48 protein-coding genes, 1 pseudogene and 1 riboswitch (1 of these 50 only partly in view) are annotated in these 46308 nt (G+C 60.3%); of the genes and pseudogenes, 26 read left to right on the plus strand and 23 right to left on the minus strand.

Annotated elements, in window-relative coordinates:
- Positions 1-878, minus strand: the 5' portion of a protein-coding gene (hpxO, locus tag ACOTXF_RS14245; RefSeq protein WP_021240834.1) for an FAD-dependent urate hydroxylase HpxO. The gene continues 277 nt to the left of window position 1, outside the view; only the first 878 of its 1155 coding nucleotides appear in the window; its start codon is at positions 876-878; the stop codon falls past the left edge of the window.
- A 239-nt stretch (positions 879-1117) separates the two neighbouring features.
- Between hpxO and uraD the strand changes: the two genes are divergently transcribed.
- Together uraD and uraH are read left to right on the plus strand one after the other, a co-directional pair.
- Complete coding sequence (gene uraD, locus ACOTXF_RS14250; protein ID WP_048963249.1) at positions 1118-1618, plus strand: 2-oxo-4-hydroxy-4-carboxy-5-ureidoimidazoline decarboxylase; 501 nt, start codon at positions 1118-1120, stop codon at positions 1616-1618.
- Positions 1615-1938: a hydroxyisourate hydrolase gene (gene uraH / locus ACOTXF_RS14255; RefSeq protein WP_048963250.1), complete on the plus strand. Its 324-nt coding sequence runs from the start codon at positions 1615-1617 to the stop codon at positions 1936-1938. The genes uraD and uraH overlap by 4 nt, the downstream gene beginning before the upstream one ends.
- Here uraH and guaD read toward each other — a convergent pair.
- Complete coding sequence (gene guaD / locus ACOTXF_RS14260; protein ID WP_048963251.1) at positions 1918-3237, minus strand: guanine deaminase; 1320 nt, start codon at positions 3235-3237, stop codon at positions 1918-1920. The two genes, uraH and guaD, sit on opposite strands and share 21 nt — an antisense overlap.
- 99 nt (positions 3238-3336) lie before the next feature.
- A complete protein-coding gene (locus ACOTXF_RS14265) occupies positions 3337-4833 on the minus strand; it encodes an NCS1 family nucleobase:cation symporter-1 (protein WP_234115086.1) in 1497 nt (498 codons plus the stop codon).
- 144 nt (positions 4834-4977) lie between these two features.
- On the opposite strand from ACOTXF_RS14265, the gene ACOTXF_RS14270 reads away from it, so the two are divergent.
- The 3 genes and pseudogenes from ACOTXF_RS14270 (at position 4978) to puuE (ending at position 7382) form a co-directional block, all read left to right on the plus strand.
- Positions 4978-5694, plus strand: coding sequence for a GntR family transcriptional regulator (locus ACOTXF_RS14270; protein WP_047745111.1), 717 nt, complete (start codon positions 4978-4980; stop codon positions 5692-5694).
- Positions 5694-6565: pseudogene (gene hpxA / locus ACOTXF_RS14275) on the plus strand (allantoin racemase). The gene ACOTXF_RS14270 and the pseudogene hpxA overlap by 1 nt, the downstream one beginning before the upstream one ends.
- Complete coding sequence (gene puuE / locus ACOTXF_RS14280) at positions 6450-7382, plus strand: allantoinase PuuE (RefSeq protein WP_047745113.1); 933 nt, start codon at positions 6450-6452, stop codon at positions 7380-7382. The pseudogene hpxA and the gene puuE overlap by 116 nt, the downstream one beginning before the upstream one ends.
- 115 nt (positions 7383-7497) lie before the next feature.
- Here the strand turns inward: puuE and hpxZ are convergent, their stop codons facing one another.
- From hpxZ to hpxW, 4 genes are read right to left on the minus strand one after another with little or no spacing between them, the layout of a single operon-like run.
- Positions 7498-7884, minus strand: a complete 387-nt coding sequence (hpxZ, locus tag ACOTXF_RS14285) for an oxalurate catabolism protein HpxZ (protein WP_047745114.1) — start codon at positions 7882-7884, stop codon at positions 7498-7500.
- Positions 7881-9278, minus strand: coding sequence for an AtzE family amidohydrolase (locus ACOTXF_RS14290; protein WP_047745115.1), 1398 nt, complete (start codon positions 9276-9278; stop codon positions 7881-7883). The genes hpxZ and ACOTXF_RS14290 overlap by 4 nt, the downstream gene beginning before the upstream one ends.
- Entirely contained in the window at positions 9275-9463 is a 189-nt protein-coding gene (hpxX, locus tag ACOTXF_RS14295) for an oxalurate catabolism protein HpxX (protein WP_008499849.1), read from the minus strand. Before hpxX ends, ACOTXF_RS14290 begins: the two co-directional genes overlap by 4 nt.
- 10 nt (positions 9464-9473) lie before the next feature.
- Entirely contained in the window at positions 9474-11057 is a 1584-nt protein-coding gene (hpxW, locus tag ACOTXF_RS14300; protein ID WP_047745116.1) for an oxamate amidohydrolase, read from the minus strand.
- A 144-nt stretch (positions 11058-11201) separates the two neighbouring features.
- On the opposite strand from hpxW, the gene hpxU reads away from it, so the two are divergent.
- The 7 genes from hpxU to hpxK all read left to right on the plus strand — a co-directional run bounded on the left by hpxU (position 11202) and on the right by hpxK (position 17540).
- A complete protein-coding gene (hpxU, locus tag ACOTXF_RS14305; RefSeq protein ID WP_047745117.1) occupies positions 11202-12041 on the plus strand; it encodes a MurR/RpiR family transcriptional regulator HpxU in 840 nt (279 codons plus the stop codon).
- Positions 12042-12232: 191 nt separating this feature from the next.
- Positions 12233-13015, plus strand: coding sequence for a transporter substrate-binding domain-containing protein (locus ACOTXF_RS14310; protein ID WP_047745118.1), 783 nt, complete (start codon positions 12233-12235; stop codon positions 13013-13015).
- 4 nt (positions 13016-13019) lie between these two features.
- Positions 13020-13685, plus strand: a complete 666-nt coding sequence (locus ACOTXF_RS14315) for an amino acid ABC transporter permease (RefSeq protein WP_023343724.1) — start codon at positions 13020-13022, stop codon at positions 13683-13685.
- Complete coding sequence (locus tag ACOTXF_RS14320; RefSeq protein WP_071882588.1) at positions 13685-14341, plus strand: amino acid ABC transporter permease; 657 nt, start codon at positions 13685-13687, stop codon at positions 14339-14341. Before ACOTXF_RS14315 ends, ACOTXF_RS14320 begins: the two co-directional genes overlap by 1 nt.
- Positions 14322-15059 carry an amino acid ABC transporter ATP-binding protein gene (locus tag ACOTXF_RS14325; protein ID WP_023327069.1) on the plus strand — a complete coding sequence of 246 codons (738 nt, stop codon included), beginning with the start codon at positions 14322-14324 and terminating at the stop codon, positions 15057-15059. Before ACOTXF_RS14320 ends, ACOTXF_RS14325 begins: the two co-directional genes overlap by 20 nt.
- Before the next feature lie 13 nt (positions 15060-15072).
- On the plus strand, positions 15073-16314 hold the full coding sequence (locus tag ACOTXF_RS14330) for a pyridoxal-phosphate-dependent aminotransferase family protein (RefSeq protein ID WP_047745119.1): 1242 nt from the start codon (positions 15073-15075) through the stop codon (positions 16312-16314).
- Positions 16311-17540: an allantoate amidohydrolase gene (gene hpxK / locus ACOTXF_RS14335; RefSeq protein WP_047745120.1), complete on the plus strand. Its 1230-nt coding sequence runs from the start codon at positions 16311-16313 to the stop codon at positions 17538-17540. Before ACOTXF_RS14330 ends, hpxK begins: the two co-directional genes overlap by 4 nt.
- Positions 17541-17625: 85 nt before the next feature.
- Here the strand turns inward: hpxK and ACOTXF_RS14340 are convergent, their stop codons facing one another.
- Positions 17626-18627, minus strand: a complete 1002-nt coding sequence (locus tag ACOTXF_RS14340) for a magnesium transporter (protein WP_045417180.1) — start codon at positions 18625-18627, stop codon at positions 17626-17628.
- Between the two features lie 60 nt (positions 18628-18687).
- Positions 18688-18857, minus strand: a riboswitch (M-box (ykoK) riboswitch).
- A gap of 158 nt (positions 18858-19015) precedes the next feature.
- Between ACOTXF_RS14340 and ACOTXF_RS14345 the strand changes: the two genes are divergently transcribed.
- Positions 19016-19519: a DedA family protein gene (locus tag ACOTXF_RS14345; protein ID WP_181518883.1), complete on the plus strand. Its 504-nt coding sequence runs from the start codon at positions 19016-19018 to the stop codon at positions 19517-19519.
- 1 nt (position 19520) lies between these two features.
- Here ACOTXF_RS14345 and ACOTXF_RS14350 read toward each other — a convergent pair whose 3' ends face one another.
- On the minus strand, positions 19521-20270 hold the full coding sequence (locus ACOTXF_RS14350; RefSeq protein ID WP_047745122.1) for an SDR family oxidoreductase: 750 nt from the start codon (positions 20268-20270) through the stop codon (positions 19521-19523).
- A 100-nt stretch (positions 20271-20370) separates the two neighbouring features.
- On the opposite strand from ACOTXF_RS14350, the gene ACOTXF_RS14355 reads away from it, so the two are divergent.
- Complete coding sequence (locus tag ACOTXF_RS14355; RefSeq protein ID WP_008499836.1) at positions 20371-20730, plus strand: winged helix-turn-helix transcriptional regulator; 360 nt, start codon at positions 20371-20373, stop codon at positions 20728-20730.
- Position 20731: 1 nt separating this feature from the next.
- Here ACOTXF_RS14355 and ACOTXF_RS14360 read toward each other — a convergent pair whose 3' ends face one another.
- Positions 20732-21526, minus strand: coding sequence for an SDR family NAD(P)-dependent oxidoreductase (locus ACOTXF_RS14360; protein WP_023343730.1), 795 nt, complete (start codon positions 21524-21526; stop codon positions 20732-20734).
- 125 nt (positions 21527-21651) lie between these two features.
- Positions 21652-22095 (minus strand): winged helix-turn-helix transcriptional regulator, encoded by a 444-nt coding sequence (locus tag ACOTXF_RS14365; protein WP_047745123.1) that lies wholly within the window; start codon positions 22093-22095, stop codon positions 21652-21654.
- A gap of 152 nt (positions 22096-22247) precedes the next feature.
- On the opposite strand from ACOTXF_RS14365, the gene agp reads away from it, so the two are divergent.
- Positions 22248-23489 carry a bifunctional glucose-1-phosphatase/inositol phosphatase gene (agp, locus tag ACOTXF_RS14370; RefSeq protein ID WP_023343731.1) on the plus strand — a complete coding sequence of 414 codons (1242 nt, stop codon included), beginning with the start codon at positions 22248-22250 and terminating at the stop codon, positions 23487-23489.
- Between the two features lie 35 nt (positions 23490-23524).
- Here the strand turns inward: agp and ACOTXF_RS14375 are convergent, their stop codons facing one another.
- Both ACOTXF_RS14375 and wrbA read right to left on the minus strand, forming a co-directional pair.
- A complete protein-coding gene (locus ACOTXF_RS14375) occupies positions 23525-23752 on the minus strand; it encodes a YccJ family protein (protein WP_008499832.1) in 228 nt (75 codons plus the stop codon).
- A 20-nt stretch (positions 23753-23772) separates the two neighbouring features.
- Entirely contained in the window at positions 23773-24369 is a 597-nt protein-coding gene (wrbA, locus tag ACOTXF_RS14380; protein WP_008499831.1) for an NAD(P)H:quinone oxidoreductase, read from the minus strand.
- A 391-nt stretch (positions 24370-24760) separates the two neighbouring features.
- On the opposite strand from wrbA, the gene ACOTXF_RS14385 reads away from it, so the two are divergent.
- The 4 genes from ACOTXF_RS14385 (at position 24761) to ACOTXF_RS14400 (ending at position 26826) form a co-directional block, all read left to right on the plus strand.
- A complete protein-coding gene (locus ACOTXF_RS14385) occupies positions 24761-24931 on the plus strand; it encodes a general stress protein (RefSeq protein ID WP_013097201.1) in 171 nt (56 codons plus the stop codon).
- Between the two features lie 118 nt (positions 24932-25049).
- Positions 25050-25967, plus strand: a complete 918-nt coding sequence (locus ACOTXF_RS14390; protein ID WP_023292825.1) for a DMT family transporter — start codon at positions 25050-25052, stop codon at positions 25965-25967.
- A gap of 61 nt (positions 25968-26028) precedes the next feature.
- Positions 26029-26298, plus strand: a complete 270-nt coding sequence (locus tag ACOTXF_RS14395; RefSeq protein ID WP_008499829.1) for a DUF1778 domain-containing protein — start codon at positions 26029-26031, stop codon at positions 26296-26298.
- Between the two features lie 6 nt (positions 26299-26304).
- Positions 26305-26826: a GNAT family N-acetyltransferase gene (locus tag ACOTXF_RS14400; RefSeq protein WP_032651255.1), complete on the plus strand. Its 522-nt coding sequence runs from the start codon at positions 26305-26307 to the stop codon at positions 26824-26826.
- Between the two features lie 73 nt (positions 26827-26899).
- On the opposite strand, the gene rutG is transcribed toward ACOTXF_RS14400, so the two are convergent.
- From rutG to rutA, 7 genes are read right to left on the minus strand one after another with little or no spacing between them, the layout of a single operon-like run.
- On the minus strand, positions 26900-28222 hold the full coding sequence (rutG, locus tag ACOTXF_RS14405) for a pyrimidine utilization transport protein G (protein ID WP_008499826.1): 1323 nt from the start codon (positions 28220-28222) through the stop codon (positions 26900-26902).
- A gap of 21 nt (positions 28223-28243) precedes the next feature.
- A complete protein-coding gene (gene rutF, locus ACOTXF_RS14410; RefSeq protein WP_023292823.1) occupies positions 28244-28738 on the minus strand; it encodes an NADH-dependent FMN reductase RutF in 495 nt (164 codons plus the stop codon).
- Between the two features lie 9 nt (positions 28739-28747).
- Positions 28748-29338 (minus strand): malonic semialdehyde reductase, encoded by a 591-nt coding sequence (locus ACOTXF_RS14415; protein WP_047745125.1) that lies wholly within the window; start codon positions 29336-29338, stop codon positions 28748-28750.
- A 9-nt stretch (positions 29339-29347) separates the two neighbouring features.
- Positions 29348-30148, minus strand: a complete 801-nt coding sequence (gene rutD / locus ACOTXF_RS14420; RefSeq protein WP_316937073.1) for a pyrimidine utilization protein D — start codon at positions 30146-30148, stop codon at positions 29348-29350.
- Between the two features lie 7 nt (positions 30149-30155).
- Complete coding sequence (gene rutC, locus ACOTXF_RS14425) at positions 30156-30542, minus strand: pyrimidine utilization protein C (protein ID WP_047745126.1); 387 nt, start codon at positions 30540-30542, stop codon at positions 30156-30158.
- A gap of 11 nt (positions 30543-30553) precedes the next feature.
- Entirely contained in the window at positions 30554-31243 is a 690-nt protein-coding gene (rutB, locus tag ACOTXF_RS14430) for a pyrimidine utilization protein B (protein WP_047745127.1), read from the minus strand.
- Positions 31243-32334, minus strand: coding sequence for a pyrimidine utilization protein A (gene rutA / locus ACOTXF_RS14435; RefSeq protein ID WP_023617762.1), 1092 nt, complete (start codon positions 32332-32334; stop codon positions 31243-31245). Before rutA ends, rutB begins: the two co-directional genes overlap by 1 nt.
- Positions 32335-32579: 245 nt before the next feature.
- Here rutA and rutR point away from each other — a divergent pair, with 245 nt between their 5' ends.
- Positions 32580-33218, plus strand: a complete 639-nt coding sequence (rutR, locus tag ACOTXF_RS14440) for an HTH-type transcriptional regulator RutR (RefSeq protein ID WP_008499819.1) — start codon at positions 32580-32582, stop codon at positions 33216-33218.
- Here the strand turns inward: rutR and ACOTXF_RS14445 are convergent.
- Positions 33215-33610, minus strand: coding sequence for a lysozyme inhibitor LprI family protein (locus tag ACOTXF_RS14445; RefSeq protein WP_021240804.1), 396 nt, complete (start codon positions 33608-33610; stop codon positions 33215-33217). The genes rutR and ACOTXF_RS14445 overlap by 4 nt on opposite strands.
- Before the next feature lie 101 nt (positions 33611-33711).
- Positions 33712-37674 (minus strand): trifunctional transcriptional regulator/proline dehydrogenase/L-glutamate gamma-semialdehyde dehydrogenase, encoded by a 3963-nt coding sequence (gene putA / locus ACOTXF_RS14450; protein ID WP_126324684.1) that lies wholly within the window; start codon positions 37672-37674, stop codon positions 33712-33714.
- Positions 37675-38097: 423 nt separating this feature from the next.
- Here putA and putP point away from each other — a divergent pair, with 423 nt between their 5' ends.
- Positions 38098-39606 carry a sodium/proline symporter PutP gene (putP, locus tag ACOTXF_RS14455; protein ID WP_045908304.1) on the plus strand — a complete coding sequence of 503 codons (1509 nt, stop codon included), beginning with the start codon at positions 38098-38100 and terminating at the stop codon, positions 39604-39606.
- A 115-nt stretch (positions 39607-39721) separates the two neighbouring features.
- A complete protein-coding gene (locus ACOTXF_RS14460) occupies positions 39722-40141 on the plus strand; it encodes a DUF3574 domain-containing protein (RefSeq protein ID WP_032648964.1) in 420 nt (139 codons plus the stop codon).
- Between the two features lie 70 nt (positions 40142-40211).
- Here ACOTXF_RS14460 and ACOTXF_RS14465 read toward each other — a convergent pair whose 3' ends face one another.
- On the minus strand, positions 40212-41396 hold the full coding sequence (locus ACOTXF_RS14465; protein ID WP_021240801.1) for a NupC/NupG family nucleoside CNT transporter: 1185 nt from the start codon (positions 41394-41396) through the stop codon (positions 40212-40214).
- Positions 41397-41647: 251 nt separating this feature from the next.
- Between ACOTXF_RS14465 and efeU the strand changes: the two genes are divergently transcribed.
- From efeU to phoH, 4 genes are all read left to right on the plus strand, one after another.
- The gene (gene efeU / locus ACOTXF_RS14470; RefSeq protein ID WP_008503506.1) at positions 41648-42481 is read left to right on the plus strand and encodes an iron uptake transporter permease EfeU; all 834 of its coding nucleotides are present in this window, start codon (positions 41648-41650) and stop codon (positions 42479-42481) included.
- A gap of 40 nt (positions 42482-42521) precedes the next feature.
- On the plus strand, positions 42522-43649 hold the full coding sequence (gene efeO, locus ACOTXF_RS14475; RefSeq protein ID WP_021240800.1) for an iron uptake system protein EfeO: 1128 nt from the start codon (positions 42522-42524) through the stop codon (positions 43647-43649).
- Between the two features lie 5 nt (positions 43650-43654).
- The gene (efeB, locus tag ACOTXF_RS14480; protein WP_232926494.1) at positions 43655-44938 is read left to right on the plus strand and encodes an iron uptake transporter deferrochelatase/peroxidase subunit; all 1284 of its coding nucleotides are present in this window, start codon (positions 43655-43657) and stop codon (positions 44936-44938) included.
- A 500-nt stretch (positions 44939-45438) separates the two neighbouring features.
- Positions 45439-46227: a phosphate starvation-inducible protein PhoH gene (gene phoH / locus ACOTXF_RS14485; RefSeq protein ID WP_024908976.1), complete on the plus strand. Its 789-nt coding sequence runs from the start codon at positions 45439-45441 to the stop codon at positions 46225-46227.
- The last annotated feature ends 81 nt before the right edge of the window (positions 46228-46308 follow it).

A 46308-nucleotide genomic window follows, 5' to 3' on the forward strand; every position in this document is an offset into this window, starting at 1 on the left:
TCCGGCGTGGTGCTGTGCCCGGCATCGCCCAGCAGCGCGACGTTGCCGCGCACCAGGCTGTCGAACGGCTCAATGTCGTGGATTTCAATCCGATTGGTCGTTTCAGGATCCAGCGCCGCGATAAGCTTCTGCACCGGCGGCGCCCAGCCGCGGAAGTAGCCCGTGAGATCGGCGCGCAGGGTGGTGCGATCCTCCGCCAGGCCTGCGGGCAGCGGCACGTCAAAAAAGAAATAGAAGCGTCCGCCGGAGACGGGCATCAGCGACACGCGTTTGCCTTCGCCAACGAAGGTGGTCCACTGGTGCGCCGGGGCGATCTCTTCGTCAATCTTCACCAGCCCGTTCCAGTTCACATAGCCCGCGTAGCGGCGCTCCGGGGTGTATCCCAGCACGTACGGGCGAACCGCCGAGTGGCTGCCGTCGGCGGCAATCAGGAAATCCCCGGCGGCGGTGGTGCCATCGGTGAAGGTCACGCTCACGCCCGCGTCGTCTTCATGGACGCCTTCGACGCGCTTGCCGAACTGCACCTTGTCGCGACCCCAGAAGTCCAGCATTTCGCGCTGAAGCTCAGCGCGCGAGACGGGGCAGGGGCGCCCGCCGGTACGCTCAACCAGTGGGGCAAGGCTAAAGCGGGTCAGGGTATCGCCGCGCCGGTAATCCTTGTAGGCCATAAAACGCATCGGCCCGCCCCAGGTCTCGATGATGTCGCCCATGCCGAGGTGCTGCATGCATTTCACGCCGTTAGGCCAGATGGAGATGGCCGCCCCGACGGGCCTGATCTCCTTTACGGCTTCAAACACGGTACAGTCGATGCCCGCTTTCTTCAGCGCGACGGCGGCGCTCAGGCCGCCAATACCCGCGCCAATAACGATTGCTTTCATGCTTCTCTCCTTTTGCAGGGTGTAAAGACAGTCAGCAATTTGCGTACCAGGCTGCAGCATGGCGAAAACGGCGTTGTAAGGGAGACGTTTGCACTGCTAAGGTGCGTAAACGCGGTGAGCGTGCCTTTTTATGAATCAAAAATTTCCTGGTCGACCTTGTGGAATCGACTGTTTCACGCCTGTGCTCAGGGTGGCGTGGTTTGTGCAATAGCCTGGAGAAGGACAATAAAGGAGACACTATGATCGCACTGCACGACTTCAATCATCTTCCCCATGAACAGGCGTTAGCGCTGATTCACCCCTGCGTGGCGCTTCCCCGCTGGGCCGATGCGCTGGTTCACGGGCGGCCTTACGCCAGCCGGGACGAATTGTTCAGTACGGCGAAATCGCTGATGCAAAACTGGGACGAAGCGGCGCTGGCGCAAGCCCTGAGCGCCCATCCGCGCATCGGGGAAAAACCAGCGGGTTCAGCGGCGGAGGCGGCGCTGTCGCGCCAGGAGCAGGGGGCGGTGAATGACCGCGATGCTGCTCTTGCCCGGGCGCTGCGTGAAGGCAACGCCCGCTACGAAGCCCGCTTTGGACGCGTCTTTCTGAACCGCGCGAAGGGCCGCAGCGGCGAGGAGATATTACAGGCCCTGCACGCGCGGCTGGGGAACAGCGACGCGCAGGAAATCCGTGCCGCGCTGGAACAGCTGCGGGAAATTACGCTGCTGCGCCTGGAAGGAGTCATCCACGAATGAGCACACTCAGCACCCATATTCTCGATATTTCGACGGGCAAGCCCGCGGAGGGCGTGACGGTTCATCTGCAACAGGACGGGAAGACGCTGGCCACGGGCGTGACCAACGCCCAGGGGCGCATCGCCGCGTTCGTCCCCTCTCTGCCCGCGGGCCGCTATCGGCTGGTGGCGGAGATCGGGGCGTGGTTTAGCGATACCGGCCGGAAGACGATCTATCCCTGCGCGCACATTGAGTTTGTCACGGGAGAAAGGGCAGACGAACACTTCCATCTGCCGTTTGTGATTGCCCCGGGCGGATGGTCAACCTACCGGGGCAGCTGACCATACCCGCTCGCCGTTGACCCAGGTCTCGCTGATGTTGCGCTCGTCGCCGAGGGTCATCAGCACGAAAAGCTGCTCGTAGATATCCTGACAGCGCCGATTGCGCAGGCGCTGCAGCGGCGTGACGTTGGGGTCGATAACCACAAAATCCGCCTCTTTGCCTGCCGCGAAGTTGCCAATCTTGTCATCCAGCCGGAGGGCATGCGCGCCGCCCAGCGTGGCGTGGTAAAAGGCCTCGCTGGCACGCAGGCGGTAGCTTTGAAGCTGGCCGACCTTGTAGGCCTCTCCCAGGGTGCGCAGCATGCTGAAGGTGGTGCCCGCGCCGACGTCGGTGCCGATGCCCATCCGCACCCTGTGCTGCCAGCAGGCGGGCAGGCGAAACAGCCCGCTGCCGAGAAACAGGTTTGAGGTGGGGCAAAACGCCACCGCCGAGCCGGTGTCATGCAGGCACTGCCACTCGCTGTGGTGCAGATGGATCGCGTGGGCAAACACGCTGCGCTCGCCGGTCAGGCCGTAGTGGTGATACACGTCCAGATAGCGCTCATGCTCCGGCCAGAGATCGCTCACCCAGGCCACTTCGTTGGGGTTTTCGCTCAGGTGGGTCTGCAGCCAGGTGTCCGGGAACTCCTCTCTGAGCAGGCTGACCGCCGCAAGCAGCTCGGGTGATGAGGTCGGGGCAAAGCGCGGCGTTATCGCATAACCCAGCCGCCCACGGTGATGCCAGCGCTGAATCAGCGCCCGCGTCTGCCGGTAGCTCTGCTTCGCGTCTTCGCTCAGGTAGTCCGGCGCGTGTCGGTCCATCATCACCTTTCCGGCGATAAGGCGCATATTGAGGCGCAGGGCTTCGGTAAACAGCGCTTCGACCGATTCCGGATGCAGCGTGCAAAACACCAGCGCGGTGGTGGTGCCGTTGCTCACAAGCTGCTGAATGAAAAATTCGGCGATCTCTTTCGCGTAGGCCTCATCGGCAAACTGGCTCTCCACCGGGAAGGTGTAGGTGGTCAGCCACTCCAGCAGCTGTTCGCCAAAGGCGCCAATCATCTCCGTTTGCGGATAATGGACGTGGGTGTCGACAAAACCGGGCAGCAGCAGCCTGCCGCGCAGGTCGGTATAGCCTTTGTGCGGGTCAAGATACTGCTCGCCCTCCTGCCACGGCATCTGTGCCAGAATTTTTCCGTGCTGGATAAACAGCAGGCCGTCCTCAAGGTAGCGCGCGTGCCGGGCAATGGCGTCTGCGCTGTCGCAGACCCGGACAATATCAAAAAAAGCACCGCGTATCGCAGTCTGGTATTCCATCATGGTTCCTGCCTTCGTGTGTGCGTAGCGGGGGTAAGAAGGCTCAGCAAGAACGGTGCCAGAATGAACGGGCCGCAGAGATGCTGCGGCCGAAGAGAAAGGTTACTCTTTTTGCGTCGCCACGCGGGAGCCAAACGACGTCGCGCCTGCCGTCTCGCGCTCTTCCCGCGCCAGCCAGCGGTAGGTCACGCCGCCGAGGAAGACGCCGATAAACCAGCTGAAGTTTGCCACCTCATGCAGGGCCGGGATAAAGCTAATGACCAGGCCCACGGCAACGGACGGGATCAGGGCGCCAATGGCTTTCGGGTTAAAGCCGTTGCGGTACCAGTATTTGCCCTTTGGCGTGTCGTCGAACAGATCGTCAACCGACACCTTGCCGCGTTTAATCAGGTAGAAATCGGCGATCAGGATGCCGAACAGCGGGCCGATAAACGCCCCGAGCACGTCCAGGGTGTAGTGGATGAGCTCCGGCGAGTTGAACAGGTTCCACGGGGTAAGCAGGATCGAGCCGACTGCGGCGATCATGCCCCCGGTGCGGAAGCTGATTTTCTGCGGCGAGCAGTTAGAGAAATCAAACGCCGGGGAGACGAAGTTCGCGACGATGTTGATCCCGATGGTGGCAGTGATCATCGTCAGCAGGCCTATCGCCACGGCCAGATCGTTACCCACGCGGCTGACGGTTTCGATCGGATCGGTGATCATGCGGCCAAACAGCGACTGGGTGCCGGAGACAATCACCACGGTGACGATGGAGAACAGCAGGAAGTTAAACGGCAGCCCCCAGCGGTTGCCGCGGCGGATCTCGCCCATGCTTTTGCCGTAGCGGGAGAAGTCGCCAAAGTTGAGCAGCGGGCCGGAGAAGTAGGAGACCACCAACGCCGTGGCGGTGATCATCTGCCAGGTCTGCTCGCCCGCGCTCAGGGATTTGCTGGCGAGGGTAAAGGAGATCCCATCAAAACCGGTCTTGTATACAATCCAGCCGGCGAGGGCCAGCATTACCACATAGACCGCCGGACCGGCGATATCAATAAAGCGCTTGATGGCGCTCATGCCGTGCCAGAAGACCATCGCCTGCAGGACCCACATAATGGCAAAGCAGATCCAGCCCAGATGCGACAGGCCCAGGAATGCGCCGGTAGTGAGTGAAGAGAGCGATGGCCAGAACTTCAGCGCCACCAGCATCAGGGCGTTGGCGGCGAGATAGGTCTGAATCCCGTACCACGCGAAGGCAATCAGCCCGCGGATCACCGCCGGGATATTGGCCCCGAACACGCCGAACGCCTGTCGACTGATCACCGCATAGGGCACGCCCGCCATCTGGCTCGGTTTGGCCACCAGGTTGGCGCACAGCTGCACGATGCAAATCCCCACCAGCAGGCAGAGCAGCACCTGCCAGCTTGCCAGCCCGAGCGTAAAGAAGCTCGCGGCGACCACATAACCCCCCATGCTGTGAACGTCCGACATCCAGAACGAAAAGATGTTGTACCAGCTCCAGTTCTGGTCACGCGTCGGTGCCAGATCCTCATTGCAAAGACGTGGGCTGTAAACCGCACCGGAATCAGCGGCCGTACCCTGATGCGCGTTTTGACTGTTTGGCATGAAACCTGCTCCTGTGAATGAAAACCCGTTGAGTGGGAGTGCAAACGGTGTTGCAGGATCCAGGCCAAAATAATAAATCTTGTATGCAATATTTTATTTTTATGTATACGATTCGATAACTGAAAGTAAAATTCGGAGTGGTGAATGAACAACATTAACGCCCTGCAGACCGCGCCAGACCTGCATGACAAAGACGAAACCATCTTCCAGGCATTGATGACCGCGATTGTCGAACACCAGCTGCTGCCGGGGAGCAAATTGCCGGAAGAGGCGCTGGCAGAGGTCTTTGGCGTGAGCCGCACGGGCATCCGCAAGGTGCTTCAACGACTCGCCGCTGTGCAAATGGTCACCCTGACGCCCAAGCGTGGTGCACACGTCGCCAGCCCCACGGTGGAAGAGGCGCGGCACATCTTCCGCACACGCGCGCTGCTGGAGGTCGCTAACCTGCCGGACGTGCTGGCCCACTGTCAGCCGCCGCACCTTGCCGCGCTGGAGGCCATCATTCGCCAGGAGCAGCAGGCGCACGAGGCCTATGACGGCCCGGCGGCGATTCGCTACTCCGCCAATTTCCACATTCAGCTGCAGGCCATCTCCGGCAACCAAGTGCTCACGGAGATGGTGACCGGCCTGAGCCAGCGTTCTTCGCTGGTGATCGCCACCTGGGGCGCGCCGTGGCGTCAGGGATGCCGCTGCAACGATCACGAACAGCTGGTGGATCTGCTGCGCCAGAAGGCGCTTGAGCCACTAAGCGATGCCCTCATGCACCATTTTGAACATATCGTCGCCAGCCTCTGCTTCGAGCGGGCAGGCGAGTGCCTGCCTGATTTTGCCCGGCTGTTTGCCGGCCACAAGGAGTCGTAATGTCTGTCTGTATACAAGTGATCAACCCCAACACCAGCCTCGCCATGACGGAAACCATCGGCGCGGCGGCCCGCGCGGTGGCGGCGCCGGGGACGGAGATACTCGCGGTCTGTCCGAGCGCGGGCGTGCCGTCCATAGAAGGCCACTTCGATGAGGCCATCGCCGCCGTGGGCGTTCTTGAACAGGTCAAGCTCGGCAGAGAGCAGGGCGTGGATGGTCACGTCATCGCCTGCTTTGGCGATCCGGGCCTGCTGGCGGCGCGCGAGCTGGCGCAGGGGCCGGTAGTCGGCATTGCGGAGGCCGCCATGCATATGGCGACGCTGGTCGCGACGCGCTTTTCGGTGGTTACTACGCTGCCGCGCACGCTGATCATTGCCCGTCATCTGCTGCACCAGTATGGCTTTCAGGACCATTGCGCGGCGCTGCACGCTATCGATCTCCCGGTGCTGGCGCTGGAAGACGGCAGCGGTCTGGCGCAGGAGAAGGTGCGCGCGCGCTGTATACAGGCACTGCAAGAGGATGGCTGCGGTGCCATCGTGCTGGGCTGCGGCGGCATGGCGACCCTGGCGCAGGAGCTGACCCGCGAATTGCGCGTGCCGGTGATCGACGGCGTCAGCGCGGCGGTAAAGATGGTGGAGTCGCTGGTGGCGCTGGGGCTGTCGACCAGCAAGCACGGCGATCTGGCGTTCCCGGAGAACAAAGTGTTAAGCGGGCATTTTCAGGCATTGAATCCATTTTAATTTTTGGGGGTGGCAATGGGGCTTTTCAAACAGGATTATCCGCGGGATCTGCGCGGCTACGCGGGCAACCCGCCGCACGCGCGGTGGCCGAATCAGGCGCGCGTTGCCGTGCAGTTTGTGCTCAACTATGAGGAAGGGGCGGAAAACCACGTTCTGCACGGCGATGCCGGATCCGAGCAGTTCCTGTCGGACATCATCGGCGCGGCCAGCTACCCGGACAAGCACATGTCGATGGACTCCCTCTACGAATACGGCAGCCGCGCCGGGTTCTGGCGGATCCACAATGAATTTCAGAAACGCGGCCTGCCGCTGACGGTCTTTGGCGTGGCGATGGCGCTGGCGCGTCACCCGGAGATTGTTGAGGCGATCAAAGCGGCGGATTACGACGTGGTCAGCCACGGCTGGCGCTGGATCCACTATCAGAATATGGACATCAGCCAGGAGCGCGAACACCTGCACAAGGCGGTGCACGTTCTGACCGACATGTTCGGCAAGCCGCCAACCGGCTGGTACACCGGGCGCGACAGCCCCAACACGCGCCAGCTGGTGGTGGAGCACGGCGGTTTTGACTACGACAGCGACTACTACGGCGACGATTTGCCCTTCTGGACGGAAGTGGCCTGCAGCGACGGCTCCCGCAAGCCGCACCTGATCGTGCCGTATACGCTGGATGCGAACGACATGCGCTTTGCGACCGCGCAGGGATTTAACACCGCCGAGCAGTTTTATACGTATCTGAAGGACAGTTTTGACGTGCTGTACGAAGAGGGGGAAAGCGCGCCGAAGATGATGTCCATCGGCATGCACTGCCGCCTGCTCGGGCGTCCGGGCCGTTTTCGGGCGCTGCAGCGGTTCCTGGATTATGTGCAGCAGCACGAGCGGGTGTGGGTCTGTACCCGCCAGCAGATTGCCGACCACTGGCGGGACGTGCATCCGTTTCAGCAGTAAGTGTGCGATGTTTTGCCGGGTGGCGGCTGCGCCTTACCCGGCCTACAGGGCCCACAGGGCATACGGAACATCGTAGGCCCGGTAAGCGCAGCGCCACCGGGCAGGTTTTTCAGCGTTACACCATCAAACTCACCTGCGCCGCCACGATGCGCCACCCGTAGGCAAACCGCACCCACGTCTGCTGCTGGCGGCCAATGCGCTCCGTGCTCTCCCGGGTAAACTCGGTGCTGCACACCGCGTAATCCTCACCGAAGGTGGTGATGACGGTGTGGCGCAGCGTCCGCTGCAGCCCGACGGACGGGCGCGCCGCGCGAAAGGCGCGGATTTCATCAATCCCGTACAGGTTTTCCCCCGTCCCCAGACGCACCGTGTTTTTGTCGTGCCAGAACAGCTCGTCCAGCACCGCAACGTTGTTGCTCACCAGCGCGTCTTCATAGCGGTAAAACGCGGCGGTCACCTCGGCGACTACCCACGGGAGGTTAATGTCATCGTGATTCATCATGCGGCCACCTCCGCCGGGCGGGCATCGGTGATGCCGCTCTCTTCCAGCACGCGCGCAACGCGCAGGCAGGCCTGCTCGTTAAACGGCGCGGCAATCAGCTGCAGGCCAATGGGCGCGCCCTGCGCGGTGCGCAGCGGAACGGTGGTCACGGGCAGGCCTAAAAACGAAATCGGCTGGGTCAGCATCCCCATGCTGGCGCGGATGGGAAGCGGCTGACCGTTAATCACCATGGTTTGCTCGCCGATCCGCGTGGCGCTGCGCGGCGTTGCCGGGGCAATCAGCACGTCGGCCCGTGCAAACAGCGCGTGAAACGCCTGCCGTGCCTGCGCGCGAAACCGCTGGGCCTGAATGTACCAGGCAGAGGGGATCATCGCCCCGGCCAGCAGGCGTTCGCGGGAGTGCGGCTCAAAACGCTCGGGTTCCCGGCGAAGCGCGGGCAGGTACTGATTTCCCCCTTCGGAGGCGCTGATGATAAACGCCGCGGAACGCGCCAGATCGGCGTCAGGAAACTGAAGCTCATCCTGCACGTCGAGCGCCTTCGCCACCCGCGCCACGGCGTCTCTGGCGTCCGCGTCGCACCAGGTGGTGAAGTAGCCGCCGAGCACCGCGCAGCGCAGGCCGCCAAGCCCGCGGTCAAGCAGGGGGCGCGTCTGTTCGCGCGAGCTCTCTGCCTGAAAACCGTCGCTGGTATCCCGCCCCTGCAGCGCGTCGTACACGGACGCCAGGTCGCATACGCGGCGCGCAAAGGGCCCGATATGATCCAGGCTCGCGACAAACGGATGGCTGCCGGATCGCGACAGGCGGCCAAAGGTGGGCTTCAGGCCGTAGATGCCGCACAGGGAGGCCGGAACGCGAATCGAGCCGTTGGTGTCGGTGCCGAGCGAAAAGTGCACCAGCCCGGCGGCCACCGCGGCGGCTGAACCGCCGGACGACCCGCCCGCAATGCGTGTCAGATCGTGCGGGTTACGCGTCGCGCCGTAGTGGCTGTTCTCGGTGGTAAAGCCGTAGGCGTAGGCGTCCATATTGACCATCCCGGTCAGCAGCCCGCCCGCGCTGCGCAGCTGGCGCACGGCGAAGCTGTCGGCAGCGGCAGCGGGGCGCTGGCTGAACAGCTCGGCCCCGGCGAGGGTGGTGTGACCGGCAACGTCGAACAGGTTTTTCACCGCGTAGGGTACGCCCGCCAGCGGCGGCAGGGGGCGCTTCTCGCGCCGCAGGGTGTCGATGTTCTCAGCCTCGGCGAGCATGCGTGCTTCCGTCACGGCGGTCCAGGCGCCGATCTGCGGGTTAACGCGCGCAATGGCCTCCAGCGTCTGGCGGGCAATCTCATGGGCGCTCAGCTCGCCCGCGCTCAGCGCCTGCTGAATGTCGCTGATACTCATCTCGTGTAGCCTCATGCTTTATACACTCCTGCGATCTCCAGACGGTCGTCGAGCGGCAGCGCCATCAGTGGGGCGGCCATGCTGGCAATGCGGCTGAACTGCAGCTGCAGCTCGGCCCGGCGGGCGTCATCCAGCGTCACGCCGAGTACGGTTTCCATCTGCGCCAGGTACGCCTGCCAGTCGGGTTGGTGTGTCGTCATTGTTTTCTCCTCAGAATCCGGCGGCCGCGCCGTTGCTGCGCGGGTCAAATGCCCCTTCAAACAGCCCGTTGGGGTGGCGAACAATGGCGCCCGCGTGGCCCATGGCTTCACTAAAGTCAGGGAATAGCTCCACCTCGTGACCGAGTGCCCGCAGGCGCGCGACCGTCTCGGGTGAAAAACGCCCTTCAAGCTTTAAGGTGTCTGAGGTTTGCCCCCAGGTGCGCCCCAGCAGCCAGCGTGGGCGGGTGATGCTCTCCTGCAGGGGGACGCCCTGGACAACGTAGCGGGTAAAGAGCGCGGCCTGGGTTTGCGGCTGTCCGTCGCCGCCCATCGAGCCGTAGACCATCACGCGACCGTCCTTCAGACGCGCCGCCGCCGGGTTCAGGGTGTGGAACGGCTGTTTGCCCGGCGCGAGGGCCAGAAGATGGGCGGGATCGAGGCTGAACGATGCGCCCCGGTTCTGCCAGACGATGCCGGTATCGGGCAGCACCACGCCGCTGCCGAACTCGTGATAAAGGCTCTGGATAAACGAGACGGCAAGCCCGCTGCTGTCCATCACCCCCATCCACACCGTATCGCCGGGGCCTTTTCCGGTTCCCCACGGCGCGGCGCGGCCGTCGTCAACCCTGTCGGCAAGCGCCTGCAGGGCGGCGGGATCCAGCAGTTTCTGAACATCGGTTTTCAGCGCGCGCGGGTCGGTGATGTGGGCATCGCGCAGGCCAAAGGCCAGCTTGGTGGCTTCCACGATGCGGTGAATGGTGTCGGCGTCGTCGGCCTCCGCCATGTTCAGGCGGTCGGTGATGCCGAGTATCGCCAGCGAGACCAGCCCCTGCGTTGGCGGGGCGTGGTTAAAGATCTCTCCCTGCTGATGCTCCAGCTTCAGCGGCGTGGTGCGCCGGGCCGCGTGGGCGTTGAGATCGGCCAGCGTCACGGGGAGACCCAGCGTCTCCATGCCGTGCGCCAGGACTTCCGCCAGCGGGCCGCGATAAAAGCTGTCGAGACCCTCTTCCGCCAGACGCGTCAAGGTCGTGGCCATGGCGGGCTGGTAAAACCGGCTCCCGACCTGCGGCGGCTTACCGTCCACCAGCCAGGTTTCCGCGAAGCCGGGGATGGCCTTCAGCTCGTCGAACTTGCTGGCCGTGGCGTGGGCCTGAGAGGCCGTGACCGGGGTGCCGTTCTGCGCATAGTCAATGGCGTCGGCCAGCAGGCGGGCCAGCGGCAGCGTTTTGCCGGTGATTTCGCGCGAGACCTTCAGCGCCTCGTCCCAGCCGCTTACCGTGCCGGCGACGGTTAGCGCCGCCTGCGGTCCGCGATGGGGGATCTGCGTGAGCCCATCGTAGGCGGCCAGCGTCGCGCGCGATCCCGCCGCGCCGCTGGCGTCAATGGCGATGGGGTCGCCTTCCGGCGGCACGATAAGCCAGAAGCCATCGCCGCCCAGCCCGTTCATATGCGGGTAAACCACGGCGATGGTGGCCGCTGCCGCGACCATCGCCTCTATCGCGCTGCCGCCTTCGCGCAGCACCGCCAGCGCGCTCTGGCTGGCAAGATTGTGGGGCGCAACGGCCATGCCGTGCGTGGAGACATTACTTTGCATGAAGCGTCCTCGTAACCCTGAAAGTCACAAGGTGCTGCAAAAGCTGTTCCAGTTCTGAATAAAAAGTTTCATGCCAGTTGCCGCAGAAGCTGGCATGCTTAATGAATAATGAGCATGAGATGAAACAAACGTTACAGAGGCGTTATGGAACAGCTTGATGAACGACTGAAAGCACAATACGCGTCATTGTCGCCGCAGGAGCAGCGGGTGGCGGATTTTATTTTCGATCATTTTGACGACCTCATTAGCTATAACAGCGCCGAGCTGGCGCAGCTGAGCGGGGTGTCGAAAGCCACGGTGAGCCGTCTGTTTAAGCGTCTGGGCTATGAGAAATATAAGGACATGCGCGAAGAGCTGCGCACCCTGCGCCAGAGCGGGATGCCGCTCACCGACAATCGCGACGCGGTGCAGGGCAATACGCTGCTGGCGCGCCACTATAAGCAGGAGATGGCAAACCTGACCCAGTGGGTCAATGCCCTCGACGCGCAGCAGTTTGCCGACGCCATGGCCTGCATGGTCAGGGCGCGCCGCATCGTCATTATCGGCATGCGTAACGCCTATCCGGCGGCGCTGCACCTGCGCCAGCAGCTGCTGCAGGCGCGCGGTCAGGTGCTGGTGCTGCCGCAGCCGGGGCAGAGCCTGAGCGAGGAGCTGGTGGACTTAACGCCGGACGATCTGGTGGTGATGATGGCCTTTCGCCGTCGCCCGCGCATCATTCGCCCGCTGATGCAGCAGCTTCAGAGCAGCGGTATTCCGGTGCTGCTGATGTGCGAGCCGCAGGCCCACAGCCTGTTCCCGCTGGCGAGCTGGCAGCTCTGCACTCCGCTGGACAGCGTCTCCGCCTATGACAGCTATTCGTCGGTCAACAGTCTGATCAACCTGCTGGCGAACGCCTTCCTGCATGACATTCTCGATCAGGGCCGCCCGCGCATTCACGAGATTGCCTCCCTCTACCAGCAGCTGGACGAACTCGAACAGCGATAATGAGGCATCAGGCTGGTGCTTTGCATTAAAATGGTGCATAACGGCGGGGCGAAAATGGAGAGCGTTTTCGCCCCGCCCGCGTTTTATCAGGCTTTATTAGAAAAATCCCCGCTTCGCGTTATCTGGCACATTAGTTGCAAAATCACATTCAAAGAATCTTTTGTTTCATGTTAACGTTACGGGGAAGCACCATGAAAAAACTGTTAATTGCACTGGCCGGGGCCGCATGCCTCTTCACACAGCTGCCGGCAAAGGCTGACCAGCTTCAGGATATTGAGAAGCGCGGCACCATCCGCATTGCCGTTCCGCAGGATTTCCCGCCGTTTGGCTCGGTGGGAACCGATCTGCAGCCGCAGGGCTATGACATCGACATGGCGCGCTATCTCGCTAAACAGATGAAGCTCAAGCTGCAGCTGGTGCCGGTGACCAGCGCCAACCGCGTGCCGTACCTGCAAACCGACAAGGTGGACCTGGTCATTTCAAGTCTCGGTAAAAACCCGGAGCGCGAGAAGGTAATCGACTTCAGCCGCGCCTACGCGCCGTTCTTCCTCGGCGTGTTTGGCCCGAAAGGGGCCGAGCTGAAGGACGCCGCCGCGCTGAGCGGAAAAACCATCGGCGTGACGCGCGGGGCGGTGGAGGACATGGTGCTGACCGGCCTGGCGCCGAAAGATGCCAACGTGAAACGCTACGAAGACAACAACACCACGCTCTCCGCCTACCTCTCCGGCCAGGTGCAGTACGTGGCGACCGGCAACCTCGTGGTGGCGGCCATTTCGCGTCAGAATGCGGCGAAAGCACCGGTGCCGAGCTTTATGCTGAAAGATTCGCCGTGCTTTATCGGCCTGAAGAAAAACGAACCGGCCCTGAAGGCAAAAGTGGACGCGCTGATTGAGCAGGGTATTAAAGACGGCACGCTGAACGGCCTGTCCGAGCAGTGGCTGAAGGCCCCGCTGCCGGCAAACCTTGGCGCCTGAGCCGATGACGGAGCAACTTGATTTTTCAGCCCTCTGGCCGCACTGGCCGGCGCTGCTGGCGGGATTGTGGGTCACCGTTCAGCTGACGGTAATGGCCACCGTCGGCGGGCTGGCAATCGGGATTTTCGGGGCGGCGATCCGCAGCGGACGCACCACCTGGTTTAGCCGGATCTGGGGCGCATACGTGGAAATCATCCGCAACACGCCGTTTGTGGTGCAGCTGTTTTTCATCGTCTTCGGTCTGCCGAATCTGGGCCTGAAGATGACGGCGGGGGAAGCGGCGCTATTGGCAATGGTGGTGAACCTGGGGGCGTACAGCACCGAGATTATCCGCGCGGGCATTCAGGTCACGCCGAAAGGGCAGTGGGAGGCCGGACGCGTGCTGGGGCTGACCCGGCTGCAGACCTTTATCCGCGTGGTGCTGCCGCCCGCGCTGCAGCGCATTTACCCGGCGCTGGTGAGCCAGTGCATCATCGTGATGCTCGGCTCGTCGGTGGTGTCGCAGGTCTCGTATGAGGAGCTGACCTTCGCCGCCAACCTGATCCAGTCCAGAACGTTTTTGAGCTTCGAGGTCTATCTGGTGACAACCGGTATTTACCTGGCGCTGTCGATTACCCTGCGCCAGCTGATGATGGCCGCAGGACGCAAATGGCTGGGGGTGCAGGCATGATGACCACCTTTACCGACTGGGACATTATTCGCAACCTGCTGCTGGCCGGGCGCTGGACGGTGCTGCTGTCGCTGGTGGCGTTTGTCGGCGGTGCGGTGGTAACGCTGCCGCTCCTGCTGCTGCGCCTCACCGGCGGACGCACGGTGAAGCGCATCATCCGCGGCTATATTGAGCTGTTTCAGGGCACGCCGCTGCTGATGCAGCTGTTCCTGGCCTTCTTCGGCGTTGCGCTGTTCGGCATCGACGTTTCGCCGTGGACCGCCGCCTCGCTGGCGCTGACGTTTTACACCAGCGCGTTTCTGCTCGATATCTGGTACGGCAGCATTCGCGCGCTGCCGAAGGGGCAGTGGGAAGCATCGCGCTGTCTGGGGCTGACCTTTGGACAGACCCTGTTTCGCGTGGTCGCTCCGCAGGCGCTGCGCATCGGCATTGCGCCGACGGTCGGCTTTGCCGTGCAGGTGATCAAAGGCACCGCGCTGGCGTCGATCATCGGCTTTGTCGAGCTGACCAAGGCCGGGACCATGCTGACCAACGTAACCTATCAGCCGTTTAAGGTCTTTGCGCTGGTGGCGCTGGGCTACTTTATTCTGTGTTATCCGCTGTCGCGTTACAGCCGCTATCTGGAGACGAAATTCAATGCCTCTCATCACCATTAATCAGGTGCAGAAGTACTACGGCGATAACCACGTGCTCAAGGGCGTCGATCTGGATATCGACATGGGCCAGGTGATCTCCATCATCGGGCGCAGCGGATCGGGCAAAAGCACGCTGCTGCGCTGCATCAACGGCCTGGAAGGCTATCAGGACGGCAGCATCAAGCTGGGCGGCATGACCATTACCGACCGGGATTCCCAGGCGCGCGAAATCAGCCGCTCGGTGGGGATGGTGTTCCAGAGCTTTAACCTGTTCCCGCACATGACGGCGCTGGAGAACGTGATGCTCGCCCCGCGTCGGGTGCTGAAGAAAAGCGCCGCCGAATGTCGGGCGCTGGCGCAGCAGATGCTGGAGAAAGTGGGCTTAGGCGACCGTCTGGATTACTACCCGTCGAGCCTCTCCGGCGGCCAGCAGCAGCGCGTGGCGATTGCCCGCGCGCTGGCGATGTCGCCGAAAGTGTTACTCTGCGACGAGATCACCTCCGCGCTCGACCCGGAGCTGGTGGGCGAAGTGCTCAAGGTGCTGGAGCAGCTGGCGGCCGAGGGGATGACGCTCATACTGGTTACCCATGAAATGAATTTTGCCCGCGAAGTGGGCGACCGCGTGGTGTTTATGCACCAGGGGAAAGTCTGGGAGCAGGGCGACAGCAAAACGCTTTTCGCCAACCCGCAGACCACGGAACTGAAGCAGTTCATCTCCTCCGTGCGCGGCCTCAACTGATAAGGACTGAATAATGGATATCGCACACTTTCCGCAAATCAACCCGCCGCAGCGCCTGCTGATGGGGCCGGGCCCGATCAACGCCGACCCGCGCGTGCTGCGCGCCATGTCGAGCCAGCTGATCGGCCAGTACGATCCGGCCATGACCCACTACATGAACGAGGTGATGGCGCTCTATCGCGGCGTGTTCCGCACCGAAAACCGCTGGACGATGCTGGTGGACGGCACCTCCCGCGCGGGGATTGAAGCCATTCTGGTCTCCGCCATTCGCCCGGGCGATAAGGTGCTGGTGCCGGTGTTTGGCCGCTTTGGACACCTGCTGTGCGAAATTGCCCGCCGCTGCCGCGCGGAGGTGCACACCATCGAGGTGCCGTGGGGCGAGGTGTTTACCCCGGACCAGGTGGAGGATGCGATTAAGCGTATTCGTCCGCGCCTGCTGCTGACCGTGCAGGGCGACACCTCCACCACCATGCTGCAGCCGCTCGCCGAGCTTGGCGCGATCTGCCGCCGCTACGACGTGCTGTTTTACACCGATGCCACCGCGTCGCTCGGCGGTAACGCCCTGGAGACCGACGCCTGGGGGCTGGACGCCGTCTCGGCCGGGATGCAGAAGTGCCTCGGCGGCCCGTCGGGCACGTCGCCGATCACCCTGAGCGCGCGGATGGAAGAGGCAATCCGTCGCCGCAAGTGCGTGGAGGAGGGTATTCGCACCGACGCCCACCGCGACGGCGAAGAGGAGATGATCTACTCCAACTACTTCGATCTCGGCATGGTGATGGACTACTGGGGGCCGGAGCGGCTGAACCACCACACCGAAGCAACTACCGCGCTGTTTGGCGCCCGCGAATGCGCGCGGCTGATCCTGCAGGAGGGGCTGGATAACGGCATCGCGCGCCACAGGCTGCACGGCGATGCGCTGCTGAAGGGCATTCAGGCGATGGGGCTGGAGACCTTCGGCGACCTGAAGCACAAGATGAACAACGTGCTGGGCGTGGTCATCCCGCAGGGGATCAACGGCGACCTGGTGCGTAAGCTGATGCTGGAGGATTTCGGGATTGAAATCGGCACCTCGTTTGGCCCGCTGCACGGTAGGGTGTGGCGCATTGGCACCATGGGCTATAACGCGCGCAAGGACTGCGTGATGACCACCCTGAGCGCGCTGGAGTCGGTGCTGAACTACCTCAAATTCACCACCACCCAGGGGGCCGCCATGCAGGCCGCGTGGGACCACTATCGTCGCGAGACGCCGCAATGAGCCCGGCGGCAGAGCGGGTGATGGCGCGCGCCGACGCGCTGGCCGCCATCAGCGAAACCCCGGACGGCCTGACGCGGGTCTATCTCTCCACGCAGCATCTCCAGGCCAACCAGCTGGTTGGGGAGTGGATGCGCCAGGCGGGCATGACCGTCTGGCAGGACAGCGTGGGCAATATCTGTGGACGCTACGAGGGCGCGCAGGAGGGTGCGCAGGCGGTGCTGCTCGGCTCGCATCTGGACACCGTACGCAACGCCGGGCGCTACGACGGCATGCTCGGGGTGCTCACCGCCATCGAAGTGGTGGACAGCCTGCACCAGCAGGGGCGGCATCTGGCGCAGGCCATCGAGATTGTCGGCTTTGGCGACGAAGAGGGGACCCGTTTTGGTATCACCCTGCTGGGCAGCCGTGGTCTGACGGGAACCTGGCCGCAGGGCTGGCTGGAGACGTGCGATGCCCAGGGCATCAGCGTGGCGCAGGCGATGGTGCAGGCGGGGCTCGATCCCACTCGCGTGGCGCTCGCGGCACGCCATCAGGAGGATTTCAGCGCCTGTCTGGAACTGCATATCGAACAGGGACCGTGTCTGGAGCAGGAAGGGCTGGCGCTGGGCGTGGTGGAAGCCATCAACGGCGCGCGCCGCCTCAACTGCCGCTTCACCGGCGAGGCCGGGCACGCCGGTACCGTGCCGATGAACCATCGTAAGGATGCTCTGGCCGCCGCCGCCGAGTGGATGGTGCTGATTGAAAACACCACCCGGCAGCAGGGCGGCAACCGGGTGGCAACGGTCGGAGAACTGCGCTGCCTGCCCGGCGCGGTGAACGTCATCCCCGGCGAGGTTGCGCTCTCGCTGGATATTCGCGGCCCGCAGGATGCCCCGCTGGACGCGCTGCTCGCTGAACTGCTGGCGCAGGCGCAGGCGATCGCCGCCCGTCGCGGGCTGAGCTTCAGCGCCGAGGAGTTTTACCGGATCGCCGCCACGCCGTGCGATGCGCGTTTGCAGCGCCTGCTGGGCGACGCGGTTGAATCGGTGCAGGGGCGCTCGTTATCTCTGCCCAGCGGCGCCGGGCATGACACCATCGCCCTTGCGGAACGCTGGCCGGCGGGGATGCTGTTTGTGCGCTGTAAGGGCGGGATAAGCCACCATCCGGCGGAATCGGTGATGGCTGAGGATGTTGCCCTCGCGATTGAGGCATTTGGGCAGGCGGTGAGAGCGCTTGGTGCGATCTGATTGTTGCCCGGCGGCGCTGCGCTTGCACGGGCCTACGGGATGGGTAGGCCGGGTAAGCGGCAGCGCCACCCGGCAAGGAATCACATCACTCCAGCCCCAGCGTATATTGCGCGATCTTAAAGTAGATAATCAGCCCGGTACCGTCGATCAGCGTCGCGATAAACGGCGCGGAGACGACCGCCGGGTCAATACCGCAGCGCTTGAGCACCATCGGAATGACGGACGAGACAATCGCGCTCCACAGCGTAATGCACACCAGCGTCAGGCTGACGATGAGCGTAATCTCCAGCCCGATCCCCATCATCCAGGCGCGAATGCACCCGGCAATGCCGAGCGTCACGGCAATCATCAGCGAGGTGGTCATCTCTTTGCGCAGCACGCGGCCCACGTCGCGCAGATGAACTTCACCCAGCGCCATGGCGCGCACCAGCGTGGAGGTGATCTGCGTCCCGCTGTTGCCGCCCGTGCCGATCAGCAGCGGAATAAAGAACGCCAGCGCGATGGCGGACTCCAGTGCCTCTTCAAAATGCTGAATGACCGAGCTGGTGTAGGCTTCGGCGACAAACAGCAGCAGCAGCCAGACGGAGCGTTTCTTCCACAGGCTGAAGGCGCTGGTTTCCAGATAGGGCTTCTCCAGCGGCAGCGTCGCCCCCTGAAGCTGGGCATCTTCGGTGACGTCATCTTCCAGCAGATGGGCGATTTCGCGCTCGGTCAGGCAGCCGACGAGTTTGCCGTGGGTCACCACGGGCACGACATCTGCGTCGCCGTGCGCCAGCAGTCCTGCAACATCGGCACGTTCATCCTCCGGTTTGACCTGCAAAAACTGCGAAATCATCAGGCTTTTAATTGACTGTACGGTATCTGTGGTCTGTAGCAGCTTGCGCACGGCAACCATCCCCGCAAGGCGGCCATTGTCTTCAATAAAAATATGCGACGGAATATCATCGTCTTTTAATTTTTTGAAGAATTGCTCGCGCGCCAGCGCCACGCATAATGCAATATCGAGGACGATAAAATCGGTATTCATATATTGCGCGACCGCGCTGTCATTGAATGCCTGGTTTTGGTTGTGAATAGCGTAAGACATAGTGAATTCCCTTTGAATAATAACATCTCTCAGGGGCGAGCAAGACAGGGCATGTCGAAGAGGAGATCCCCACGTCCTGGGTTCAGCACTGTACACCGTATCCCGTAAGGGAAGTTATACTGACAAAGCCTTGATTCGACAGTGCCTGTTTTACCCTGTGCCGGTTCTCTCGAACCTACCAGAGCGATAACGTGTATTTGTACAGGAGCCTCGCCATAACGAGATCGTTGTAAAACGAGAGGGATAATACGCCTGTTTAAATTTAGCGCTCAGAAAATTAAATAATGTTTAAGAACGGTTTAGATAAATATTATTAATAAAATGTTGAGGCTTTATTTAGGTTTATTCACTTTAAATGGAGGATTAAATAATTAACGGAGGAGAGAAAATGGCGTGGCTTGATAATCTGCTGAATCATTTTGCGCTGTATCCGGCACATCTGTTCGCGCTGTTATTTGTGATGGCGCTGAGCAAGTCCACGGTGCTGATCTCCTCCGTGCTGCCGCCCGCCTCGGTGATGCTGCTGGCGGGCATCGGCGTCAGCCAGGGGAGCATGCATCCGGTGCTGACGTGGCTCGCCGTGGTGATGGGGGCGACGGCAGGTTCGATGCTGAATTACCATATCGGCCAGCTGATGGGGCACACCCGGCTGGTCGCGCGCTTTACGGCGAAGCATGCCGCTACGTTTTTACGGGTTCAGCATCAGCTGCAAAAAAACGGCGTCATCGCCCTGTTTACGTCGCGCTTTCTGGCGGTGTTGCGCTATGTCGTGCCGCTGGCGGCGGGGATGCTCAGGCTTAACGCCGTCAAAGTCTACGCCGTCAGCCTGCTTTCCGCCTGCGCGTGGGCGGCGCTGTATGTCGGCGCGGTCACCGGCATCAGCGCCTTTTGAATTACAGACTTCCCATGCCGCCGTCCACCAGCAGCTCCGTTCCCACCGTGTAGCTCGACTCGTCGGAGGCCAGATAGAGCGCGGCTTTTGCCAGCTCCGTCGCCGAGCCCATTCTGCCGAGCGGCACCAGCTTGATGATTTCCGCCATCATCGCGTTAAGCGCCTCGTCGCTTAAGCCCGTTTTCGTAAACGCCGGGGTCTCCACCGGACCGGGGCTCAGGCCGTTGACGCGGATCCCGCGCGGCAGCAGCTCTGCCGACAGCGTGCGCGCCAGCGACAGCAGGGCGGCCTTGCTCGCGGCATACACGCTGCTGGTGGGCAGGCCGATGCGCGCGCTCACGGAGCCGCAGAGGATTATCGAGGACGGGTTATTCAGCAGCGGCAGCAGCGCCTGGATTAAAAAGAACGGCCCCTTCAGGTTGATGTTCATCAGACGGTCCCAGGCCTCTTCCTGCCAGGCTTCCAGCGGCGCGTGCGTCACGTCGCCGGCGTTGAGAAACACCGCGTCCAGGCGCGGCCAGCGGGCGGCGAGGGTTTCCGCCAGCGCTTTTTGCGAGGTGATATCGCCCGCATCGGTCGGGATCACCCAGGCCTTATCGCCCAGAATGCGCTCAGCTTCGGCGAGGGTGTCCGGGTTGCGTCCGGTCACGGCGACGCGGGCGCCTTCGGCGATAAACGCCTGCGCGGTGGCAAGACCGATGCCGCTGGTGCCGCCGGTAATCAACGTATACTTATCGGTTAAACGACCCATGTTCTTCTCCTGAAATGTCACTGGAGAAAGCACTATAGAAACGTTAGTATCGAAAGGAAACCAGGTACCAAATGGATACTAAAGAGGCAAGAGGTGTGCTATGGCAGAAATGCTGGGTGAGTGCTGTGAAAAAAAATCTGAGGCCTATACCTGCCCGATGACGCAGTTTGTAAATCTGATTTCCGGCAAATGGGCAATCCCGATCCTTTATCGTCTTATTGTGATTAACACGCCTGTCCGCTTCGGCGATCTGCTGCGGGCGGCTGCCCCCATTACCCAGAAAGAGCTGACGAAGCAGCTGCGCCTGTTTGAACAGCGCGGGCTGGTGACGCGGACGGTCTACCCGGAGATCCCGCCGCGCGTGGAGTATCAGATTACCGGGCTGGGGTTAACCCTGCAGGATGCACTCTCTCCGCTGGCCGCCTGGATGAGCGAGTACGGCGACCAGCTGGAGCGTTAGGCTACTGCTTTACGTAGCGCGGAGCCGGGATGCCGGTGCGCGCGCTGTTAAACAGCTCGAGGCGTGCCGCTTCGTAGCGGTCCCACAGGCTGACGTCATGCATCGGCGGGATGGTGATCGGTTCGCCCTGATCCAGCCCCGCCAGTGACGCATCCACCATATCGTCGGTGGTCATCACCGATCCTTCCGGCAGATCGTCCACCGTGACGCCAGAATGGCTCCAGATCTCCGTCGCGGTCGCGGCGGGCAGCACGGCCTGAATGCGCACGCTGCTGTCGGCAAATTCTTCCTGCAGTCCGCGGGTAAAGCTCAGTACCCAGGCCTTGGTGGCGCTGTAGAGCGCGCTGCCCGCACGGACATGGAGCGATAACACCGAGGCGATATTGATCAGCGTGCCGCGATTGTTCCGCGCCAGTCGCGGGAGAATGGCGTAGGTCAGCCGCATCAGCGCCGTGGTGTTGAGGGTATTGATGGCCTGATGCTGCGCCACCTCGCCCGCTAGGAACGGCGCCATCTGCGCGGTGCCCGCGTTGTTAACCAGCGTATCAATGGCGGTATTGCTGCGCAGTTCCTCTTCCACCGCGCGGATCCCGGCTTCATCGGTGAGATCGGCCACCAGAATATCGACGGCCACGCCGTAGCGCGCGCGCAGGTCGGCGGCGAGGGTTTTCAGGCGATCCTCGCGGCGGGCGACCAGGACCAGGTTGGCACCGCGCGCGGCAAGGCGATCGGCATAGACGGCACCGATCCCGGAAGAGGCACCCGTGATCAGGGCGGTGGTGATTTGCGTAGTCATAATGCATTACCTCAGGCAAAGTGGGTTATTTGGTTTCAATATGAAACTGAATTAACTCTCTGCTATTTGGTTTTATAATGCAACCACACTGGCGAGATTTTTTTGCTTTTGCCTGGCGGGTGGGCTCAGGAGGGGAGTTTGGCTACGATCTCGTCAGGCGTCAGTTCGCGCCCGTCGTCAGCGATAAGCATCAGTTTTCGCAGCGGTTTGCGCTGTTCGCTATCGACGAGAACGGTGCCGCATTCGTTTTCCGCGAACAAAAATTCATTGCCCCACTGGGACAAGGCAACCAGCACGGTTTGCAGGGCGCGTCCCTTGTCGGTCAGGACGTATTCCTGCCAGGCGCTGCCGTCGGAGGCGGGCTGAAGCCGGAGGATGCCTTCGTCCACCAGCAGCTTGAGCCGCGTGGTCAGCATGTTTTTCGCGATACCGAGGCTTTTCTGAAACTCGCCGAAGCGTTTAATACCGCGAAGCGCGTCGCGAACGATCAGCAGCGACCACCAGTCGCCGATGATATCCAGCGAACGGGCGACGGGGCAGGTGCTCTCTTCAAGGCGGGTACGTTTCACAGCGAATTCTCCGGTGGGGTGTGGTTTTATTATAAAACTAATTGGCACACTCCGTAAGCACGTTAATCATCAGTTTGAGAAATGCTTCCCGGAAAATTGTGACGAACCTGTCACACTGAACGCGACATTTTAAAACGAGTGAGGAATTAGGGATGAGAAAAGCACTACTCGCGCTGGCAGTCGCCGGTTCCATTTCAGCAACGTTTGGCGTACAGGCGCAAGAGACGCCGGAAGGGTATCAGCTGGAGCAAGTTTTAATCATGAGCCGTCACAACCTGCGCGCGCCGCTGGCCAATAACGGCAGCGTGCTGGAGCAGTCCACGCCGAAGCAGTGGCCGGAGTGGGAAGTGCCGGGCGGCCAGCTCACCACCAAAGGTGGCGTGCTGGAGGTGTATATGGGGCACTACATGCGCGAGTGGCTGGCGCAGCAGGGGATGGTGAAGACGGGAGAATGTCCACCGGCGGATAGCGTTTATGCTTACGCCAACAGCCTGCAGCGCACCGTCGCCACCGCGCAGTTCTTCATTACCGGCGCGTTCCCGGGCTGCGATGTGCCCGTGCACCATCAGGAAAAAATGGGCACCATGGACCCGACATTCAATCCGGTGATTACCGATAACTCGCCGGAATTCCGCGAAAAAGCGCTCAAGGCGATGGAGTCCGAGCGGGAGAAAATGCAGCTTGGTGAAAGCTACAAGCTGCTGGAGCAGATGACCAACTACGCCGACTCGCCGTCCTGCAAAGAGAAAAAGGTCTGCTCGCTGGCGGACGCGAAAGATACCTTCAGCGCCGACTATGAAAAAGAGCCCGGCGTTTCCGGGCCGCTGAAGGTGGGTAACTCGCTGGTGGACGCGTTCACGCTGCAGTATTACGAAGGCTTCCCGGCCGACCAGGTCGCCTGGGGTGAAATCAAAACCGACCAGCAGTGGCGCGTGCTGTCGAAGCTGAAAAACGGCTATCAGGACTCGCTGTTTACCTCTACCGAGGTGGCGCAAAACGTGGCGAAACCGCTGGTGAAGTATATCGATAAAACGCTGGTCACCGAGCAGGCGAAAGCGCCAAAGATCACCCTGCTGGTGGGGCATGATTCGAACATTGCTTCCCTGCTCACCGCCCTCGATTTCAAACCGTACCAGCTGCACGACCAGCAGGAGCGCACCCCGATTGGCGGCAAGATTGTCTTCCAGCGCTGGCATGACAAAAATGCGAACCAGGAGCTGATGAAAATTGAGTATGTCTATCAGAGCTCAGAGCAGCTGCGCAACGCCAGCGTGCTGTCGCTGCAGTCTCCGGCGCAGCGCGTGACGCTGGAGCTGAAGGGCTGTCCGGTGGATGCGAACGGCTTCTGTCCTGTTGATAAATTCAATGCGGTGATGAATAACGCGGCGAAGTAAGAGAGAACCCCCCGCGTGATGGCGGGGGGAAACGCTTAAACGTTTTTACGTTCGATGGTTTGCTCACCCCAGAAGAGCGAGTCTTTGTCCGTTTTTTCGAAGGCGCGCACCAGCACTTCATCGTTGCCTTCTTCCCAAATCTGCTCTGCCAGCTTTTCATCGTATTTCGCGACTTCAAAGATAGCTTCGGCAATCTCCGGAGAGGTGTTGCGTAAACTTGCCCATTCGCCCACGTGGTGAGCTTTGGATTCTTGAGTTGGCATGCTTGTCCTCCTGTTGGGTGTTAGCCGTTGAGTTTTTTGGCCAGACCCGCGACGTATTCACCCTGATAGCGGGCGATAGACAGTTCTTCATTGCTTGGCTGGCGTGAACCATCCCCACCGGCAATGGTGGTTGCACCGTACGGCGTACCGCCGCGCACCTGGGAAATATCAAACAGCTCCTGCGCGCCGTAGCCAATTGGCACAATCACCATCCCGTGATGAGCAAGGGTAGTCCAGGTTGAGGTAATCGTCTGCTCCTGACCGCCGCCGGTCCCGGTAGAGCTGAATACGCTGGCGAGTTTGCCGTAGAGCGCCCCGGATGCCCAAAGTCCGCCGGTTTGATCGAGGAAGGTGCGCATCTGGCCTGACATATTGCCGAAGCGGGTTGGGGTGCCGAAGATAATGGCATCATAATCCGCCAGCTCCTGCGGGGTGGCGACCGGGGCGTTTTGTGTTTTTCCCCCGGCTTTCGCGAAGGCTTCCGCCTGCATGGTTTCCGGTACGCGTTTCACCACAACCTCAACGCCGTCAACCCTGTTTGCACCTTCTGCTACCGCGTGAGCCATGGTTTCAATGTGTCCATACATGGAATAATAGAGCACCAGAACTTTTGCCATTTTGCTTCACTCCTCGTTGGTTTCTCTGACAGCGGATCGCTGCGCTCTTTTAAAGATATGTCATCACAGCCAGACTGCAAAAATGAACGCCATTTATTTGATTTATAACAACATGAGGAGAAAAATGGCTTTGTAGCAAAATGATACAACTTTCCCGGTGCGGATTTTTAAAATGATAAGAAAGGCTTATGAATTACCGCCGCGTCATCTCACCCGAAAGACTGAGATCATGTTGCAGGATATTACCTTCGGCTTGCCGGATAACCTCATTCCACTAGGCTTAGTTTCACGCGGCACAGATAAAGGCGTTGTCCTTGAGCCGCGAGGTGAAAGAATCCTCTTTTACTGAATGCAATATGATGTCTAATGTTTCACACTCTGGAGGTTAGAGATGGCAAACCATCGTGGTGGTTCAGGTAATTTCGCAGAAGACCGTGAAAGAGCATCAGAAGCAGGCCGTAAAGGTGGCCAGCATAGCGGGGGGAATTTTAAAAATGACCCTCAGCGCGCATCTGAGGCTGGCAAGAAAGGGGGGAAAAACAGCCATGGCGGTAATAAGTAATTCGCCAGGTTGACTCCCTGCCGCCGGGTTTCCCCCGGCGGTTTTTTTATTTCTGCAACATTGAACTGTAACCAAAGGCAACGCACACTACAGAATTGTTCTCATTTGCTGGTGCCGCATGTCTGTCTCACGCTTTAAGTTCTCCGTAAAACCACAGGAAGCCATCCTCATTCTCATCACCATGTTTTGGGGCGGGACGTTTCTGGCCGTTCAGTACGCGGTGACCCTCAGCGATCCGTTCTTCTTTGTCGGCCTTCGCTTTGCGACGGCGGCGTTAGCCGTGGGGCTAATATCCCTTAAAACGCTGCGGGGTCTGACGCTGAAAGAGCTTAAGGCGGGCGTGGCGATTGGGGTGGCGATAGCCATGGGCTACAGCCTGCAGACGTGGGGATTGCAGACCATCTCCAGCAGCAAATCCGCGTTTATCACTGCCATGTATGTGCCGCTGGTGCCGCTACTGCAATGGCTGTGCCTGGGGCGGCTGCCGGGTCTGATGTCCTGTATTGGCATCGTGCTGGCGTTTATCGGCCTGATTTTGCTTGCCGGGCCGGAAAACAATCTCCTGGCGCTGGGGCCGGGTGAAATCATCACCCTGATTGGGGCGATTGCCATTGCGGCAGAAATTATTCTGATCAGCGCCTGGGCGGGCAAAGTCGACGTTAAGCGGGTGACGGTGGTGCAGCTCGCCACGGCCTCGCTGGTGGCCTTTGCGACCATGGTGCCGGCAGGGGAGTCCGTGCCGCCGATGTCTACCGGCCTGGTCGTGGTGGCGCTGGGGCTCGGTATCTTCAGCGCCATTATCCAGGTCACCATGAACTGGGCACAGCGCAGCGTATCGCCAACGCGAGCAACGGTCATCTACACCGGCGAACCGGTCTGGGCAGGCATTTTCGGGCGACTGGCCGGGGAACGTCTGCCGCTGCTGGCCCTGGTGGGCGCGGCGTTTATTGTCGCCGGGGTGCTGGTGAGCGAGTTGAAGCTCAGAAAGCGTCGGAACCCGGTGAGCGACATGACTGCTGAAGAAGGTTTAGATTGAAAAAATAGACGGGTTTATCTACGATGTGTACGGATAAATACCGTACACGGTGAAGTAAACCATGCCAGCACTGAAAAAACAGCGTATCGATCTTCGCTTAACGGACGAAGACAAAACAATGATTGAAGAAGCGGCAGCGATGACGAATCAAACGATCACCCAGTTTATGGTGAACAGTGCGTCAGAGCGGGCAGCGGAAGTCATCGAGCAGCACCGCCGTCTCGTATTAAACGAAGCATCCTGGAATGCGGTGATGGATGCCATCGACAATCCACCAGAGCCAAATGAACGCCTGAAGCGAGCGGCGAAACGTCTTCGAAACATGGAGTGAAGCGTCGTGGACAATCTCACGATCGAAATGTTTTCAGAGGGAAAAGACTATGATTTCAGGGACTTCGATTGTGGTGAACCCTCGCTAAATGTCTTCCTCACAGAACATCTGGTGCGTCAGCACAATGGGCGTATTTTACGAGGCTATTTGCTTAAAGATCGCGATGGTCCGCGAGTCCTGGGCTATTACACGTTGTCTGGTAGTTGCTTTGAAAAAGCGATGCTGCCTTCTAAGACTCAGCAGCGTCGGATCCCTTATAGCAACGTACCGAGCGTAACGCTGGGACGTCTGGCGATACATAAAGACTTACAGGGGCTGGAGTGGGGAACGACGCTCGTCACGCATGCCATGCGGGTTGTCTATCTGGCATCGCAGGCGGTGGGCGTACACGGAATATTTGTTGATGCACTCAACGACCAGGCAAAACAATTTTATCTGAAGCAGGGCTTTATTCCGCTGACGGATGAAAACAGCCATTCTCTTTTCTTTCCTACAAAATCTATCGAACGACTGTTTGAGCAGGCGTGATTGCCTGACATAAAGGTGTTCTTAGCGAACATAAAGGTCGGGTAAGGCATCTCCGTCACCCGACATTGAGATTTCACGACTCCTGACGCACCACCTCGCCCTGCGGCGCAGCGGCCATCCGGCGGCTCAGCAGGGCGTTAAGCAGGATCGCGCCGAAGGTCGCCGTGCCAATCCCGCCGATCGTAAACCCGCCCAGCGTCAGGGCAAAATCGCCCGCGCCCAGCACCAGCGTGACCGCCACCATAATCAGGTTGCCATTCTGACTAAGGTCGACGCGATGCTGCACCCAGATGCGCGCCCCGGCCACGGCGATCAGCCCAAACACCACGATTGATGCCCCGCCGATGACCGGTGACGGAATGGTATGGATCAGCGCGCCGAATTTCGGCGAGAAGCCGAGCAGCATCGCCATCACCGCTGCCGCCACGAAGACCAGCGTCGAATAGACTTTGGTCACCGCCATCACGCCGATATTCTCGGCATAGGTGGTAACGCCGCTGCCGCCCACGGAACCGGAGAGCATGGTCGCCAGCCCGTCGCCGACGAACGCGCGGCCCATATACGGGTCCATGCTGCGTCCGGTCATCCCCGCGACCGCCTTCAGGTGACCCAGGTTTTCCGCCACCAGGATAACGGCGACAGGGGCGATGAGCATCATCGCCTGGGTGTTAAAGGTGGGGGAGGTGATCTGCGGCAGGCCGAACCAGGCGGCCTGATGCAGCAGCGTAAAATCAACCGGCTTGCCGAGACCAAAAACGTTCGCCAGCAGGGCATATACCAGACAGGCGACAATCAACCCGACCAGGATCAGCAGCCGCTGGATCATGCCCCGCGTAAAGACCGCCACCAGACCGATGCACAGCACGGTCACGACGGCCATCCAGCTTTCAAAGGGCGAGCCGGAGACGCTTTTCACCGCAATCGGCGCAAGGTTCAGACCGATCGCCATTACTACCGCGCCGGTGACGACGGGGGGCATCATGCGTTCGATCCAGCGCGTGCCGATCTTCATCACCACCAGACCAATCAGGGTATACACCAGACCGCAGGCGATGATGCCGCCGAGGGCCACGCTCAGGTTGGGGTTGATTCCCTGGCCGTTAAACCCGGTGGTGGCGATGACCACCCCGACAAAGGCGGCGCTGGAGCCGAGATAGCTGGGCACGCGCCCGCCGGTGACAAAAAAGAACAGCAGGGTGCCGATACCGGACATCAGAATCGAGAGGTTGGGATCGAGTCCCATCAGCATCGGCATTAGCACCGTGGCGCCAAACATGGCGACCGCGTGCTGGACGCCCATCACCATCGTCTGCCCGAGCGGGAGGCGTTCATCCGGCGCGACCACGCCAGCTTCTGTGGAGGTCGATTTCAACTGCCAGTGGGGAAATCCGAACATGGTCTGTCTCCTTAGAGCGCCTTAACAGGCGGGTCGCATCAGCGCGTGGTAGCCGCGGTCAAACCACACCAGCCCTTGCGGCGCCGGGTGGCGAATAATCGAAACGATGTCGCAGAACAGAATGTCATGGGTGCCGACGCTCACCACCTGGCTGATGCGGCAGTCAAACGAGGCCAGCGCATCCTCCAGACGCGGACAGCCCGTGTCGCCCGTCTGCCAGCGGGCGGCGGCGAAGCGTTCTTCCATGGGCGTTTTGCCGCCAAACAGGTTTGAGAGCGGCTCCTGTCCGGCGCTGAGGGTATTCACGCAAAGGGTGCGGTTTTCGCTGAACGTCGGCCAGACGGACGCGCCGCGGTTCAGGCACACCAGCAGGGTGGGCGGTGAATCCGTAACGCTGCACACCGCGCTGGCGGTGAAGCCTGCCAGCCCCGCCGGGCCGTCGGTGGTGATGATGTTCACCGCCGCGCCAACGCAGGCCATTGCGTCGCGAAAGGTTTGCTTATCCGGTGTCGTCATGATCGCTCCTTACGCCAGCCCGCAGGCATCGTCGAAGGACAGGCGCGGCAGGCGCCCGTAAAGTTTGCCCGGGTCGCCGTAGCCAATGTTGATCAGAAGATTGCTTTTAAGCGTCGTGCCGATGAAAAAGGCCTCGTCGACCTTTTGGCGGTCAAAGCCCGACATCGGGCCGGTGTCCAGCCCCAGCGCGCGACAGGCGAAAATCAGGTAGCCGGCCTGCAGCGAGCTGTTGCGAAAGGCGGTCTCTTCCGCCAGGGCGGGGCTTGCGGTAAACCAGCTTCTGGCATCGCCGTGCGGGAACAGTTCAGGCAGGCGTTCGTAGAATTCACTGTCCCAGGCGACAATCGCCGTGACCGGGGCGGTGAGCGTTTTCTCCAGATTGCCGCTGGAGAGCGCCGGGCGCAGCTTCTCTTTTCCTTCCGCGCTTCGCACAAACACAATCCGTGCCGGGGAGCAGTTGGCCGAGGTTGGCCCCCATTTCATCAGGTCGTAGATTTCGCGCAGCGTCTCGTCGGTGACGGCAATATCCTGCCAGCCGTTATGGGTGCGGGCGCCGGTGAACAGGGTTTCCAGCGCGGCGGGGGTAATGGCTTCGCTCATTAAGGCTCCTTATAAAGCGTGTTCATGACTGTGCAGCAGGCTGGCCAGCCCGTTCAGCAGCAGGGTGTTGAAGGTGTCCGGCTCGGTGACGTTGCAGGCATGGCCGCCCTGACGCATCACCGCGCTGTGGCTGTGCGGGATGGCCGCCTGCAGCTCAGACGAGCAGACAGAGGGCACCAGCATGTCGTCGGCGGAACAAATGATCTGGACCGGGCAGCGGATGCGTGCGGCGTGGCGGCTGAAGTCGGCCTTTTTCAGGGCGCTGAGCCGGTGCAGCAGGTTGGCTTTGCCCTGGAAATGGGCCAGCGCCAGCGCTTCTTCGGCCTCCAGACGGGGGGCGCGAGCGGCCATCCAGTCTGCCGGGTAGAGAAACAGCGGCTGCGCCTCAACCCACGCCTGCGGGCCGCCGTAATGCAGCTGGCGCTCGCGGATCTGAAAGCAGCGGCGGGTATGCGCGCTGAGGGTCAACCAGCCGTTGACGCACACCAGCGCGGTGAGGGCGTCGGGGCGGTCGAGGGCCAGCTGCAGGCCGACCAGTGCCCCCAGCGCATGGCCGACGACGCTGTAGCGGGCAATCCCGGCCTCAGCCAGCGCCTGGGCCAGTTCGTCCGCCATCTGTGCCAGGCTGTAGCCTTCCGGCAGGGCGTCGGGGTTATTGCCCGTTCCGCGCTGGTCATAACACACCACCTGATACTCGGGTTCCAGCGCGGCCAGCTGGGGCAGCCAGTAGCTGCCGCTGCCGCCGAGACCGGCAATAAGGACCACCACGGGCGCACCCTCATACGGGGGCGGTGAGACGGAGAGTTTCATGGCCGCCTCACTTCGCGATGTGCGCAACGGTGGCGATCTCAACCAGCGCGTCTGGCTTCACCAGCCCGCACTGAATGCAGAACCGGGCCGGCTTATCGCCGGGGAAGAACTCCGCGTAGATTTCATTAATCGCGGCGTAGTTTTTCCAGTCGGTGATAAAGATGCTGTTGAAGGTCACATCCTCCATCGTGCCACCCGCCGTTTCGATCACGGTTTTGATCGTCTCCAGCACGTGGCGGGTTTGCGCCTTTGGGTCGTTGATAAACACCACGTTGTTGTCTTTATCAAACGGCAGCGTGCCGGAGACATACACCACGCCGTCGGCGAGCGTGCCGGGGACAAATGGGGCGATGGGCGTTCTGGTGCCCGGCGGGATGATTACGGATTTCGGCATCGTGTGTCTCCTCAGGCGATACGGGCGAGCGGAGGAGTCAGGGCGTCGCAGAACTCCGCAACGTTACTGACCCAGCCAAAAAAGGTTTCGATATTGAACAGGGCCGCCTTCTGGGCGAATTCCGGCCCGGCCTGATGGGTCGCGTCTTCCAGCACCACGCCGAAATACTCGAGGAAAAAGCCGTCGCGCAGGGTCGACTCCACGCAGACGTTGGTGGCAATGCCGGTGAACACCAGATGGCGAATGCCCCGGCTGCGCAGCAGGCTGTCGAGCGGGGTGTTGAAAAAGCCGCTGTAGCGCGGTTTCGGCAGGACGATATCGTCCGCCTGCGGGACCAGCTCATCCACCAGCTGATAATCCCAGCCGCCTTTCGCCAACAGCTTGCCCTGCAGTTCGGGCCGCTTGCGCATGGTTTTCAGGGCGTTCGACTTGTGGAAGTTGGGCGAGCCGGGACCGCCGGCCTCAACGTACTGGTCATCCCAGCCGTTCTGGAACCATATGATAAGCATGCCCGCGGCGCGCGCGGCGGCGACGGCGGTTTTAATGTTCTCAATCACAGGCCGGGTGGCGGAGACGTCGAACCCCGCCAGATCCAGATAGCCGCCCTGACTGGCGTAGGCGTTTTGCATGTCCACCACGATCAGTGCGCTTTGCTGGGGCGCGAAGGTGATGGCTTCCGGGCGTGCGTTAAGTGTCGTCATTACGCCACCTCCTTCGTGACGGCAGGGATGTGGGCGCGGCACTGCATCAGCGGCTGGATGCGCTCGCCGAAGGTTTCCACGCCGGTGAGGAAGTCATCAAAGGTCAGCAGGACGCCTTCCGCCCCGGGAACGGCTGCCACTTCATCGAGCATCCTGGCGACGCTGGCGTACGAGCCGACCAGCGTGCCCATGTTGATATTGACCGCGGAGGTCGGGTCGGCCATCTGGCGAACGTTGGTATCCGCCCCGGAGCGGGTGTCCTTCTGGCTCTGCTCGGTGAGCCAGCTCAGGGCCTCCTCGTCGGCGCCGTCCTTATAGCGCTCCCATTTTGCGCGCGCGGCGTCGTCGGTTTCGTCGGCAATCACCATAAACAGCACGTAGGAGCCCACGTCGCGCCCGGTTTTGTCGGCGGCTTCTTTCATGCGCGCGGCGGTCGGGGCGAAGGCGGCTGGCGTGTTAACGCCTTTACCGAAGCAGAAGTTAAAGTCGGCGTATTTCGCCGAGAACTCCATTCCCGCGTCGCTCTGCCCGGCGCAAATCACCTTCATCGGCACCGACGGCTGCGGGCTGACGCGGCAGTCGTTCATGGTGAAGAAGTCACCCTTGAAATCGCTTTTGCCGGTACCCCACAGATCGCGCAGGACCTGCACGTACTCGGTCAGGTAGTCGTAGCGACGCGAGAAGTAATCGTCACCCGGCCAGAGCCCCATCTGCTCGTACTCAGGTTTTTGCCAGCCGGTCACCAGGTTGACGCCAAAGCGTCCGCCGGAGATGGAGTCGATGGTGGAGGCCATGCGCGCCACGATCGCCGGGGGCAGGGTGAGGGTGGCCGCGGTGGCGTAGATTTGGATCCGCGAGGTGACCGCGGCCAGTCCGGCCATCAGGGTGAAGGACTCCAGGTTGTGGTCCCAGAATTCGGTTTTGCCACCGAAGCCGCGCAGCTTGATCATCGAAAGCGCAAAGTCGAAATGGTAGTGCTCCGCTTTCTGCACGATGGCTTTATTCAGCTCAAAGGTCGGCATGTATTGCGGTGCAGTGGTCGAGATAAGCCAGCCGTTGTTGCCGATGGGTACAAATACGCCAATTTTCATCACGAACCTCTCTTCATTACGTCGCAGGTGTAACGGTGTTTTTGCAAAGGCAGTGCCAGTTTTAAAAATGGCAGTGTTATTAATGTGTTAATCAGAGGTTGGAGGTTTGATGCGATTAAATGTGGACTAACTGGTCAAAAACATTGCACAGAAAACAGGCATTCATGCGCGATCGGAGTGCAGGATGTCGTGGCGAGACGGGGGTTTTGCTATGCTGAGGGCAACGCAGAATAAGGAGAGCGGGAATGACACAAGGCGCAGTGAAAACACCAGGTAAACGTTCGCAGGCGGTGAGCGCCAAGAAGCAGGCGATCCTCAGCGCGGCGCTGGAGACCTTTTCGCAGTTTGGCATTCACGGTACGCGTCTGGAGCAGGTGGCGGAGCAGTCCGGGGTATCCAAAACCAATCTGCTCTACTATTACCCGTCGAAAGAGGCGCTGTATGTTGCGGTGATGCAGCAGATCCTTGATATCTGGCTGGCCCCGCTGAAAGCGTTCCGCGAAGAGCTGGCCCCGCTGGTGGCGATCAAAGAGTACATTCGCCTGAAGCTGGAGGTGTCGCGCGATTACCCGCAGGCATCACGGCTGTTCTGCCTTGAGATGCTGCAGGGAGCGCCGCTGTTGCAGGCGGAGCTGACCGGAGATTTGAAACAGCTGGTGGACGATAAGTCGGCCATTATCGCCGGATGGGTGGCCAGCGGAAAACTGGCCCCGGTCGATCCGCATCATCTGATCTTTATGATTTGGGCCTCCACCCAGCATTACGCTGACTTTGCGGCCCAGGTCGAGGCGGTGACCGGAAAAACGCTCCAGGACGAAGCGTTTTTCCACAGCACCCTGGAAAACGTGCAGCGGATGATTATCGAAGGGATCCGCTTGCGCTAGTTCCCCGGTGGGAGAGGGCAGCTTAAGTCGCCCTCTTCACACTGCATCAGCGAGGCCAGAAACGCTTCGCGCTCCACGGTTTTCTCCGCCAGGCACTGATTCACGATCATCGGCTGAACGCTGCCGCCTTCCGTTCCTGAACCGATAAACGCACAGTCCGCGTCGCGCAGGGCAATCCAGGCCTGCTGCGCCTTTTTCAGCAGCTCGCGCTGGGGAGCTTCCGCGCGCTTGACGGCGGCCTGATAGGTCTGGTTGAGTTTTTTATCGGCAGCCTGGTATTGCTGCGCGCTACAGGTATTCAGTTCAAGCTGAGTGGTCGCTTTGTCGCACTCGTCGGCCAGCGCGCTGGCGCTCAGCAGCAGTGCTGCGCCTGCGAGAAATACTCTTTTCATCTTTCCCTCAGTGTAAAAAAGCCGGATGCGCTGCGCTTATCCGGCCTACGGTTGTTTTGTGGCCCCGGTAAGCATAGCGCCACCGGGGAGAGTTTACACGATTAACCGATGGTCATCAGGCTGGCGTTACCGCCCGCTGCCGCGGTGTTGACGCTGAGCGAGCGCTCCACGTACAGACGCTCCAGCAGCAGGTTGGTTTCCCCGCGCGCGAAGCCCTGCACCGAAACAATTGCCCCGCTGCGGGCCGCAACCTGCTCGCAGAGCTCGCGCAGCTGATCGGAATCACCGTGATAAATGACGGCATCGAACGGCTGCGTCAGCAGCGCATCGGCTTTCGCGAAGTGAATACGGGCCGAGACCGCTTTCGGCAGCTGTTTGGCGAGATCGCGATGCAGCGCATCTTCCGGCCACAGCACTTCACACCCGGTGGCCATCGCGGCGGCCAGCTGTACCAGCGCGTCCTGCTCGTTATCCGCCACGCACAGAACGCGCTCGCGCGGCATCAGCGTCCAGGTATTGCGCTCGCCGGTCGGCCCCGGCAGCAGACGCTGCGTACCGGCCTGTGCCAGCTCGCCGTACTGCTGCGCCACGGCACGCAGTTCAGGACGTTTTTCCGCCCAGGCGATCAGCGCTTCCAGCGGCTGGGTCAGCACGGTTTTCAGCTGCGCATCCACCGGATACTCCGCATCCTGACGTGCCAGGGTGACGCCCAGCGCGTTCTCAGGACGGTTCGCCAGCAGACGGTACAGGTAGAGCGGACCGCCCGCTTTCGGGCCGGTGCCGGAGAGGCCTTCACCGCCGAACGGCTGCACGCCCACGACCGCGCCAACCATGTTGCGGTTAACGTACAGGTTGCCCACTTTGGCGCTACCGGTTACCTGCGCGATGGTCTCGTCGATACGGGTATGTACGCCGAGCGTCAGGCCATAGCCGGAGGCGTTGATCTGCTCAACCAGCTCGTTGAGGTTGTTACGGTTGTAGCGCACCACGTGCAGCACCGGACCGAAGACCTCTTTTTTCAGCTCGTCGAAGCTTGCCAGCTCGATAAGCGTAGGCGGCACAAAGGTGCCGGAACGCCACTCGCGGGCGTCTTCGCTGTTGTCTCGCACCGCCTGGAACACCGGACGGCCTTTCGCCCGCATGGCCTGAATGTGGTTTTCAATATTGGCTTTGGCTTCCGCGTCGATCACCGGCCCGATGTCGGTGGTGAGACGGCCCGGGTTGCCCATGCGACATTCGGCCATCGCGCCGCGCAGCATCTTCAGCGTGTGGTCCGCCACGTCATCCTGCAGGCACAGCACGCGCAGGGCGGAGCAGCGCTGACCGGCGCTGTCGAAGGCGGAGGCCAGTACGTCAACCACCACCTGCTCGGTGAGGGCGGAGGAGTCAACGATCATGGCGTTCATGCCGCCGGTTTCCGCGATAAGCGGAGTAGGACGACCCTGCGCATCCAGACGGGTGGCAATATTGCGCTGCAGCAGCGAGGCCACTTCGGTCGAACCGGTAAACATCACGCCGCGCACGCGGTTATCGGAGGTCAGTTTGGCGCCCACGGTTTCACCGCGGCCCGGCAGCAGCTGGACCACGCCTGCCGGTACGCCTGCTTCCAGAAGAATGTTGATGCCCTGCGCGGCAATCAGCGGGGTCTGCTCTGCCGGTTTTGCCAGCACGCTGTTGCCAGCGGCCAGGGCGGCGGCAATCTGGCCGGTGAAGATCGCCAGCGGGAAGTTCCACGGGCTGATACAGACGACCGGGCCGAGCGGACGGTGGGTTTCGTTATCGAAATCATCGCGCACCTGACCGGCGTAGTAGTGCAGGAAGTCGACCGCCTCGCGCACTTCGGCGATGGCGTTGCTGAAGGTTTTACCCGCTTCGCGCACCAGAATGCCGATGAGCGACTGCATCTGGTCTTCCATCAGCACCGCCGCGCGCTCCAGGATGGCGGCACGTTCCTGCGGCGGGGTGGCGAACCAGATAGGGGCGTTATTCACCGCGCTGTCCAGCGCCTGATCCACTTCCGCATCGGTGGCTTCACGCACGTAGCCGACGATATCTTTTGGCTCAGCCGGGTTGATGACCGGCTGCATGTCGCCGTCAGCAACGGGCTGCTCCAGCATCGGTTTGGCCTGCCACTTCTGCAGCGCGCTGTTGAGCAGGGCAGAGGAGAGGGACGCCAGACGGTGTTCGTTGGCGAGATCCAGCCCCGCCGAGTTGACGCGACCTTTGCCGTACAGCTCGCGCGGCAGGGCAATCTTCGGATGCGGCAGGCCAATCTGGCCTTCCTGGGCCGCCATCTTCTCAACGGCCTGCACCGGATCGGCGACCAGCTCGTCGAGCGGCAGCGTGGTGTCGGCGATACGGTTAACGAAGGAGGTGTTCGCGCCGTTTTCCAGCAGGCGACGCACCAGGTAGGCCAGCAGGGTTTCGTGGGTACCTACCGGGGCATAGATGCGGCACGGACGGTTCAGCTTGCCGTCGGCCACTTTACCGGTCACCTGCTCGTACAGCGGTTCACCCATGCCGTGCAGGCACTGGAATTCGTACTGGCCCGGGTAGTAGTTCTGACCCGCCAGGCTGTAGATCGCCGCCAGGGTGTGGGCGTTGTGGGTGGCGAACTGCGGATAAATCAGGTTCGGCACGCCAAGCAGCTTTTTCGCGCAGGCGAGGTAAGAGACGTCGGTGTAGACCTTGCGGGTATAGACCGGATAGCCTTCCAGCCCTTCCATCTGGGCGCGTTTGATTTCGCTGTCCCAGTAGGCCCCTTTAACCAGGCGGATCATCAGGCGACGGCGGCTGCGGCTGGCCAGGTCAATCAGGTAATCAATGACGAACGGGCAGCGTTTCTGGTAGGCCTGGATAACGAAACCAATCCCGTTCCAGCCCGCCAGCTCCGGCTCGAAGCACAGTTTTTCCAGCAGATCGAGGGAGATCTCCAGGCGGTCGGCCTCTTCGGCGTCGATGTTGATGCCGATGTCATACTGGCGCGCCAGCAGGGTAAGGGACTTCAGGCGCGGGTAGAGCTCTTCCATCACCCGGTCGTACTGCGCGCGGCTGTAACGCGGGTGCAGGGCGGAGAGCTTAATCGAGATGCCCGGGCCTTCATAAATACCGCGACCGTTGGACGCTTTACCGATGGCGTGGATCGCCTGCTGGTAAGAAACCATGTAGGCCTGCGCGTCGGCGGCGGTCAGCGCCGCTTCGCCGAGCATGTCGTACGAATAGCGGAAACCTTTATCTTCCAGCTTACGGGCGTTCGCCAGCGCTTCGGCAATGGTTTCTCCGGTCACAAACTGTTCGCCCATCAGGCGCATCGCCATATCCACACCTTTGCGGATCAGCGGCTCGCCGCTCTTACCGATAATGCGGTTCAGGGAGCGTGACAGGTTGGCTTCGTTATGGGTGGAGACCAGTTTGCCGGTAAACAGCAGGCCCCAGGTCGCTGCGTTGACGAACAGCGACGGGCTGCGGCCAATGTGCGAATGCCAGTTACCGTTGCTGATCTTGTCGCGGATCAGCGCGTCGCGGGTGGCTTTATCCGGAATACGCAGCAGCGCTTCCGCCAGGCACATCAGCGCCACGCCCTCCTGTGAGGAGAGGGAAAATTCCTGCAGCAGACCCTGAACCATCCCGGCGCGGCCGGTGGCGGTCTTCTGGTTACGCAGTTTGTCAGCCAGCTGGTACGCCAGGCTGTGCGCCTGGGCGGCAACGGCTTCCGGCAGGCGAGCCTGCTCCAGCAGCATCGGTACGGCGTCGGTTTCGGCGCGACGGTACGCGCCGGTAATGGCGGCGCGGCTGACGGACTGCGGCAGGATCTGCTCGGCGAATTCCAGGAACGGCTGATGGCTCTCGTCACCAGCGGCCGGCGCTTCCTCGCTTTCATTGGCGGCGCCGGCGAGCAGGGCAGGCAGCTCCGGCAGGCCCTCGTCGCTCTCGAGTCTTTCGAGATAGTTAAAAATCGCCTGCTTAATTAACCAGTGCGGCGTGCGGTCAATGCGGGTTGCTGCGGTCTTAATCCGTTCGCGGGTTGCGTCATCCAGCTTAACCCCCATGGTGGTCATACCCATGCCAAAGCTCCTGTTGTGCTTTCATCGTGTTTGGTCGTTAGCGTGAAATATCCACCATGTTGCAACTTTGTGCAACCGTGTTAAATGTGACCTGGTTTGCAACCCGGGAAATGAATGAATTGTTAACGGATGGTTAGCTGGAAAAATGTGCTGCCTTTGTCCCGGGAAGCCTGGTTTTATGCGGGAGTTAACACTTTTCAAAGGTGCAACCCGTAAAAGCGTGAGCGAGTGCAACCTATAGGAAACTCGTATCAAACCGGGGATGAAATTGATGTAAATGCAGTGTTAAATCGTTTGTCAGCGGAGGGCGCATACGGCAGGATAGCGCGCCCAACCGAAACACAAGATACCGTCACCTCGTTCCGGTGATCATATAACAAGGCAACCCGGATGGTTGTCGCTCGACACTTTTGGAGAATTTGAATGGCAATTAGCACACCGATGCTGGTGACATTTCTCGTTTATATTTTTGGCATGATCCTGATAGGGTTTTTGGCGTGGCGTTCCACGAAAAACTTTGACGACTACATTCTGGGCGGACGCAGTTTAGGCCCGATGGTGACCGCACTCTCCGCGGGCGCATCGGACATGAGCGGCTGGCTGCTGATGGGTCTGCCCGGTGCGATTTTTATCTCTGGTATTTCGGAAAGCTGGATTGCCATCGGTCTGACCGTGGGCGCATGGATCAACTGGAAGCTGGTGGCGGGCCGTCTGCGCGTGCACACCGAGGCCAACAATAACGCCCTGACGCTGCCGGACTACTTCACCGGACGCTTTGAGGATAACAGCCGCGTGCTGCGTATTATCTCGGCGGTGGTGATCCTGGTGTTCTTCACCATCTACTGTGCCTCCGGCATCGTGGCCGGTGCGCGTCTGTTCGAAAGCACCTTCGGCATGAGCTACGAAACCGCCCTGTGGGCCGGTGCGGCGGCAACCATCCTCTATACCTTCGTGGGCGGCTTCCTGGCCGTCAGCTGGACCGACACCGTGCAGGCGAGCCTGATGATCTTCGCGCTGATCCTGACCCCGGTGATTGTGATTTTCACGGTTGGCGGCTTTGGCGATTCGCTGGAAGTGATCAAGCAGAAGAGCATCGAAAACGTCGACATGCTGAAAGGGCTCAACTTTGTCGCCATCGTCTCCCTGATGGGCTGGGGTCTGGGCTACTTCGGTCAGCCGCACATTCTGGCGCGCTTTATGGCGGCGGATTCTCACCACACCATCGTCCATGCGCGTCGCATCAGTATGACGTGGATGATTCTGTGTCTGGCGGGCGCGTGTGCGGTCGGCTTCTTCGGGATCGCCTACTTCAGCAATAACCCGGCGCAGGCGGGCGCGGTGAACCAGAACGCCGAACGCGTGTTTATCGAGCTGGCGCAGATTCTGTTTAACCCGTGGATTGCCGGTATTCTGCTCTCCGCGATCCTGGCCGCGGTGATGTCCACCCTGAGCTGTCAGCTGCTGGTCTGCTCCAGTGCCATCACCGAAGACCTCTATAAGGCATTCCTGCGCAAGGGCGCGAGCCAGAAAGAGCTGGTATGGGTAGGGCGCTTTATGGTGCTGCTGGTGGCGCTGATTGCGATTGCGCTGGCGGCCAACCCGGAAAACCGCGTGCTGGGTCTCGTGAGCTACGCGTGGGCGGGCTTTGGTGCGGCATTTGGTCCGGTCGTCCTGTTCTCCGTCATGTGGTCCCGTATGACCCGTAACGGCGCGCTGGCGGGGATGATTATCGGTGCGGTGACCGTTATCGTCTGGAAACAGTTCGCCTGGCTGGGCCTGTACGAAATCATTCCGGGCTTCATCTTCGGCAGCATCGGTATCGTGGTCTTCAGCCTGTTGGGTAAAGCACCGTCTGCCTCCATGCAGAAACGCTTTGCGGAAGCCGACGCGCATTACCACTCCGCACCGCCGTCTAAGCTGCAGCCGGAATAATTTTCTCACGCAGTACCGTAGGCCGGGTAAGCGCAAGCGCACCCGGCTTTTTTCTTGCCAAAATCCGTCTTTTCCTGTGATATCCCTGTGCTTATAACAATGAGGATAGCGAAGCATGACAATCAAAACAGGGTTAATGGCGGCGGCATTATTGATGCTGGCGGGCTGCAACGCGCCATCGCAACACGCGGCGGTAGAGACCTGCAAAGCGGATAACCAGATGCAGCAAACCACGCTCTATTTCGGCTTAAACCGTCCTGCCGGGGCGCAGATTACCAGCAACGAGTGGCAGCAGTTTGTTGACCAGGACGTGACGCCGCGCTTTCGCGATGGCTTAACGGTGTTTGATGCCCGCGGGCAGTGGCTGGGGAACGACGGAAAAGTGGCGCGCGAGCCGAGCAAGGCGCTGATGCTGATCCACGGTAAAGATGCGCAGAGCGAGAAGAACATCGAAGCGTTACGCGGGATTTATAAGTCCCGCTTCGCGCAGGAGTCGGTGATGCGTGTCGATCAGCCGGTGTGCGTGCAGTTTTAATGAAAACGGCGGGAATTCCCGCCGTTGTTGTTTTGTAGGCCGGGATCGCTGCGCGCCACCCGGCATTGCATCAGAGCACCAACCCCGCAAAGCTCGCCGACAGCAAACTTACCAGCGTCGCGCCGTACACCAGACGCAGACCGAAACGCGATACCACGTTACCCTGCTGCTCGTTCAGGCCCTTAATCGCCCCGGCCACGATGCCGATGGAGGCAAAGTTCGCGAACGAGACGAGGAAGACGGATAAAATCCCCAGCCCGCGCGGGGACATCTGGTGCGCTATTTTCTGCAGCTCAATCATCGCCACAAATTCATTCGCCACCAGCTTGGTCGCCATAATGCTGCCCGCGTTTAAGGCATCGCTCAGCGGAATCCCTACCAGCCACGCCAGGGGATAAAATACATAGCCCAGGATCTGCTGGAAGCTCATGCCAAATACGCTGGAGAAGAGGGCATTAACGGCGCTAATAAGCGCGATAAAACCGATCAGCATCGCCAGAATAATCATCGCCACTTTAAAACCGGCCAGAATATACTCGCCGAGCATCTCGAAGAAGCTCTGGGATTCATGCAGTTTTTCGAGCTTAACATCCGGTTCCGCTTCCGGGCGCGCCGGGTTGATGACTGAGAGGATAATAAAGGTGCTGAACATGTTGAGAATCAGCGCCGCGACGACATATTTGGCGTCGAGCATGGTCATATACGCCCCGACAATCGACAGGGAGACCGTCGACATGGCCGTGGCCGCCATGGTGAACAGACGACGCGAGGAGAGATCGCCCAGCACGCCTTTGTAGGCAATGAAGTTTTCCGACTGGCCGAGGATCAGCGAGCTCACCGCGTTAAAGGATTCCAGCTTGCCCATACCGTTCAGTTTTGACAGCAGCGTACCGATTACCCGAATAAAAATTGGCAGGATCCGCCAGTGCTGAAGAATACCGATCAGTGCGGAAATAAAAATAATCGGACAAAGCACGCCGAGGAAAATGAACGCCAGCCCTTTTTCACCCATACCGCCAAAGACGAAATTGGTGCCTTCGCCAGCAAATTTGAGCAGTGACTCAAAAAATCCTGAGACGTATTTAATCAGGAATAACCCGCTTTCGGCGTGCAGGAAAAAGAACGCCAGCGCAATTTCAATAACAATCAGCTGTAAAACAAAACGAACCCGAATTTTCCGGCGGTCAAAACTCGTAAGCCAGGCGAGCGCAAGAATAATCACCAGCGCCAGCAGGAAATGGACAATTTTAAACATGGTTTATTTTCAGTTAGGTTGTGAGGCGGATATTTAGCCACAGCCCTGAATCAGCGTAAATGGGCATTTTCGTTATAACTTATAAACCTGAACGTTACGTACGTCACTATTATCAGGCTTTGCGTTTACAACTCGTCATCAAAACACCGCACATTTCGCTTGTTTTTCTTTCCGTCGTAATGATAATCACTATCACAAGAATTTACCTTTCTTTGCATCAGTTGACCGCGATAAACATTTAAGGTGTCGGCATGTTTGTTCCATTTCTCATTATGTTACGTGAAGGGCTCGAAGCCGCCCTTATCGTGAGCCTCATCGCCAGTTATCTGAAGCGAACCCAGCGCGGGCGCTGGATTGGCGTCATGTGGGTCGGGGTCTTCCTTGCCGCGGCGCTCTGCCTGGGCCTGGGCATTCTCATTAACGAAACCACCGGCGAGTTCCCGCAGAAAGAGCAGGAGCTGTTTGAAGGTATCGTCGCCGTGATTGCGGTGGTGATCCTCACCTGGATGGTGTTCTGGATGCGTAAAGTCTCGCGTAACGTGAAGGTGCAGCTGGAGCAGGCGGTGGATAACGCGCTGCAGAAGGGGAACAACCACGGCTGGGCGCTCATTATGATGGTCTTTTTCGCCGTCGCGCGTGAAGGGCTGGAGTCTGTTTTCTTCCTGCTGGCGGCGTTTCAGCAGGATGTGGGGATCTGGCCGCCGCTGGGGGCCGTGCTGGGCCTCGCCACGGCCGTGGTGCTCGGCTTCCTGCTGTACTGGGGCGGTATCCGCCTGAACCTGGGCGCGTTCTTCAAGTGGACCAGCCTGTTTATTCTGCTGGTGGCGGCGGGTCTGGCGGCGGGGGCGATTCGCGCCTTCCATGAAGCGGGCCTGTGGAACCATTTCCAGGACGTGGCGTTTGACCTCAGCAACGTTCTCTCCACGCACTCTCTGACCGGCACCCTGCTCGAAGGTATCTTCGGCTATCAGGAAACGCCGAGCGTCAGCGAGGTGGCGATGTACTTCATTTATCTTGTTCCGGCGCTGGTGCTGTTCGCCATGCCGCCGCGTACCGGCACGCAGGCGTCGCGCGTTGCGCCGTAATTTTTGATTTAGTGACAATATACTTTTAAAGGGAAGAGTCATGGCAATTCAGTTCCGTCGTAGTGCGTTATGCGCAGGCATTGCCGCGCTGTTCGCTTCTGCATTCTCCGCCTGGGGCGCGGATGTTCCACAGGTTAAGGTCACCGTCAACGACAAGCAGTGTGAGCCGATGACCCTCACGGTGAACAGCGGTAAAACCCAGTTTATTATTCAGAACCACAGCCAGAAGGCGCTGGAGTGGGAGATCCTGAAAGGCGTTCTGGTGGTGGAAGAGCGTGAAAATATCGCCCCTGGCTTTAGCCAGAAGATGACCGCCAACCTGCAGCCGGGCGAGTATGAGATGACCTGCGGCCTGCTGACCAACCCGAAAGGGAAGCTCATCGTCAAAGGTGAAGCGACGGCCGATGCGGCGAAAGGCGCTGCGGTGCTGAGCCTGGGCGATGCAATTACCGCGTATAAGGCGTACGTCACGAAAGAGACGGCGGAGCTGGCGACGGCAACCAAAGCCTTTACCGATGCGGTGAAGGCCGGGGATATCGAAAAAGCGAAATCCCTCTATGCGCCAACCCGTCAGCACTACGAGCGCATCGAGCCGATCGCCGAGCTGTTCTCTGACCTTGATGGCAGCATCGATGCCCGTGAAGATGATTTCGAGCAGAAGGCCGCCGATCCGAAATTCACCGGTTTCCACCGTCTGGAGAAAGCCCTGTTTGGCGACAACACCACCAAAGGGATGGAGAAATACGCTGAGCAGCTGAACAGCGACGTGCTGGAGCTGCAAAAGCGCATCAGCGAGCTGGCCTTCCCGCCGTCTAAAGTGGTGGGCGGCGCGGCCGGTCTGATTGAAGAAGTGGCCGCGAGCAAAATCAGCGGCGAAGAAGATCGCTACAGCCATACCGACCTGTGGGACTTCCAGGCAAACGTCGACGGCGCGCAGAAAATTGTTAACCTGCTGCGTCCTCAGCTGCAGAAAGAGAACGGCGAGCTGCTGGCCAAAGTGGATGCCAACTTCAAAAAAGTCGACACCATCCTGGCGAAGTACCGCACCAAAGACGGGTTTGAGACCTACGACAAGCTGACCGATGCCGACCGTAATGCGCTGAAAGGCCCGATTACCGCCCTGGCGGAAGATCTCTCCCTGCTGCGTGGCGTACTGGGTCTGGACTAAGCACGATGAATAAGCATAACGAGAGCGACGTGGCTGAGCCTTCCCGTCGCCGGTTGTTAAAAGGGGTAGGGGCGCTGGGGGGCGCGCTTGCTCTGGCTGGCGGGTGTCCGGTGGCGCACGCGGCGAAACCGCAAAGCGCGCCCGGCACGCTGTCACCTAATGCCCGCATGGAGACGCAGCCGTTTTATGGCGAGCATCAGGCCGGTATCCTGACGCCGCAGCAGGCGTCGATGATGCTGGTGGCCTTTGATTCGCTGGCCAGTGATAAAGCCGATCTGGAACGTTTGTTCCGCCTGCTGACGACGCGCATCGCGTTTCTTACCGCCGGTGGACCGGCGCCCGATACGCCGAACCCGCGTCTGCCGCCAATGGACTCCGGCATTCTGGGGCCATTCATTGCCCCGGATAACCTGACCATAACCGTTTCGCTGGGAGAATCGCTGTTTGACGCGCGCTACGGGCTGGCAAAACAGAAGCCGAAAGCGCTGCAAAAAATGACGCGCTTCCCGAATGATTCCCTGGATGCCGCCCTTTGTCACGGCGACCTGCTCCTGCAGATCTGCGCCAACACCCAGGACACGGTGATCCACGCCCTGCGCGACATCATCAAGCACACGCCGGATCTGCTGAGCGTGCGCTGGAAGCGGGAAAGTTTTATCTCTGATCACGCCGCCCGCAGCAAGGGAAAAGAGACCCCGGTGAACCTGCTGGGCTTCAAGGACGGCACGGCCAACCCGGACAGCCACGATAGCGCGCTCATGAAGGAGGTGGTGTGGGTCACTGCCGACCAGAATGAACCGGCATGGGCGGTGGGCGGCAGCTATCAGGCGGTGCGGATTATTCAGTTCCACGTGGAGTTCTGGGACCGCACGCCGCTGAAAGAGCAGCAGACGATCTTCGGTCGTGATAAGCAAAGCGGGGCTCCGCTCGGCATGAAGAACGAGCATGATGTGCCTGACTACGCCAGCGATCCGAATGGCGATGTGATTGCGCTGGACAGCCATATTCGTCTGGCCAATCCGCGAACCAAAGAGACGCAGTCGAGCCTGATGATGCGTCGGGGATATAGCTATTCGCTCGGCGTCACCAATTCCGGTCAGCTCGATATGGGGCTGCTGTTCGTCTGCTATCAGCACGATCTGGAAAAGGGCTTCCTGACCGTGCAGAAGCGGCTCAATGGCGAAGCGCTGGAAGAGTACATTAAACCCATCGGCGGCGGTTATTTCTTTGCCCTGCCAGGCGTGCGCGACAGCAACGCGTATCTCGCTCAAGGTCTTATTGAAGCCTGATAATTGTCCCTGCGACGATTCGCAGGGACATTATTTTTTCATATGACTATCCTGCTGTTATATTTCTGTAATATTTCTATATGAGACTGATTTCAACTGTAGGGACAGTCTTAAAAGTTGCATTCAGGTAAAATAAATGTTGCATTTATGATAACTCCTGATGTACTTAAGATAAGACAGCGGTAGTTCCCGGCAGTGATGCTGAATCACTATGGAGATCGCGAATGGTTGCGTCCTGTACTGGACAAGGTAAACATAACAACCGCAGCACCCGGCGCGGAGGCTCAGACTCCGGCAGCGATTTCCTCACCACTAAATTTTCCCCCCTCCCTCAAGAATCTGATTCGACCGACGTGCAGAACGGTGCGCGTAGCTGTTCCGTATCGTCATCCGATAGTGCAAGCAATGGCTTACAAGGAAGCCAACCCTCTGATGTTCGTGCGCATAATCGTGCCGACGCTGGCGCGTGTGATGAATACCAACAACTCAAGGTGCTATCCATGGGAAGACAAAAAGCAGTGATCAAAGCTCGTCGCGAAGCAAAACGTGTGCTGAGACGGGATTCACGTAGCCATAAACAGCGTGAAGAAGAATCGGTCACCTCGCTTGTGCAGATGAGTGGCGTAGAAGCAATTGGCATGGCCCGTGACAGCCGTGATAATTCTCCAATTGTGGCGCGCAATGAGGCTCAGGCGCACTACCTGAATGCTATCGAGAGTAAACAGCTCATCTTTGCAACCGGTGAAGCCGGATGCGGGAAAACCTGGATCAGTGCAGCCAAAGCGGCGGAAGCGCTGATCCATAAGGACGTGGAGAGAATCATTGTTACCCGTCCGGTACTGCAGGCTGATGAAGATCTCGGCTTCTTGCCCGGTGATATTTCGGAGAAGTTTGCCCCGTACTTCAGGCCCGTCTATGACGTGCTGGTGAAGCGGCTGGGTGCATCCTTTATGCAGTACTGCCTGCGGCCAGAGATTGGCAAGGTGGAAATCGCGCCGTTCGCCTATATGCGCGGACGTACATTTGAAAATGCGGTCGTCATTCTTGACGAGGCTCAGAACGTGACCGCTGCGCAAATGAAGATGTTTTTAACGCGCCTCGGGGAGAACGTGACGGTTATCGTTAACGGCGATATTACCCAGTGTGACCTGCCGTCCGGCGTGAAATCCGGACTGAGCGACGCCATGTCACGTTTTGAGGAAGATGAGATGATTGGGGTGGTACGCTTCACCAAAGAGGACTGCGTGCGCTCGGCGCTCTGCCAGCGCACACTGCAAGCGTATTACTGAGTGTGCAGTTGCGTTCAAGGCCCGGGAAACCGGGCTTTGTTTTTTGTGCGGGCATGTCGTCGGGTGGCGCTGCGCTTAACC

Origin of the sequence: Enterobacter cloacae complex sp. IR53041 (assembly GCF_049238285.1) — a bacterium.
In the GTDB taxonomy this organism is placed as follows: domain Bacteria; phylum Pseudomonadota; class Gammaproteobacteria; order Enterobacterales; family Enterobacteriaceae; genus Enterobacter; species Enterobacter roggenkampii.

Bases quoted from the DNA above. Each gene is read 5' to 3' on its own strand.
- uraD (WP_048963249.1), top strand. From the start codon at position 1,118: ATGATCGCACTGCACGACTTCAATCATCTTCCCCATGAACAGGCGTTA.
- uraH (WP_048963250.1), top strand. From the start codon at position 1,615: ATGAGCACACTCAGCACCCATATTCTCGATATTTCGACGGGCAAGCCC.
- guaD (WP_048963251.1), bottom strand. From the start codon at position 3,237: ATGATGGAATACCAGACTGCGATACGCGGTGCTTTTTTTGATATTGTC.
- ACOTXF_RS14265 (WP_234115086.1), bottom strand. From the start codon at position 4,833: ATGCCAAACAGTCAAAACGCGCATCAGGGTACGGCCGCTGATTCCGGT.
- ACOTXF_RS14270 (WP_047745111.1), top strand. From the start codon at position 4,978: ATGAACAACATTAACGCCCTGCAGACCGCGCCAGACCTGCATGACAAA.
- puuE (WP_047745113.1), top strand. From the start codon at position 6,450: ATGGGGCTTTTCAAACAGGATTATCCGCGGGATCTGCGCGGCTACGCG.
- hpxZ (WP_047745114.1), bottom strand. From the start codon at position 7,884: ATGATGAATCACGATGACATTAACCTCCCGTGGGTAGTCGCCGAGGTG.
- ACOTXF_RS14290 (WP_047745115.1), bottom strand. From the start codon at position 9,278: ATGAGGCTACACGAGATGAGTATCAGCGACATTCAGCAGGCGCTGAGC.
- hpxX (WP_008499849.1), bottom strand. From the start codon at position 9,463: ATGACGACACACCAACCCGACTGGCAGGCGTACCTGGCGCAGATGGAA.
- hpxW (WP_047745116.1), bottom strand. From the start codon at position 11,057: ATGCAAAGTAATGTCTCCACGCACGGCATGGCCGTTGCGCCCCACAAT.
- hpxU (WP_047745117.1), top strand. From the start codon at position 11,202: ATGGAACAGCTTGATGAACGACTGAAAGCACAATACGCGTCATTGTCG.
- ACOTXF_RS14310 (WP_047745118.1), top strand. From the start codon at position 12,233: ATGAAAAAACTGTTAATTGCACTGGCCGGGGCCGCATGCCTCTTCACA.
- ACOTXF_RS14315 (WP_023343724.1), top strand. From the start codon at position 13,020: ATGACGGAGCAACTTGATTTTTCAGCCCTCTGGCCGCACTGGCCGGCG.
- ACOTXF_RS14320 (WP_071882588.1), top strand. From the start codon at position 13,685: ATGACCACCTTTACCGACTGGGACATTATTCGCAACCTGCTGCTGGCC.
- ACOTXF_RS14325 (WP_023327069.1), top strand. From the start codon at position 14,322: ATGCCTCTCATCACCATTAATCAGGTGCAGAAGTACTACGGCGATAAC.
- ACOTXF_RS14330 (WP_047745119.1), top strand. From the start codon at position 15,073: ATGGATATCGCACACTTTCCGCAAATCAACCCGCCGCAGCGCCTGCTG.
- hpxK (WP_047745120.1), top strand. From the start codon at position 16,311: ATGAGCCCGGCGGCAGAGCGGGTGATGGCGCGCGCCGACGCGCTGGCC.
- ACOTXF_RS14340 (WP_045417180.1), bottom strand. From the start codon at position 18,627: ATGTCTTACGCTATTCACAACCAAAACCAGGCATTCAATGACAGCGCG.
- ACOTXF_RS14345 (WP_181518883.1), top strand. From the start codon at position 19,016: ATGGCGTGGCTTGATAATCTGCTGAATCATTTTGCGCTGTATCCGGCA.
- ACOTXF_RS14350 (WP_047745122.1), bottom strand. From the start codon at position 20,270: ATGGGTCGTTTAACCGATAAGTATACGTTGATTACCGGCGGCACCAGC.
- ACOTXF_RS14355 (WP_008499836.1), top strand. From the start codon at position 20,371: ATGGCAGAAATGCTGGGTGAGTGCTGTGAAAAAAAATCTGAGGCCTAT.
- ACOTXF_RS14360 (WP_023343730.1), bottom strand. From the start codon at position 21,526: ATGACTACGCAAATCACCACCGCCCTGATCACGGGTGCCTCTTCCGGG.
- agp (WP_023343731.1), top strand. From the start codon at position 22,248: ATGAGAAAAGCACTACTCGCGCTGGCAGTCGCCGGTTCCATTTCAGCA.
- ACOTXF_RS14375 (WP_008499832.1), bottom strand. From the start codon at position 23,752: ATGCCAACTCAAGAATCCAAAGCTCACCACGTGGGCGAATGGGCAAGT.
- wrbA (WP_008499831.1), bottom strand. From the start codon at position 24,369: ATGGCAAAAGTTCTGGTGCTCTATTATTCCATGTATGGACACATTGAA.
- ACOTXF_RS14385 (WP_013097201.1), top strand. From the start codon at position 24,761: ATGGCAAACCATCGTGGTGGTTCAGGTAATTTCGCAGAAGACCGTGAA.
- ACOTXF_RS14390 (WP_023292825.1), top strand. From the start codon at position 25,050: ATGTCTGTCTCACGCTTTAAGTTCTCCGTAAAACCACAGGAAGCCATC.
- ACOTXF_RS14395 (WP_008499829.1), top strand. From the start codon at position 26,029: ATGCCAGCACTGAAAAAACAGCGTATCGATCTTCGCTTAACGGACGAA.
- rutG (WP_008499826.1), bottom strand. From the start codon at position 28,222: ATGTTCGGATTTCCCCACTGGCAGTTGAAATCGACCTCCACAGAAGCT.
- rutF (WP_023292823.1), bottom strand. From the start codon at position 28,738: ATGACGACACCGGATAAGCAAACCTTTCGCGACGCAATGGCCTGCGTT.
- ACOTXF_RS14415 (WP_047745125.1), bottom strand. From the start codon at position 29,338: ATGAGCGAAGCCATTACCCCCGCCGCGCTGGAAACCCTGTTCACCGGC.
- rutD (WP_316937073.1), bottom strand. From the start codon at position 30,148: ATGAAACTCTCCGTCTCACCGCCCCCGTATGAGGGTGCGCCCGTGGTG.
- rutC (WP_047745126.1), bottom strand. From the start codon at position 30,542: ATGCCGAAATCCGTAATCATCCCGCCGGGCACCAGAACGCCCATCGCC.
- rutB (WP_047745127.1), bottom strand. From the start codon at position 31,243: ATGACGACACTTAACGCACGCCCGGAAGCCATCACCTTCGCGCCCCAG.
- rutA (WP_023617762.1), bottom strand. From the start codon at position 32,334: ATGAAAATTGGCGTATTTGTACCCATCGGCAACAACGGCTGGCTTATC.
- rutR (WP_008499819.1), top strand. From the start codon at position 32,580: ATGACACAAGGCGCAGTGAAAACACCAGGTAAACGTTCGCAGGCGGTG.
- ACOTXF_RS14445 (WP_021240804.1), bottom strand. From the start codon at position 33,610: ATGAAAAGAGTATTTCTCGCAGGCGCAGCACTGCTGCTGAGCGCCAGC.
- putA (WP_126324684.1), bottom strand. From the start codon at position 37,674: ATGGGTATGACCACCATGGGGGTTAAGCTGGATGACGCAACCCGCGAA.
- putP (WP_045908304.1), top strand. From the start codon at position 38,098: ATGGCAATTAGCACACCGATGCTGGTGACATTTCTCGTTTATATTTTT.
- ACOTXF_RS14460 (WP_032648964.1), top strand. From the start codon at position 39,722: ATGACAATCAAAACAGGGTTAATGGCGGCGGCATTATTGATGCTGGCG.
- ACOTXF_RS14465 (WP_021240801.1), bottom strand. From the start codon at position 41,396: ATGTTTAAAATTGTCCATTTCCTGCTGGCGCTGGTGATTATTCTTGCG.
- efeU (WP_008503506.1), top strand. From the start codon at position 41,648: ATGTTTGTTCCATTTCTCATTATGTTACGTGAAGGGCTCGAAGCCGCC.
- efeO (WP_021240800.1), top strand. From the start codon at position 42,522: ATGGCAATTCAGTTCCGTCGTAGTGCGTTATGCGCAGGCATTGCCGCG.
- efeB (WP_232926494.1), top strand. From the start codon at position 43,655: ATGAATAAGCATAACGAGAGCGACGTGGCTGAGCCTTCCCGTCGCCGG.
- phoH (WP_024908976.1), top strand. From the start codon at position 45,439: ATGGGAAGACAAAAAGCAGTGATCAAAGCTCGTCGCGAAGCAAAACGT.